The sequence below is a fragment of the Draconibacterium mangrovi genome (assembly GCF_010586825.1).
In the GTDB taxonomy this organism is placed as follows: domain Bacteria; phylum Bacteroidota; class Bacteroidia; order Bacteroidales; family Prolixibacteraceae; genus Draconibacterium; species Draconibacterium mangrovi.
Window position 1 is genome coordinate 288358 of sequence record NZ_JAAAGB010000002.1, and the last position, 57671, is coordinate 346028.

40 protein-coding genes (2 of these 40 only partly in view) are annotated in these 57671 nt (G+C 41.6%); 14 read left to right on the forward strand and 26 right to left on the reverse strand.

Translation table 11 applies throughout. From position 1 onward, the window contains the following. The 4 genes from G4420_RS08190 to G4420_RS08205 all read left to right on the forward strand — a co-directional run. Positions 1-314 carry the end of a SusC/RagA family TonB-linked outer membrane protein gene (locus G4420_RS08190; RefSeq protein WP_163323113.1) on the forward strand. It extends 2842 nt beyond the left edge of the window, so 314 of the gene's 3156 nt are visible here — the last part of the coding sequence; its start codon lies beyond the left edge, outside the window; it ends in the stop codon at positions 312-314. A 20-nt stretch (positions 315-334) separates the two neighbouring features. After that, a complete protein-coding gene (locus G4420_RS08195) occupies positions 335-1759 on the forward strand; it encodes a SusD/RagB family nutrient-binding outer membrane lipoprotein (protein WP_163323114.1) in 1425 nt (474 codons plus the stop codon). A gap of 899 nt (positions 1760-2658) precedes the next feature. Continuing rightward, positions 2659-5910, forward strand: a complete 3252-nt coding sequence (locus tag G4420_RS08200; protein ID WP_163323115.1) for a SusC/RagA family TonB-linked outer membrane protein — start codon at positions 2659-2661, stop codon at positions 5908-5910. Positions 5911-6017: 107 nt separating this feature from the next. After that, positions 6018-7472, forward strand: coding sequence for a SusD/RagB family nutrient-binding outer membrane lipoprotein (locus G4420_RS08205; RefSeq protein ID WP_163323116.1), 1455 nt, complete (start codon positions 6018-6020; stop codon positions 7470-7472). A 400-nt stretch (positions 7473-7872) separates the two neighbouring features. Here G4420_RS08205 and G4420_RS08210 read toward each other — a convergent pair whose 3' ends face one another. The 5 genes from G4420_RS08210 to G4420_RS08230 form a co-directional block, all read right to left on the reverse strand. Further along, positions 7873-8574: a hypothetical protein gene (locus tag G4420_RS08210; protein WP_163323117.1), complete on the reverse strand. Its 702-nt coding sequence runs from the start codon at positions 8572-8574 to the stop codon at positions 7873-7875. 192 nt (positions 8575-8766) lie between these two features. Continuing rightward, positions 8767-10227, reverse strand: coding sequence for a sigma-54-dependent transcriptional regulator (locus tag G4420_RS08215; protein WP_163323118.1), 1461 nt, complete (start codon positions 10225-10227; stop codon positions 8767-8769). Then, positions 10208-12649 (reverse strand): sensor histidine kinase, encoded by a 2442-nt coding sequence (locus G4420_RS08220; protein WP_163323119.1) that lies wholly within the window; start codon positions 12647-12649, stop codon positions 10208-10210. Before G4420_RS08220 ends, G4420_RS08215 begins: the two co-directional genes overlap by 20 nt. Before the next feature lie 178 nt (positions 12650-12827). Then, complete coding sequence (locus tag G4420_RS08225) at positions 12828-16931, reverse strand: FAD-binding and (Fe-S)-binding domain-containing protein (RefSeq protein WP_163323120.1); 4104 nt, start codon at positions 16929-16931, stop codon at positions 12828-12830. 18 nt (positions 16932-16949) lie between these two features. Next, a complete protein-coding gene (locus G4420_RS08230; RefSeq protein WP_163323121.1) occupies positions 16950-18605 on the reverse strand; it encodes an L-lactate permease in 1656 nt (551 codons plus the stop codon). A gap of 698 nt (positions 18606-19303) precedes the next feature. On the opposite strand from G4420_RS08230, the gene G4420_RS08235 reads away from it, so the two are divergent. Together G4420_RS08235 and G4420_RS08240 are read left to right on the forward strand one after the other, a co-directional pair. Further along, positions 19304-20131 carry a GNAT family N-acetyltransferase gene (locus G4420_RS08235; RefSeq protein ID WP_163323122.1) on the forward strand — a complete coding sequence of 276 codons (828 nt, stop codon included), beginning with the start codon at positions 19304-19306 and terminating at the stop codon, positions 20129-20131. 126 nt (positions 20132-20257) lie between these two features. Further along, positions 20258-20716 (forward strand): cupin domain-containing protein, encoded by a 459-nt coding sequence (locus tag G4420_RS08240; RefSeq protein WP_163323123.1) that lies wholly within the window; start codon positions 20258-20260, stop codon positions 20714-20716. A 109-nt stretch (positions 20717-20825) separates the two neighbouring features. On the opposite strand, the gene G4420_RS08245 is transcribed toward G4420_RS08240, so the two are convergent. The 8 genes from G4420_RS08245 to G4420_RS08280 form a co-directional block, all read right to left on the reverse strand. Then, positions 20826-22091, reverse strand: coding sequence for an asparagine synthetase B (locus tag G4420_RS08245; RefSeq protein WP_163323124.1), 1266 nt, complete (start codon positions 22089-22091; stop codon positions 20826-20828). 294 nt (positions 22092-22385) lie between these two features. Continuing rightward, entirely contained in the window at positions 22386-23918 is a 1533-nt protein-coding gene (gene dnaB, locus G4420_RS08250; protein ID WP_163323125.1) for a replicative DNA helicase, read from the reverse strand. A gap of 140 nt (positions 23919-24058) precedes the next feature. Beyond that, entirely contained in the window at positions 24059-25051 is a 993-nt protein-coding gene (locus G4420_RS08255; RefSeq protein ID WP_163323126.1) for a D-alanine--D-alanine ligase, read from the reverse strand. Beyond that, on the reverse strand, positions 25044-26084 hold the full coding sequence (locus G4420_RS08260) for an RluA family pseudouridine synthase (RefSeq protein ID WP_163323127.1): 1041 nt from the start codon (positions 26082-26084) through the stop codon (positions 25044-25046). Before G4420_RS08260 ends, G4420_RS08255 begins: the two co-directional genes overlap by 8 nt. 2 nt (positions 26085-26086) lie before the next feature. Next, positions 26087-26893 carry a PASTA domain-containing protein gene (locus G4420_RS08265; RefSeq protein WP_163323128.1) on the reverse strand — a complete coding sequence of 269 codons (807 nt, stop codon included), beginning with the start codon at positions 26891-26893 and terminating at the stop codon, positions 26087-26089. 208 nt (positions 26894-27101) lie between these two features. Beyond that, entirely contained in the window at positions 27102-27260 is a 159-nt protein-coding gene (gene rpmH, locus G4420_RS08270; protein ID WP_074780230.1) for a 50S ribosomal protein L34, read from the reverse strand. A gap of 254 nt (positions 27261-27514) precedes the next feature. Beyond that, entirely contained in the window at positions 27515-28216 is a 702-nt protein-coding gene (locus G4420_RS08275; RefSeq protein ID WP_163323129.1) for a response regulator transcription factor, read from the reverse strand. A 3-nt stretch (positions 28217-28219) separates the two neighbouring features. Next, positions 28220-29485 carry a sensor histidine kinase gene (locus G4420_RS08280; RefSeq protein ID WP_163323130.1) on the reverse strand — a complete coding sequence of 422 codons (1266 nt, stop codon included), beginning with the start codon at positions 29483-29485 and terminating at the stop codon, positions 28220-28222. A gap of 158 nt (positions 29486-29643) precedes the next feature. Between G4420_RS08280 and G4420_RS08285 the strand changes: the two genes are divergently transcribed. The 4 genes from G4420_RS08285 (at position 29644) to G4420_RS08300 (ending at position 35435) form a co-directional block, all read left to right on the forward strand. Next, entirely contained in the window at positions 29644-30741 is a 1098-nt protein-coding gene (locus G4420_RS08285) for a DUF1573 domain-containing protein (RefSeq protein ID WP_163323131.1), read from the forward strand. A gap of 93 nt (positions 30742-30834) precedes the next feature. Continuing rightward, positions 30835-31947, forward strand: a complete 1113-nt coding sequence (gene meaB / locus G4420_RS08290; protein WP_163323132.1) for a methylmalonyl Co-A mutase-associated GTPase MeaB — start codon at positions 30835-30837, stop codon at positions 31945-31947. A 209-nt stretch (positions 31948-32156) separates the two neighbouring features. After that, positions 32157-33548 (forward strand): dihydrolipoyl dehydrogenase, encoded by a 1392-nt coding sequence (gene lpdA, locus G4420_RS08295; RefSeq protein WP_163323133.1) that lies wholly within the window; start codon positions 32157-32159, stop codon positions 33546-33548. Positions 33549-33794: 246 nt separating this feature from the next. Then, complete coding sequence (locus G4420_RS08300) at positions 33795-35435, forward strand: hypothetical protein (RefSeq protein ID WP_163323134.1); 1641 nt, start codon at positions 33795-33797, stop codon at positions 35433-35435. A 498-nt stretch (positions 35436-35933) separates the two neighbouring features. On the opposite strand, the gene G4420_RS08305 is transcribed toward G4420_RS08300, so the two are convergent. Beyond that, positions 35934-36587, reverse strand: a complete 654-nt coding sequence (locus G4420_RS08305; protein ID WP_163323135.1) for a NigD1/NigD2 family lipoprotein — start codon at positions 36585-36587, stop codon at positions 35934-35936. Positions 36588-36946: 359 nt separating this feature from the next. Here G4420_RS08305 and G4420_RS08310 point away from each other — a divergent pair, with 359 nt between their 5' ends. Next, positions 36947-37603 (forward strand): RNA polymerase sigma factor, encoded by a 657-nt coding sequence (locus G4420_RS08310; protein WP_246241578.1) that lies wholly within the window; start codon positions 36947-36949, stop codon positions 37601-37603. After that, positions 37600-39027, forward strand: a complete 1428-nt coding sequence (locus tag G4420_RS08315; protein ID WP_163323136.1) for an outer membrane beta-barrel protein — start codon at positions 37600-37602, stop codon at positions 39025-39027. Before G4420_RS08310 ends, G4420_RS08315 begins: the two co-directional genes overlap by 4 nt. A gap of 24 nt (positions 39028-39051) precedes the next feature. Here the strand turns inward: G4420_RS08315 and G4420_RS08320 are convergent, their stop codons facing one another. Further along, positions 39052-40065, reverse strand: coding sequence for a DUF4421 family protein (locus G4420_RS08320; protein WP_163323137.1), 1014 nt, complete (start codon positions 40063-40065; stop codon positions 39052-39054). A gap of 298 nt (positions 40066-40363) precedes the next feature. Here G4420_RS08320 and pta point away from each other — a divergent pair, with 298 nt between their 5' ends. After that, positions 40364-42457, forward strand: a complete 2094-nt coding sequence (pta, locus tag G4420_RS08325) for a phosphate acetyltransferase (protein WP_163323138.1) — start codon at positions 40364-40366, stop codon at positions 42455-42457. A gap of 89 nt (positions 42458-42546) precedes the next feature. Further along, positions 42547-43743 (forward strand): acetate/propionate family kinase, encoded by a 1197-nt coding sequence (locus G4420_RS08330; RefSeq protein ID WP_163323139.1) that lies wholly within the window; start codon positions 42547-42549, stop codon positions 43741-43743. Between the two features lie 71 nt (positions 43744-43814). Here G4420_RS08330 and G4420_RS08335 read toward each other — a convergent pair whose 3' ends face one another. The 11 genes from G4420_RS08335 to G4420_RS08385 all read right to left on the reverse strand — a co-directional run. Next, positions 43815-47348: a PAS domain S-box protein gene (locus G4420_RS08335; protein WP_163323140.1), complete on the reverse strand. Its 3534-nt coding sequence runs from the start codon at positions 47346-47348 to the stop codon at positions 43815-43817. Positions 47349-47509: 161 nt separating this feature from the next. Then, positions 47510-49525: a transketolase family protein gene (locus tag G4420_RS08340; RefSeq protein ID WP_163323141.1), complete on the reverse strand. Its 2016-nt coding sequence runs from the start codon at positions 49523-49525 to the stop codon at positions 47510-47512. 202 nt (positions 49526-49727) lie between these two features. Beyond that, positions 49728-50900 carry a phosphoglycerate dehydrogenase gene (locus tag G4420_RS08345; RefSeq protein ID WP_163323142.1) on the reverse strand — a complete coding sequence of 391 codons (1173 nt, stop codon included), beginning with the start codon at positions 50898-50900 and terminating at the stop codon, positions 49728-49730. A 447-nt stretch (positions 50901-51347) separates the two neighbouring features. Next, positions 51348-51977, reverse strand: a complete 630-nt coding sequence (locus tag G4420_RS08350) for a Crp/Fnr family transcriptional regulator (RefSeq protein ID WP_163323143.1) — start codon at positions 51975-51977, stop codon at positions 51348-51350. A 193-nt stretch (positions 51978-52170) separates the two neighbouring features. Further along, positions 52171-52494, reverse strand: coding sequence for a hypothetical protein (locus G4420_RS08355; protein WP_163323144.1), 324 nt, complete (start codon positions 52492-52494; stop codon positions 52171-52173). A 136-nt stretch (positions 52495-52630) separates the two neighbouring features. Then, a complete protein-coding gene (dnaJ, locus tag G4420_RS08360; RefSeq protein ID WP_163323145.1) occupies positions 52631-53797 on the reverse strand; it encodes a molecular chaperone DnaJ in 1167 nt (388 codons plus the stop codon). Between the two features lie 18 nt (positions 53798-53815). Further along, positions 53816-54406 carry a nucleotide exchange factor GrpE gene (locus G4420_RS08365; protein ID WP_163323146.1) on the reverse strand — a complete coding sequence of 197 codons (591 nt, stop codon included), beginning with the start codon at positions 54404-54406 and terminating at the stop codon, positions 53816-53818. 158 nt (positions 54407-54564) lie between these two features. Beyond that, on the reverse strand, positions 54565-55086 hold the full coding sequence (locus G4420_RS08370) for a peroxiredoxin family protein (RefSeq protein ID WP_163323147.1): 522 nt from the start codon (positions 55084-55086) through the stop codon (positions 54565-54567). A gap of 86 nt (positions 55087-55172) precedes the next feature. Then, complete coding sequence (gene murA, locus G4420_RS08375) at positions 55173-56477, reverse strand: UDP-N-acetylglucosamine 1-carboxyvinyltransferase (protein WP_163323148.1); 1305 nt, start codon at positions 56475-56477, stop codon at positions 55173-55175. A gap of 25 nt (positions 56478-56502) precedes the next feature. Continuing rightward, positions 56503-57087: a DUF4290 domain-containing protein gene (locus G4420_RS08380; RefSeq protein ID WP_163323150.1), complete on the reverse strand. Its 585-nt coding sequence runs from the start codon at positions 57085-57087 to the stop codon at positions 56503-56505. Between the two features lie 174 nt (positions 57088-57261). Next, on the reverse strand, positions 57262-57671 hold the end of the coding sequence (locus G4420_RS08385; protein ID WP_163323152.1) for an ATP-dependent helicase. 1921 nt of this gene lie beyond the right edge of the window; 410 of the gene's 2331 nt are visible here — the last part of the coding sequence; its start codon lies off the right edge, out of view; its stop codon occupies positions 57262-57264.

Genomic DNA, 57671 nt, shown 5'->3' on the forward strand with positions numbered 1-57671 from the left:
ATGATACCCGTATTAGTGCTGTAAATTACTGGAAACAATTTGCAACCAGAAGAGAGCGTTATTTATACGATGCCAGCTTTATTAAGCTTCGAGAAGTAAAACTTACTTATGCTTTACCAAACAAATTATTTGCAAATAGCTTTATAAATGGCGCTTCATTCTCGTTGGTTGGTCGAAACCTTGCTATCCTTCATAAAAATATTCCTAATGTTGATCCTGAGAGTGCATATGGTTCAGGTAATATCCAGGGATTTGAAAATGGTCAGCACCCAAGTACAAGAACAATGGGATTCAGCGTAAATGTTAAATTTTAACACTCTAATAAGAAGATATTATGAAGACATATTTGAAGATATCAGTATTTGCCCTGCTTTTTGCGAGTCTGTTTGCGGGGTGTACAAAAGATTTTGAGGAAACGAATACCGATCCTAACAATGTAACCGATGTTCCTACATCGTACCTGATGACTTATGCTCAACGACGAATTCTTAGTGAGCGCTTCAATACAACAGGTTTAATTTACGCTCAGTTGTTTTCGGAAACACAGTATACCAATACTTCACGTTACGAAACAGATGAAGCCAGTTTTAACGGTTTTTATACCGGCTCTTTGGCTAACTTGCAGCAAATCATTGATCTGAATACTGATGAAGCTACAAAAGACGATGCAGCTTCTTCCGGAGCCAATGTTAATCAAATTGCCATTGCCCGAATTCTGAAAGTTTATACATTTCAACTGATCACTGATATATGGGGAGAGATTCCATACAGTGAAGCCCTGATGGGACAAGAAGCTTTTACGCCAGCATACGATACACAGGAAGCTATTTATGCCGATTTTGTTACCGAATTAACTGAAGCTGCAGCGCAGATTGATGTAAACGCTCCGGGTATGGAAGGTGACATTATTTTTGATGGCGATATGGCTGCCTGGAAAAAGTTCGCAAATGCTCTGAAAGCACGTGTTGGAATTCGTATGACGGAGGTGGATGAGGCAACTGCCAAAAGTGTCGTAACTTCAGCTTTGTCGGGTGCTTTTGAAAGTAACGATGATAACGCTCTGTATTCTTACCTGGCAGATGCTGCAAACTGGAATCCATATTACGATCACTTTTTAACCAGAACCGACTACGCTATTAGCGAGCCGTTGGTAAATTATATGGAAAGTCTTAACGATCCTCGCTTGCCATTTTATGCTGATCCTAACGACGCCGGAGACATTGTAGGTATGCCTTTCGGTTTAACTAACGAAGATGCAGGTAGTATAACCAATGCCGAAATTTCATTTCCGGGTATTGCTGTTCGTTCGGCTGATAGTCCTGGTATTCTTCTTACATATTCTGAAATATTATTCATTAAAGCTGAGGCCGCTGCCAGAGGTTGGATTAGCGACGACGCTGCTGCTGTATTTGAAGATGCTATTACTGCCAGTATGGAATTCTGGGGAGTGGATGCTACTGATATTGCAGCGTACCTTGCTCAACCTGAAGCAGCTTATGATGCCAGCAATTACATAAAGTCAATTGCTGAGCAAAAATGGGTAAGTCTTTATATGGACGGTCAGGAAGCATGGAGCGAGTGGAGAAGATTAGACTATCCTGTATTAACTCCTGCTCCAGGAGCAGTTGAAGGGAAAGCTATTCCAAGAAGACGTGCATATACGCAAAACGAGTACGATCTGAACGAAGAAAATGTAAAAGCAGCTGTTGCTCGTCAGGGTGAAGATGTTATGGAAACCCGCATTTGGTGGGATAAATAATATTTAAGATACTTATTGACCCTGTTGAGGGACTTTAGGTTATTAATTAAAGAGCAGCCGGTAAGTTTTTTTACCGGCTTTTCTTTTGTTTCTTGGGTATATGACAAAAATCATGTATTTGAAAAAAGGATCATAAGTTAGATTTGATATTTTGTAAATATCAGTAAAACAGACTATTGGTGGTTTGTTTCTAATTGCATTGTTTGTTATTTTACAATTCGGTTATTATCTATTTGATAGTTAATTTGAAAATAAACTTACACTTTCTTTAAAAAATCAAATCTTCTTTTAATATTTGTAATTATCAAATAAGAATTAAGAGTTCTGTATTGTGAGTGGTAATGCTGAGTATAAGGATTTGGGGGAATCTTTTCAGAAATTACAAAATTAAATGCTGTTTAATTATTACTTAAAAATGTTTCTATGAAGGGGGGTATCATTCATTTGATCTTAAATCAAAATTTCAGATTCCATTTAAATCGGTTCAATAGTTAGTTGCCGATTGGTGTTCTACATTGACATTACTCGCGAGTCGAGATTAATAATGTTGATGAGTAGGTCTGTAAAATTGGCTAATTGTTAAATAATTTAACAATTAGGAAGGTTTCTCAGGTAGACAAAGAGACTAAATAAACAAGAAAAGAGAATTTACTTTTTAATCTTATATAAATTTTTCTGAATGGAAGGGAATAGGAAAAATTGCTTTTTAAAGACAGGAGTTACAAGAAGTGAAACAATATTAAAAATGGTGAAAAAATATGACCGGGAGGTACTCACTCTACATTTACTCACAATTACCCTTCGTAGAATTTTAAATCCTCCCGGTTTTTCTCGAATATGAATAAAAATGCTAAAATCAATTTTTATAGCGCTTTAATTAATAACTTAAAATTATTTCTATGAAAAAAATTGCGATTTTTTTATCGATTCTCCTTTTCATGGGTAATTTGGTAGCTTTCGCTCAAACGAAGACTATAACCGGTACGGTTACTTCTGCTGAGGATGAAATGCCAATCCCCGGGGTTTCGGTTGCGGTACTAGGTACTACATTGGGAACAGTCACCAATATTGATGGTGAATATACTTTGAAGGTGCCTCAAGATGCACAATCATTGGTATTCAGTTTTGTTGGAATGAAAACTGAAGAAGTGGCGATCACAGGTTCTACTGTTGATGTTGCATTACAGCCACAGACTATCGGTGTTGACGAGGTTGTTGTAACAGCTCTTGGTATTTCCAGAGAGAAAAAATCACTGGGTTATAGTGCGCAAAGTGTACAAAGCGACGCTTTAACAAAAGCCGCATCGCCTAACGTGATGAATTCACTTTCAGGTAAAGTGGCCGGTGTACAGATTAACCAAACCGGTGGTCAGGTTGGAGCTTCTTCACGTATTGTTATTCGTGGTAACAGCTCGTTCGGAGACAACCAACCACTTATTGTAGTGGATGGTATTCCTATATCAAACTCGAACCATACTGCCGGCGACGTTGACTTTGGTAGTGGTTTGAACGACATTAACCCACAGGATATCGAGAATATCTCGGTACTTAAGGGGGGTGCTGCTGCGGCACTTTATGGTATGCGTGCAGGACACGGTGTTATCCTTATTACAACAAAATCTGGTAAAGGTTCTGCAAAGGGTGTTTCTGTAACTTATGATGGTAACTATAACTTCGACCAGGTTTCTCGTATCCAGGAGTTCCAGAATAAATACGGACAAGGTTATCAGGGTAGTGAATTCTGGAACGAGTACTATGCTCCAGAAATGTCGTATCAGGAATTTGCAACCGGTGGTTACGATCCGGGTGTAGGTTTTACATATTTCGATGGTCTTGGTAATGGTGTAAACGATGGTGTTGACGAAAGTTGGGGACCTCGTTTGGATATTGGTTTAAATATTCCACAGTACAACAGCCCTGTTGACGGAAGTGGTAACAGAACTGCTACTCCTTGGGTCTCACGTCCTGATAACATTAAAGATTTATACGTTGTTGGACATACAACAAATCATAATATCGGAATTACTTCGGTAGGTGACAATTCAAGTACCCGTTTTTCATTAGGTTATATGGACCAGGCTGGTACATTACCAAATACTGGTTTAAATCGTTACAATGCCGGTGTTAATTCAAAAGTAACTTTGAATAAATACGTAGAATTTAACACTACTATAAACTATGCACGTACTGAGAGTGATAACCTCGTGCAAACAGAGTATAACGCAAGTAACCCATTACAATCAATTGGTCAGTGGTTCGGTCGTCAGGTTGATCTGATTGATCTGAAAAATAACTGGCAAACCAGAATGGACAATGGTTTCCCATACAACTGGAACAGTAACTACCATAATAACCCTTACTGGAGTTTGTATAACAACACCAACGAATTGCAAAAAGACAGGGTATTTGGTAAAGCATCTATTTTTGTTAAACCAGTTACCGGTTTAACCGTTGAAGGTCGTTTAGGTATGGACTACTACAGCCAGCGAATGAAGCGTGTTACTACATCAGGCTCGAACGAAACAATCTTGAATGCATCTAACGCTGAATTCCACGGTGGTAGCTTCTATGAATACAAAATCAGCCGTTCGGAAATAAATGCAGACATTATTGCAACTTATCAGAAACATTTTGGTGATTTTGACCTGAGTGCAATGGCAGGTGCTAACTACCGTGATATGCAGTACGAGAGCTCAACTCTTGGTGCTAGCCAGTTAACAGTTCCTGATTTATTCACCATTTCAAACGTTAGTGGTAGTCCTACTACTGAGATGGATCACTCGTGGATTCGTACCAACAGTGTATATGGTTCTGCTTCATTTGGATATGCTAACTGGATTTATTTGGATCTAAGTGTACGTAACGACTGGAGTTCGACTATTGAAGATCCTTTCTTTTACCCTGCTGTTAGTATGAGCTGGTTGCCTCTTGAGGCTTTCGATATCGAATCAAACACTATCTCTTACCTGAAACTGCGTGGTGGTTGGTCTGAAGTTGGTGCTGCAACAGGGGCTTATAATACCGATCCTTATTTCAGTGCAAGTTCAAGTACTATTTACGGTGTAACTCAGTATTCTCAAGCAACTACCTATCCTCCACTGAATTTAAAACCGGAAAATATCCAAACAACTGAAGTAGGTATTGAAGCTAACTTTTTTGACAACCGTTTAGGTGTTGATTTAGCGTATTACGATAAAACAACAACCGACCAGATTATGAGTGTTTCAATATCAAAAGCTACCGGTTATAACGCAACATTGGTAAACGCCGGTGAGATTAACAACAAAGGTTTTGAAATACAGTTGACCGGAAGTATTCTTAAAGACAGAAATGGTTTGAACTGGGATGTTACACTGAACTGGGCAAGAGATAAGTCAGAAATTATTGAGCTTTATACTGACCCTAATACAGGTCAGGAGCTTGAATCATACCAGATTGGTAGCCAGTGGGGAACTACCGTTGAAGCACGTCCTGGCGATGAGTGGGGTGTTATTTACGGAAACGGTATGGTACGCGACGACAATGGAGCTATTGTTGTTGGTTCAAACGGAAGACCAAAGGTGGAAGGACCTAAAAAACTCGGAGCTGTTAACCCTGATTGGATGGGCGGTATCAGTAACGAATTCTCTTACAAAAACTGGAGTGCCGGTTTCTTAATCGAAGTACGTAAAGGTGGCGATATCTTTAGTGTATCGAATATGTTTGGTGCTTATGGTGGTCAGCTTGTTTTTACGGCTGAAGGCGATGTTCGTGAAAACGGAATTATTCTTGGTGAAAACTACATGACTGATGAAACATTTGTGAAAGAAGATGGTACGCCTAACGATCTTACAACTTCTGCTCAAAGTTTCTTCAAGTCGTTCTATAGTAACCGCGAGCTTTCGGTATACGATGGTTCTTATGGAAAATTGCGTGAAGCACATCTTACTTACACTTTCCCTAAAGGATTGTTTGGTAACAGTAACTTTATTAAAGGAGGTTCAATTTCATTGGTTGGAAACAACCTTGCAATTTTATGGGTGCACGATTCAAACAAGGCAAAAATCGATCCTGAAAATATAACAGGTTCAGGTAACGGAGGTGTTGGTCTTGAGTCAACGTCTTTGCCTTCTTCAAGAAGTTTTGGTGCTAAATTGAATTTGAAATTCTAAAACCATAACAAGAGATGAGAACACATGTTATAATACGTAACCTTTTCGGAAAAGGGAAGTATTCGAGCGATGTTCTAAATTCAATTGATAAAATAAAAATGATAGATATGAAAAATATAATAGGAAAATTACTTGCAGTTAGTTTTCTCATGGCCTTCCTTGTAGTGGGATGTACCGACGATTTCGAGGAGATTAACACCGATCCGGACCGCGCGAAAGATGCACCGGCGACAAACGTACTTGCCTTTGTGCTGCGATACCATACCGATACCTTTTATGATTCTTGGAACAATCTGAACGAACCTTCTACTTACGGAGGTCACATTGCAAAGATTCAATATATTGATGAAGCACGTTATGTTTTCCGTCCTGGAGTAGTTGAAAACAAATGGTATTATGGTTACATTCAGTTAAATAACCTTTACGAAATCCGTAAAAAAGCAGAAGCTGACGGTGCCGACAATATGTTGGCAGTAGCTAAAATTCTGGAAGCAATGATCTTCCAGATAATGACTGACACCTGGAGAGATGTGCCTTATTTCGATGCACTTCAATTGGGCAATGGTGTATTGTTACCATCATACGACACTCAGGAAGAAATCTATCCTGCGTTGTTAGCTTCGCTTGAAGAAGCCAACACATTGTTAAACTCAGGATCGATTGATAATTTGGGCGATGGAGATGTGCTTTTTGATGGTGATCTTGATAAATGGCAAAAATTCTGTAACTCGTTACGTTTGCGTTTGGCAATGCGTATTTCAGATGTTTCACCTGTTGGAAAATCAACAGTGGAAACCATTATGGGAAATCTTTCGGCTAACCCAATTATGGAAAGCAACGACGATAATGCTTTCTTTTGGTATCCTGGAAGTACTCCATACGAAGAGCCTTGGTTTGAAGATGGTAAAGGTCGTGATGACCATGGAGTTTCTGATATTTTAATCGATGCATTGAAAGATCTTAATGATCCAAGATTGTCGATTATTGCAAAACCTGCAACCGATGATGGTGAGTACCGCGGTTTTACAATCGGAGGTGTTTCACAACCTGCTTTACCAACTATTTCGCGTATTGGTGCGATTTACAGAGACGATGCTGCAGGATTCTCTCCATACATGCGTTATGCTGAGGTAATGTTTCACATTGCTGAAGCTGCACAAAAAGGTTATAGTGTTGGAATGAGTGCTGAAGATGCTTATGAAGCAGCAGTGACTGCTTCATGTGAAGAGAACGGTGTAGCCACTGCTGATATTGCCACTTATTTAGCAGGCGATGCTGCTTTCGATGGAACTTTGGAGCAAATTTACTGGCAAGAGTGGATTGCCTTGTTTAAGCAAGGTATGGAAGCCTGGTCGTTGTACCGAAGAACTGGTGTTCCAACAACACACTATGTTGCTCCGGGATCAAGCTACACAGGTCATACTTCACCTCCTTTCCGTTACCCTTATCCGAACAATGAGCTTACATTGAACGGTGCTAACTCTGGATCTTTTGCTGCTGAAGTAGTAGATGATTTCTGGGGAAAACAAATGTGGTGGGATACTCGTACAGGTGTTCAATAGATCACAGATAATCGATAATAATTGATTAAAATATAGAGAGCTGCGGCAATTTGCCGCGGCTCTTTTTTTTTGGCTTACAAACATTCAGCAGGTGACTTTAAGTCACCTGCTGAATTTGTTTAGGGGAAGGACCAGTTGATTATACTTTTGATTCATTACAGCTTTTATGCCGTTGATATGGAGCAGGAACAATTCTGGGTTTTAGCACGTAACCAATATCCTTTAAGTAAAGGATCCGGTTTGGAATTATTAATAATATCATCCTTGCAATAGTTTGCAGCAAATAAAAGTCCCGGGCTGTATTTTCGTCACTAATACAGTCCGGGACTCTGAAATAAAGAAGCCATTCAGCAGGTGACTTCAAGTTACCTGCTCAATAGCTTTAAGGCCGATAAGTTGTTTACAACGAGTTATAATAATCAACAAGTTGTGTTAGGTCTTCGGCGCTTTTAAATTTAACTTTGTTTTTCTTAATAAAAGTGTCAATCTCTTTTTTGTGCGCGTTAATAAGCGCATCTATATCTTTACTATTGCGTATTTTAATAGCCGGCAATCCTGTCTTTTGCAGGTAGTATTCGTCGGGTTTGGGAATAAACATAGGCGGTTGTGCTTCTTTGTAGGCGGCCTCTTCTTTGGCTTCCTGGTAAAAAATATCAGGTTTGGCCAGTAGGTTAAGATTACCTTCTGCCAACACTTTAAAAAATCCTTTTTTGTTATTCTTTGTGGAAGTTAAGTAATCGGTAAATATCATTTCTATTTCGCCCATTTTAGCCCGCTCAACTGTTTCGGGGTGGGCCAGTTCCAAAATAGTGCCATCATTTGTTTTAAATTCAAGGTTGTCGTTATAAATGTTGTAGCGAAGCGGTACGTCAGGAACCTGGGTTTTGGCGGTGGTATAAATTGTGCCGTTCACAAAAGTGTCATCAAGGTAGGGCGAACCTTCTATTTTATATTGAGCAATTGTGTTACTTTGTTTATTGGTGGTCATCTGGTTGGTTCTCAGATAATCCATTTTTTCAATAATCTCGTAATTCAGGTATTGGGCCTGCGAGAAAGCTATACCTATGATTACAAGTAAAAGTGTTAATGCTGATCTTTTCATTTTTTATTGTTTATTGTTTCGTTTAAAGATATAAAATTAAGATAAAATCAGAAGCCCAATTTAATGTAAAGCATACTATGTTTTTTCAAACCGCTTTTTCCAGTATTCAACGCTGAAGCCTTTTGTTACAATAGCAATCTTGATTGTTATGAAAATAATTGGCGGGGTTTTAAGTAAAATCCGGTTCAAAGCCTACTTCCTGCGATCTTCCAGCTTTCGCAAACGGCTGCGCAATGCCGACCGGCTGATTCCCAGATATTCGGCAACTGCGGTTTTGGCGCCATCGAAACGTTTAATGGCTTTGGCCACAATTTCCACCTCCAGTTCCTCAATTGAAAAACCCTCTTCGGGGAGCACTACTTCACCCGGACGGAGAGGAATTCCTTCCACTTTTTCGGGCACACTGGCTGTATTCTCAACAAACAAATGCGCCAGATGCCAGGGTTGAAGCTGCTCGTCGTCGAACAACAACACCACGCGTTCAATGGCATTTTGCAGTTCGCGAACATTGCCCGGCCATTCGTGTTTTTCCAGGATAGAAGCGGCCGGTTTCGAAATAAATTTAAAGGCACGGTTGCGTCGTTGCGAGTACATTTCGAGAAAATACTGTGCCAGCGGTAGAATCTCCTCTGTCTTTTCCCTGAGTGGTTTTAGCAGAATATTTCCCGTTTCGATGCGGTAGAACAGATCCGAGCGAAATTTATTCTGGTCGATCAGGGCTTTTAACTTTCGGTTGGTGGCAAAAACAAAACGCACATCCAGTTTTATCAGCTGACTGCCTCCCACGCGGTAAAGTTCGCGCTGCTGCAACACCCGTAAAAGTTTGGCCTGCATTTCCAAAGGCAGTTCGCCAATCTCGTCTAAAAATAAGGTGCCACCCTGTGCCTGCTCCATTTTTCCGATATATCCGCCGGCGCGTGCCCCGGTAAAAGCTCCCGGCTCGTACCCAAACAATTCACTTTCAAAAAGTTGCTCCGAAATGGCCGCACAGTTAACCGGGATAAAAGGCCCCGGACTTTCGAGTCCTTCCCCGAAATGGATTAGCCGGGCCACCATTTCCTTGCCGGTACCGGTTTCGCCCTGTATCAGCACCGGGATATCCCTGCTTTTATGAAATTTCAGCGACAGGTCTACCACCTGTTTCATGTGTTTGGAGAACACCGCCATTTTGCCCGATTCCTGAATGTCGCGAATGGTGTTTTGCAAGGCCCGAATCCGTTGCGTAGATGCATTTACTTCCTTGCCCATCTTTTGTACCGATTCTTTCAGGTCTTTGTTTTCATTGATCAGTTGGTAGCGCTCCTGAATCTTGGAAACGGTCATCGCCAGTTCATCGATATTTACAGGCTTTAAAAGGTAATCGGCCGCGCCCAGTCGCAGTGCTTCAATCGAATGGGTTATTTCCGAAAAACCGGTCATAAGGATAACCGCGATTCCGGGGTAATCCTGTTTTACGCGTTTCAGCAATTCCAAACCACTTATTCCGGGCATTTTTATATCCGAAATAATCAATTCGAATTTATCTTTTTGCAGAATTTCCAGGGCCGCCGTTCCGTCTTCGGCATCGGTAACATCCAGCTTCAGGTCTTCCACCAGAAATTCAACAATTGCTTCCCTGCTTAATTGGTCATCTTCAACTACCAGTACTTTCATTTTCAGTGTCTTTAGTAAATGTTATCACAAACCGAACACCATCTCCTTCCCGGTTCTCGTAACGAATGTCGCCATTCATTTTTGTAACAAATGTTTTTACAATGGCCAGTCCCAGTCCCGTTCCGCCTTTGCTTTTTTTGGTTGAATAAAAAGGATCGAACAACTGCTCGCCGATCGAACTTTCAATCCCGGCACCATTGTCTTCCAAAATCAGTTCAATCTGCTTTTCCTTTTTAACGGTACGAACGTTTATTTCCTTTTTCTCGCGTTCCACCTCATCGAGGGCATGAATGGAATTCACCACCAGGTTGATAACCACCTGTTCAATCTGAATTTTATTTCCTTTTAAATACAACTCGCCGGCAGCCAGTTTCTGGGTAGCCACAATGCCGTGATTCCGAATTTGCCTCCGCAGCAAATCGAGCGCATTTTTTACAATTGTGTTTAAATCAACCATCTGAAGTTCATCCGAATCGGGAACAGGATTTACCCAGTAATTGCGCATGTGGCTTACAATTTCATCGATGCGTTCGGTACCTTTCGAAATGGCTTCCAGCTTGCGAACAATATAACTTCCGGTCTCGGTTCCTTCGCGCCTCATTCTCCGCAACACGGTATCGGTCGTAATTTTTATGGCGTTTAGCGGCTGGTTAATTTCGTGTGTAATTCCCCCGGTTATTACCCCAATGGAGGCCAGACGCGAAGTACGCTCCATAACACGCACCGCCTCGGCATGTTGTTTTTCCATGCTCAAAAACTGGTTCATCTGGAAGTTCCGCTCCCAGGCGTTGGCAATTACCCGCACCAGTGTTAAAAGCAGGCGTTGTTCGTCCTTTTCCCAAACATGAGGCTCCTGGAAAGCAAAACCGGCCATCCCGTTTATTTTATCCACCACTTTTATCGGAATCAGCATCACCGAACGGATACCCCGATTTTCAAAAAATTGCCTTTCGCCTTCGCTTAGCTCCGAAAGATCGGGGCTTACAATAGTTTCATTTTTAAGAATCCGTGTGATGATATTTTGCATGGCCTCGGTTCGGCTACTGTCCATTTCTTCAATACCTTCTCCTTTTTCCGAGGTCATTGAACCGATTATCTGGCCAATCTTATCGTCTTCGGTAAAGCTGTACAAGCCTACTTTTCCCACATGAGTTGACCCCGTAATTGCATTCAAAACCTTATCGATCACCTGTGTGAAATCGTTGGTGGAATTCAGGTAGGTAACAATTTCGGCCATTAGCCGCTGTTGTTTAAATGCCAGCGTTAAATGCTCCTGTTTTAAGAGCAACAACTTCTCGGCCTTTTTACGGCGCTGAACCGACCGGCTTAAAACCAGAATGATAACAAAAGCCACTACCATCACCAAAAGCACCACTACGATGGTTGTTTTGTTGAGGGAATAAAAATTCATCGGTTTGTTGATGATCCAGGCCTCGGCAGGAAGTTTATTTTTATCGATGTTATACTTTTTCAGCAGATTCTGATCAAACATGTAAAGCCCCTGCAAATCTTCTTTTATGGGAATTTCCGATGTTTTCTCGCCATGCAAAATGCGTAATCCCATTAATGCCGCTTCTTTCCCATGGTCAATACCACGAATTAGCTTTCCGCCAACGATACCGCGGTTTAAAAAGAACTCCCAGCTGGAATAAACCGGAACTTTTGCATTTTCAGCCACCAGCCTCGATTCTTCTTTGTACGATATAAATTCCTGGTTTTTATCCTTGTTGAAAGTGAGCATCAGGATCAGGTCGGGCGAATTTATACGGGCCACTTCTTCAGCCAGTTCATCAAAGCTTACATTGTCGATAAAATGAAGTTTGTTTCGGTAATTTTCGGGTAGCGCATCCAGCATCATCCGGTTAATTTTGGCTGTGGTGGTGTACAAATCGTTCACCACATAAATGAGCCCCGATCCGGGATGCAGTTTTTCCATGATATCGATGGTTGCCTTAAAATCGGGGCGTTCGGTTATCCCGGTAATCATTCCATCGTTGATAACGCGCTCATCGATTTGCTGGTTAATTCCACAAAAAACAACGGGAATGTTCTTGTAAATTTCCTCGCGGTTATCGAGTAAGAATTTCAACGCATCATCGTCAACAGTTATAATCAGATCAAATTGATTTTGTTGCAGACGTTCGCGGTAAAAACGTTCAATTCGAGAAAAATAAAGCGAATCGGTGTATCTTTTTGTATCGAGGTATTCATAAAAAAGTTCGACTTCTTCATCGTGTGCCGACATAATTTCCTGTATTCCGCGCGACACATTATCCGACCAATCCAGCCCCTGGTGATACGAATGCAGCACCAAGATTTTATGCGACGGCTGTTCGTAAGCAAATACCGATACCGTAAAAATCAAAAATAGGGGAAGCAGTAAACAACCGAAGAACAACTTCTTTATTTGTGAATTTTTCATAAGCCTATTCCTGTCCCTAATTTTCTTTTAAGATAAACAATTAAATATAAGTTTTTCTTTCAACCATAATGAAATAAATCAGAAGGAGTTGGAGATGCCAACTATGCTCCATAACGAAAACAGGGGAAACTACAAGTAGTCTCCCCTCCCTCCTCAACTCAATACCTCTGCCGGAATTCTAGAATGAATATTTCACGTGTAATTGCAAGCGGGTATTTCCCACTTTCTCCACATCCGTTACATTCAAACCGGAATCGGCTGTGCAGTATCCTGCATAAGTTTGGTTTAATTCCAACATCACTTTAATTGCCTGGTTTCCCATTATTACTCTTGGCGATATACGCGCAACATAATCAATGTTAGTGCCCCGGGCATAAACCTCTCCGCCATCGGCAATTGGGTCGCTGCTACCCAAATTGTTCGCCATACCTGCGAAAAGGCCAAAATTCACCTTCGAAAAGCGCGTCATTACTTCTGTCCACCACGAAAAAGTATTCACCGGTGTATATTTAAAACTGTTTGCTTCTGTATTGATTTCGCTAACCCCATAACCTCCCAGCATGGTTAGATCGGTGCCGTTTTGTGCATAAATACCCTGAAGTTTAAAAGTCATTGATTTGCTTTTTAGAACGGTATATGCAATAGCATGATAGGTTCTGAGTGATTCATCCACATAATTGCCGTCGCTGTTTACAAAGCGCGGAACAAGGCTTTTGGTTCCGGCTACTAAACCAATCAGGCTTTTGCCCGGCGCACCGTATTCCAGGTGCACATCAAATTCAGGAATCGACGACTGGCGAATATAAACAGAGCTGAGTCCTTGCGGCCCGAGCGATTTGTAATCCAGCTGCGATAAAGCCGTTAACGATCCTACAAATTTGTCAGAAAACTTGCGCGTCACTCTGATTTGCGGATTTCGTGCCAGCGTTGAAATTGGCGCTGCTGCTCCCCATGACGAAACCTCGGGGTAGCACGACAAAACAAACATCGGGCTCCAGTACTGGCCAATCATAATGCTTGTTTTTTCATAGTCGAGTTTGGCCATGGCGTGACGCAGACGTACCGTACCGATTTTATCGTTTGCATTTCCAACAAAATCGAATTCAATAAGACTGCTTAAATCTCCGCCCCACAATTTGGAGCCTGAAGATTTTGCACGCAGACGGCTGTGCAAAGCAAAAAAGTTAAAGTTACCTTTTGCGTTAATATCAACTCCATTATCATCGTAAACAATGGGTGCCGGATATAAAACTACATCGCCGTCGCGGGCCGAAACCACCTGCCGACTGTCGAAAACCGCCTCGGTAGATACAAATCCGCCTACTTCCACCTTTATCTTGTCCTGTGCATTCACCAAAGATGTTAGCGACAGCAGTAAAATCATCACGGCTGTTGCCATTGCAGTTTTGGTTTTCTCTTTAGCAACAGGTTTGGTTTCCTTTTTAACCGATTCTTTTTTGGGTGCCGGTTCGGTAACCTGATCGACCAGATACACAATCGATTTGTGGGAAATTCCGCTGTTTTTCGACAAACCAATCTCACAGGTTCTTGAAGTGGAGTATCCTTGTTTTACTTCATCAGGCAGCTGAATCTTTAAATTCCGAAGACCATGTTCGTTTAATTCGGGATACGAAAAACCCCTGTCGCCGGCAAAACCACAACAGTTGGTTTCGGGCTGAACTACTTTTTCAGCACATAACTTCGCCAGATCGACCAAACGGGCGTCCATACCCATTTTTTTCATACTGCAAACCGCAAAAACAGAAACGGGATCAGCCACCGGAGTAAAACTTAATTCATCTTTTAAATATTCCCAAATGAAATCTACCGGTTCGTACAATTTTAAGCGGTCTTTCATATTTTCTTTCATGGTAAACAGGCACGGGCTCATATCGCATAAAACCGGATATTTGCCGTATAGGCTGGCACTTTTCAACGCTTCTTCCAGTTCATTTGATTTTCTCAAGCCCTGCTCTTTAAATCCTTTGCTGGAATAGGACATTCCACAACAAAGACTATTCAGTTTTTCGGGATAGATAATTTCGTATCCGGCCTTTTTTATCAGGCGTTCCATAACCGCAGTCAGCTGTTCTTCTCCTTTTTGATCTTTTGATTTTCCCATCGACCGGTTGATACATGACGGGAAGTAAACCACCTTTTTAAGATTTGCTGAATCGACCTTACCGGGCACGATTTTTTTCGCACCCGATGGCATGTATTCGTTCCAAAGCGGCACTTTTTTGCCCGAAATTTTATGAATACCGTTTGAGGCAGCATTCATAAAACCGGTTCCCAGTAGCGAATGTGCAAGATTTACGACCGACAGCGAACCACGCATAACTTTGGTGGTTAAGGCCATATGATCGGCCAGCCAGTCGGCCACTTTGTTTTGCTTTGGTGTATGTTTTTGATAACGAATTTCCTTGATCAGTTTTCCGGTATCAATTTTCACAGGGCAACTTAAGGCACAAAGCCCATCGGTAGCACAGGTTTCGTCGCCCGAATAATTGTACGAATTTTCGAGGGCCGCCAATTCATGAACTTTCTCGCCGCTTACCCGCAAACGTGAAATCTCGCGGTAAACCGCCACACGCTGGCGCGGCGACAAGGTAAGTTCGTTGGCCACGCACGAGGGTTCGCAAAAACCACACTCAATACATTTGTCCACCTTTTCTGATGCAGCCGGAAGCGGTTTCAGATTTTTCAGATGCGATTGCGAATCATCGTTCAGGATAACTCCCGGATTAAGCAGATAATGAGGATCAAAAATCTGCTTGATCTTTTTCATCAGATCGTAGGCTTCCTTTCCCCATTCGTGCTCAACATAAGGGGCCATGTTCCTGCCCGTTCCGTGTTCCGCCTTTAAAGCGCCGTCGTATTTATCAACTACCAGTTTTACCAGGTCGTCCATAAAATTCTGATAGCGGGTTACTTCTTCTTCACTGGCAAAATCCTGTGTAAACACAAAGTGCAGGTTTCCTTCCAGCGCATGACCAAAAATCACCGCTTCATCATAACCGTATGTTACAAAAAGAGCCTGCAAATCGAGCGTGGCCTGTGCCAGTTTTGGCACCGGGAAAGTCACGTCTTCGATAATTACGGTTGTGCCGGTTTCTCGCATGGCACCTACCGACGGGAATAAACCTTTTCTGATTTTCCACAAAGCCATAAATTCAGACGGCACATCGGTAAATGATACCGGAATTTCGGCAGGAATATCGCTTATCGTTTCTAAAATCTCATCGATCTGTTCAGCCAGAACTGTTGGCTCTGATGCGCGGGTTTCCACCAGAATGGCACTGGCCCCTTCCGACAAATCTTTCAGGTAGGCCGGCACTCCGTCCTGATCTTCAACCGAACGAAGACCTGCACGGTCGATCAGTTCAACTGCAGCCACCGGGGCACTTTTTAATAACGAAACCGCGTTGCATGCTTTTTCAATATCGGGGAAAACCATCAGTGAACTGGCTTTGAATTTGTGTTCGATTACCGTTTTGTAGGTGATCTCGGCAATAAAACCCAAAGTACCTTCCGAGCCGATCATAATGTGCTCGATCACATCAAACGGATCGGTAAAATCGACCAGCGCATTCAGGCTGTAACCCGTTGTATTTTTCATTTTGAACTTGTCGCGTATACGCTGCGCCAAAGGCTCGTTGGCATTTACCGATTCCACCAGCTCGGTGAGGTTAGCCAATAGTCCTGCATGCGTTTCCCTGAAAGCTTCTTTACTTTTTTCATCACCGGTGTCGAGCAACATTCCGTCGTGGAAAACAATTTTCATGCTTTCAACCGTTTTGTAAGAGTTTTCGGAAGTACCGCAACACATTCCGCTGGCGTTGTTGGCAGCAATTCCGCCAATCTGAGCCGCATTTATCGACGCCGGATCAGGACCGATTTTACGTCCGTATTTTGCTAAAATAGCATTAGCTCGTGCACCGATAATTCCGGGTTGCAGACGAATACTCAGGCCGTTCGCCAGTACTTCGTGCTTTTGCCAGTGAGCGCCGGCAATCACCAGTATCGAATCGGTGATGGCCTGACCTGAAAGACTGGTTCCGCCAGCCCTGAAAGTAACCGGTAGTTTTCGTTTTTGGGCTTCCTGCAATATTGTTGACACTTCGTTTTCGTCCCTGGCCTTGATCACCAGCTTTGGAATCAGGCGATAAAAACTCGCATCGGTTCCAAATGCCAGCGTGTGCATCGGATCGTGAAACATTCGGCTCTCATCGATCACCGACAATAACGAATCGTAGAGTGATTTATATTCTCCGCTAAGCATAATTTCTTTGTTTAAATTTTAAAGTGGTAATGGATTTAGCCCCATAAACAGAACGGATCCGAGAATCAGCAGAATGATCAGGTAATAGGCAAACGAGGGCACCGAATTAGTGCGAATGATCCTTCCTTCCGACCCAATGCAACCAACCGTAGCCGACACGGCCACCACGTTGTTCACACAAATCATATTTCCAACTCCTGCTCCAATTCCCTGCATGGCCAGAATCAGAATTTGCGGTATGCCCAACAAAGTTGCTGTTTCGAACTGGAACGAAGCAAACAGGATATTTGAAACCGTTGCTGAACCCGACATAAAGGCGCCCAATATGGCGATTAGCGGTGCAAAAATAGGGTAAGCATGTCCTGAGATAGATGCGGTTGTACGCGCCATTTCGGTAAGCATACTTTCCAAACCTGCCCCGTTTGTTCCCGAGTTTAGCATGATCTGCACCAAAGCAACCCCGCTGAATAAAGCTATTGCAGCTCCTTTTATTTGTTTGAAAGTCATTTTCCAGGCTGCCTTTACCTCTTTCATCTTCATTTTATGAAAAACGTGGGTAAACAGTGCCACCACAATAAAGGGCAGCGTGCCCGGTAAGTAGGCCCATTTTAACGCATAATCAAGTTTATCGATTCCGAATAAATTATTGATTTGTATGGTTTGTGCTGCCAAAATTCCTTTTAATCCAAATTGCGGAATACGCGTCACAACCAGGATAACCGCGATGAGCAAATAAGGTGACCACGCTCTTAACAGCGACATTTTTGCTTCGCCAACAGTTCCGGTATCGGTATTCGAAAACCAGCTTTTTGCCCACTTCGATTCGTGCGGAAAGTCCCATGTTTTTTTAGGAACAAGAAACCCTTTTTTAGCAGCCACAATAATAATTCCCAAACCAATAAACGATCCCACCAAGCTGGGCAGTTCGGGACCGAACACCACAGCAATCAACGCGTAAGGAACCATAAATGCCAGGCCGGCAAATAAAGCAAACGGAGCAGCCTGCAAAGCAGGTTTAATCGATTTCTCCTTACCGAAAATTCGGGTCATAATCATTAAACCCAGCAAAGGAAGCAGCGTACCTGCCACTACATTGGGCAATGCCACCCATTTGGTCAGCATCATTTGAAACACCGTCGGATCGGCTCCAACCTGTTGCAAATTGGTTTCAAGCGTGCTCATTGCGCCAAAAATGGGTGTTCCAACTGCACCAAACGGAACAGGGACACTGTTAAATATCAGCGCTACGATTGCCGCAGCCAGCGGAGGGAAACCCAGTCCGACCAGCAGTGGCCCTGCCAAAGCCGCAGGAGTACCAAAACCGGCAGCTCCCTCGATAAATGCACCGAACATATAACCGATGATGATCGCCTGAATACGACGATCGCGGGTGATCCCCTGGAATCCGTTGTTAATGGATGCCATGGCACCCGATATTTTTAATGTATTCAGAATCAGAATGGCTCCGAATATGATGATCAGAATGTCCATTGCTTTTAAGACACCGAAAAAAGAATATGCGGTAACACTCAGAATATCGATCTTCCAATAGACCAATGCTATTAAAACAGCCAGGCCCCAGGACAATGGAAGCGCCTTTTTTGCTCCCCAGTTAAATCCCGCCATCAATACGATTGTTACTACAATTGGTAAAAAAGCCAATAACGCGTTCATAAGTTTTAGATTTAAATTAAACATTAAAGCCATCTGGTTTAAGACGACGCGGCCCTTAGCCAATTGGAATGCCAAAAAATAGAGAAGCTGATTTATTTACTGGAGAAGACAATCGTAAATAACAGACAAACAGATTATTATGGTTTGTATTTTTTGTTTTGGGGAGATAATTGTCAAATGAATAAAAACGGGCCATTTGGAACATGTGGGCCATTTGGAACGCCAAAAGCAGACAAATGTGCCATTTGGAACATGGCAGGATTTGTGAAAAATAAACACTTTCGGTATGCGTTCGTTGACGGGATTCAATTCTGGCTTAAAAAACAATCGCAGTAATTGGTGAAATACCCTGCGATTCTGTTCTTTATGAAAGCGATATGTGATTTTATTGCGGGCATTAAAGAAAAGATGATTAAGGAGAAAGAAAACACTATCGCGATGAACTCAAGGAGCACCCGCACAGTAAGTTATGGATGGGTGTCGTCGAAATAAAAAACGGTACAAGAAATATCATTTATAGTTATTATGTTTATTTTTAGTGCAGTAAAAACCACAGACGTTGAATCCGTGCTCTGAAATAAAATCTACACAAAAACTACAGATATACGCCCAAATCAGTTGTATATAAGTATTCGGTACCAGAGATACAGATGTAATACATTATTAACTGCAAAAACAAACATTCAGATAACAACATTATGATAGAATTAGAGCCAGACAAATATTCGCTTCTTGAGGCACCGTTGAAAGAAGTGAAAATAAACCATCTTTTTGCTCGCTCGGTGATTGAAAAGAAGGTGAGGGGAAAGGTTTTCGTCGACAACAAAGAGAATCCCAATACCTTTTATGTTATCCACCCTTATGGGATGAGCCTGTTGTTTGGCGATACAAAAAACGAGACTTTTAACAGGCTCTTTCTTAATTACTGTTTAAATTGTAACAAGGAAAGAAAGACGCACGAATGGATGCAGGCCTTTCCAAACGATTGGGACGATACTTTAAAAACACTGTTCGAGGGGAAACTGATTAGCGCGCCAGACTCCGGCGATACTCCTGACGAATTTGTGGAGCTAAATACCCGGGTAAACTTTAAATTCAACCTTGAAAAATATCTAGTTTTCAAAAGGAATGCGATTAAGAATAACTACTCCATTATAAGAACCGATAAAAACAGTTTCAGAGAAATGAAAGGTAGTGTTGTTCCCGCTCGTTTTTGGAACAATGCCGACGATTTCTGCAAAAATGGCGTCGGTTTTAGTTTATATTATAAGGAGAAGTTGGCAACAACAGCTTATTCGGCATTTATTTTCGACAAGGAACTGGAATTGGGAATGGAGACTTTTCCGGAATTCAGAGGGAAAGGATTTGCGCAACATGCCTGTTCAGCATTGATCGATTATTGCTTAACCAATAAATACGAACCTGTGTGGGCGTGTAAATTAACAAATATTGCATCTTATAAACTTGCTCAAAAGTTGGGATTTATTCCGGATATTACACTTCCATATTATCGATTGGTATTGTAAATTTGAGAAAAGCTATAAAATTTGAAACGAACATGAATTTTAATATGCTAAAATATATCCAGGAGCATACTTAAAATTCATCGGGAGTTATATACTATACCTTTGAAAACAAACAATTTTAATAGTATGAAAAAGACAGAAAAGATTTCGGAAAACAAGAATTACACAGCAGTAAATGTTGGAAGTTTAAACGATATTAAATCCTATTCGCTCATTCATCCGAAAACCGGTGCAGAGGTTAAAGGGAAGGTGTTTGTGAAAGCTCCGGTAAAAGCTACCGGAACGGAAATATCTTTTACTACCATTCCGCCAAAATCAGAATTGGGGTATTTTCATATCCATTACAAGGACGAAGAAGTTTATATTATTCTCAAAGGATCAGGTTATTACCAGGTTGATGATGATTGTTTTCCGATAGAAGAAGGCAGCGTGATAAGAGTTGCCCCGGCAGGTGTGAGAAGTCTGTGCAATACCTCCTATGAAGAGATGATTTATATTTGCATCCAGGCCAAAGAAAATTCGTTGGAAGAACATACAACCGATGATGGGAAAAGAATTGATGTTACGCCTAAATGGAAAATATAAGGAAACAAAACGCCCTGCAACAAATAGTTATACGGAAGGCGAGAGGCGTCTTGGTTTGATAAGCCAAATCAGGATTGCCACTGTTGCGGGTTACTTGAGTTGGTGACCGTTAAGTTTTCCGTTTCTTCTTTTTAGCCGCCGGAAACAATACATTATTTAAAATCAGCCGGTAACCCGGAGAGTTGGGATGCAGGCTCAGGTCGGTTGGCGGATCGCCAATCAGGTGGCGGTAATCTTCAGGATCGTGACCGCCGTAGAATGTCCAGAATCCTTTGCCTTGCTCGCCATGAATATATCGTGCTTCGTTGGCCGGTTTGTTCTCGCCCAATACCAGCACATTCGATTTTAACACCTCTTTGCGATACGCTGTTGTTTGCCCCATAAAACCTTTAATCAGGTTGCGGTGGTTTTGGCAAAGCATGGTGGGTATCGGGTCCCACTTGGCCGAAAAATCAAACAGGGTAAAGTAATCGTTTTCGCGGGCAACATGGCGGTGGTCGGTAGCATCAATATTCGAAAACTCGTACACATACGGGCTTTTCTCCAGCTTAAAATTTTCGAATGCAAAGGTGTTGTGGAAATCGAGTTTCTCATCAACGTTGGCTGCCATCGGGTCGCCATCAAACATGTTTTCACAAATATCAACACCCACTGCTGCCAGCGAAATATCATAAGTATCGGTAGCGGCACACATGGCAAACAGGAAACCGCCGTTCTGCACGTATTTCTGTATTTCGCGTGTAACAAACGATTTCATTTCCGACACTTTCATAAAACCCAGTTTTTGAGCCAGCTGTTTGTTAATGCTCACTTCTTCCTGGTACCACGGCATATGTTGATACGAGCGCCAGAATTTACCAAATTGCCCCGTAAAATCTTCGTGGTGCAGGTGCAACCAGTCGTAATCTTTTAGGTTGCCGTTTAGTATTTCTTCGTCGTAAATAATATCGTAGTTAATTTCAGCGTAGGTTAAAACCATGGTCACGGCATCGTCCCACGGTTGTTTGTTGGGTGGCGAATACACCGCAATTTTGGGTGCTTTATTCATTGCCACGGCATCCTGATTCATATCGGGCTGGGCAATTTCGTTTAAAATTCCTGAAGCCTGTGCATCGCTGATCACCTCGAAACTAACGCCACGAATCACACACTCATTTTCAATCTCGGGGTAGTGCTGCATTAAAAAACTGCCTCCGCGGTAGTTGAGCAGCCATTTTACCTCAATGTCCTGTTCCAACACCCAGTAGGCAATACCGTACGATTTCAGGTGGTCCTTTTGCATGTCATCCATGGGAATGAGCAGCGAAACGGCTCCGGCATTTAATGCCATGAAGAGCAGTGCCGGCAAAAGGAATATTTTTATGAGTGTGCGCATGTTGTTTTTTGTATTAGTACAGCAAAACAGGCAATTGGTTCATCTTGAATTTCGAATGATGATTAACGAACTCCGATTTCAGAAGTGGTTTCATATTTTGCATGTATTTTTTTATCTCAAATCTAGAATCGTTAATCGATATTCTACATTCGACATTCAACTTGATTTGCGAATGATGATTAACGATTTTTGATTTAAGAACTCTGTCTTTACAAGATTATTGTTTGGCAGAAAAATCTGCAATCGTTAAACAACAATCTATATTCATCATTCTGCCTCCGTCCTTAATCCTTTCTAAAACGGTGCATCGCTGGTTGACGAGTGGTGACTGTCGAATCCACTGTTTGACGACATTCCTGCAGCCAGATTATCGTCATCCAGGTTCATCGATGAGCCAAAAGTTTGAACTTCTTGTGAGAAATCCCGCGAGTCGAACTGCGGATCAAGATCGGAGAAGCGAGCCATTTCTTTCTGGAAACGCAGCGGAACGTCGGCAGTGGCACCGTTACGGTGTTTTGCAATGATCAGCTCAGCAATTCCCAGCAGCGAATTACCCGATTCGTCTTCGGTAATACCAAAGTACTCAGGGCGGTGAATAAAACACACAATATCGGCATCCTGCTCAATCGCTCCCGACTCACGAAGGTCGGACAGCTGCGGGCGTTTGCCTTCGCGCGATTCAACGGCACGGCTCAACTGCGACAAGGCAATAATCGGTACGTCCAACTCCTTGGCAATTGCCTTTAACGATCGTGAGATCATACTTACTTCCTGTTCACGACTTCCGCGCGAGTCAGTTCCGGCTGTCATCAACTGCAGGTAGTCGACAATGATAATGTCAACATCGTGCTGCATTTTCAAGCGGCGGCACTTTGCCCTGAATTCAAAAATCGAAAGGGCAGGTGTATCGTCGATAAAAATAGGGGCTTCATCAAGCGTTTTAATTCGCTGGTTTAGCTGCGCCCATTCGTAATCTTCCAGTTTCCCTGTCTTGATTTTTTCACCACCCAATTCCGACTCTGCCGATATTAAACGGTTAACCAACTGCAACGACGACATCTCGAGCGAGAAAATAGCCACCCCTTGTCGGTGATCAACGGCCATATTTCGGGCCATGGATAATACAAAGGCCGTTTTTCCCATCGCAGGACGTGCAGCTATAATTATCAATGCCGAGCGTTCCCAACCCGAAGTAATCCGGTCTACCGCAGTAAATCCTGATGGCACACCACTTAATCCGTCGGGTTTGCTACGTGCAGCCTCAATTTGCAACACTGCCTGGTTCAGGATGGGTTTAATCGGTACGGTCTCTTTCTTAATATTTCCTTCGGATACCTGAAATAATGCCGACTCTGAAAAATCGATCAGGTCGTCAACATCGATGGTATCGTCGTATGCTTTTGTCTGAATTTCGGAAGAAACACGAATCAACTCGCGCTGCATAAATTTTTGGGCAATAATACGCGCGTGAAATTCGATGTGGGCAGCGGAAGCAACACGGCGAGTCAGCTGGGTGATGTAACCCGGTCCGCCAACTTCGTCAAGCTGGTTACGGTCTTTCAATTCCTGAGTTACCATCAGCAGGTCGACAGGCTTTTCCTTACCTGAAAGGGTTTTAATCGCCTCGAATATTTTTCGGTGTTCCTCTTTGTAAAAACTGTTCGAATCAATCGTGTCAGCAACCGTAACATACGCGTCGCGCTCAAGCATTAACGCTCCAAGCACAGCTTCTTCAACATCAACTGCCTGAGGCGGAAGTTGTCCGTATTGGGCGTTGATTTGTTCTATTGTATTCTGTTGTTGATTTGGTCTTTTTCGTTGTGCCATTTTGATTTTTCTGCATTCAATATTCTCCCGGATAATTATAACCCGGATTCAAAAATAGAAATTTACGTTGCCTGTTACAAAGGATTGCTGGCTCTGTTTTAAACAGTTGCAAACAGGCGAAGTTCACAATTGTTAATTGATTATTTGGCCAGTTTTTCCTCGATAATTTGCGAAATAATTGATTTTAACGTGCTTCCCATTGCCCTTATTTGTTGCGGAATAAAGCTGGTAGCAGTCATTCCGGGCGTAGTATTCACCTCAAGGAAATAGAATTCGTCGCCCTGCAAAATGAAGTCGATCCGAACGATTCCTGAGCATTCGCACAAGTCGTATATTTTCGAAGTCAGGTCCTGGCACTTTTTGAAAAGCGGCTCGGGTAACCTTGCAGGCGTAATTTCCTGTGTTGCTCCGGGAGTGTATTTTGCCTCGAAATCGAAAAACTCATTTTGCGGAATAACTTCGGTAATCGGGAAAACCACTTTTTCACCCTTCAGGCGAACGGCGCCACAGGTAAACTCGTGTCCGTCGATAAATTGTTCCACCAGTGCTTCGTCGCTTTCTTTCCATGCCTTTTCAATGGCTGCTTTTACCTCGCCGGTTTCTTTAACTTTGGTAATTCCAAAGCTTGAACCTCCGGCATTTGGTTTTACAAAAATTGGTAAGCCCAGGTCTGCAACAATTGCTTCAGCATCGATTACTTCGCCTTTTTTGAACTTTTTCGAGATCGCCATTTTTATGCCGTGCGAACGCAGGTAGTTGTTACAAAACCACTTGTTAAAAGTAAGCGACGACGCATGGACGTTGCAGCTGGAGTAGGGAACATTCAACAATTCGAAATAAGCTTGTAAAATCCCGTCTTCGCCCGGTGTTCCGTGAATGGTGATATAGGCAAAATCGAATTTTATCTTTTCGTTGTTTACGGTAAAACTAAAATCTGATTTGTCGACATCGGCAATTTTCTCTTCGTTCTGAAAAACTTCCCAGTTTAGTCCCTGTATTTGAACTAACCATGGAGTGAATTTTTCGCTATCTACAGCTTTTAAAACGTTTGCTCCGCTTTTTACGGACACCACAAATTCCGACGAATCGCCTCCGGCAATTACGGCTATGTTGGGTTTGTTGTTCTTACTCATTTCTGTTTGCTATATAATTTTCCCATTTATCAATTGCGGTAGCCATGTCTTCAGGCAGTTCCGAATTGAATAACATCTTTTCTCCTGTTGTTGGATGAATAAATCCGAGTGTTTTGGCGTGCAGCGCCTGGCGGGGCAGCACTTTAAAACAGTTTAGTACAAACTGTCGGTATTTGCTGAAAGTAGTACCGCACAAAATCTGGTCGCCACCATAATTACTGTCGTTAAACAGCGTGTGGTTAATGTGTTTCATGTGCACCCTTATCTGGTGTGTGCGTCCTGTTTCGAGGCGGCATTCAACCAGCGTAACATAACCAATGCGGCGTAAAACTTTATAATGCGTAACGGCATGTTTTCCGTAATCGCCTTCAGGAAATACGGTAAAAACCTGCCTGTTTTTCAGGCTGCGCCCGATGTGACCGGTTATGGTGCCTTCGTCATCTTTTACACTTCCCCAAACCAATGCGAGATAACGGCGCTCGGTTGTTTTCTCGAAAAACTGCAACGCCAGTTTATTTTTCGCCAATTCGGTTTTGGCAACCACTAGTAGTCCCGATGTATCCTTGTCGATACGGTGAACCAGTCCCGGTCGCGGATCTTCGCTGTTAAACAAAGGAAGGTCGCGGAAATACCAGGCCAATGCATTCACCAGTGTTCCGGTATAGTTTCCATGTCCGGGATGTACCACAAGGCCCGGTGGTTTATTTATTACAATCAGCTGATCGTCTTCGTAAACAACATCAAGCGGAATATCTTCGGGGATGATCTTTAGCTCACGCCGCGGAAAATCCATTACGATCAATATTTCCTCGTTGGGTTTAATTTTGTAATTGGGTTTTACCGGGATTCCGTTCACAAGGATATTTCCGGCGTCGGCAGCAGCCTGAATGCGGCTTCGCGAGGCGTTGTCGATTCTGTTCGAAAGAAACTTATCGATACGCAAGGGAGATTGCCCCGGATCGACAGATAAACGGTAATGTTCGTATAGCTCGTTCTCTTCCAGTTCTTCGTTTTCCTGATTGTAATCTTCCATTGTTAAAAATTTCTTTCGTAAGCCTGGTTAATAATTGTTGTGTCGGTGGTTAACCATATGTCAACCGACGAACCCAGATTTACGTGTTTTGTAAATTGAGGATTTGGTTGTTGTTTCCATATTCTTGCACTGGCCGAGTCTTCGGCAGTTTTGGCTGTTTCATCGTAAATAACGGCGCCCATATTCAGCATGGCGTCGGTAATGGTCGACTGCGCTTCTTCAATGTTAAACCCGGTGAGATTTGGCAGTGTAGTTTGCATATTTCCCTGGCTGCGACCAACAACCAAATCAACATCAGAGCCTTTAATAATCTTGTCACCTTCAAAGATTTCAACCGAATTTTGCAGCGATTTTAGTACCAGGTCGTTGTATTCCGATGGCTGATATGAAATATTACCTATTTGTAATCCGGCGTTTTCAATTAGTGCCTGTGCCTGCCGGAAAGAAATGTCGGTTAAACGCGGCAGAACAACTTTTTCGGGCTCGTTTGAGTTTATGGTTATACGAATCACACGGTTTTCTTTTACATGCGAGTTGGCCAGTGGCAATTGATCGACAACTGTACCCGGCTCAAAATTTTTGTTGTAAAGCGAATCGATTACTTCCACACGCAGCATATTTGCTTCGGCGCTGGCAGTAGCTTCATCCAAACTCAGGCCTGTTAACGCCGGAACCGGATAGGAAACACCATGTTTGGTGTATAATTGTAATCCTTTTAGGGTTATAAAAAGGAGAAGCGCCACAAGCCCAATGGCAATTAACAGGTGCTTTACAAAAGCACGGCTGGTGATAAATTTTCCTAAACTCATTTTTTTGTACAGTACTTATATAAGAGAACAAAAATAAGTCAAAAAAAGTATGATGAAAGGATTTCGGCGATAAACAAATTTCAAATATTGAATAAAATGATTTTGGAGGATTTGTTTTAGAGAAGCCGTTTTACAAACATGTATAAACACGAAAAGGTAAAGAACTGAATTCTTTACCTTCCCGCAAAATGTAACAAGATAAAATAAATTATCTCTTATGTCTTGGCTCGTCTGAGACGCTAAGTTTTTTTCTACCTTTTGCTCTACGGGCTTTTAATACTTTACGGCCGTTTGCAGTCGACATTCTTTCTCTGAAGCCGTGCTTGTTCTTTCTTTTTCTATTCGATGGTTGAAATGTACGTTTCATTTCTATAAAGTTTTACTTGTTTCTATTCAGAATTTTCGGACTGCAAAAATAGTGCTTTTTTTAATTCTTCCAAAAACTTAAACACTTTTTTCAGGAAAAATACACTTTGTATGTTTATTTCTATGAATCAGTGTTTTATCCGCGCAAAGAAAAGCATTTTTTTCAACGGACCATGTTCTCGTTCAATAAATATGTGCTGAAAGCTTTTAAATGCATACCTGGTGCCTTGTACAGCCCGGTTGCAATAGTACCGTTTATCCTTTTTTTACTGAGAAACGGAATCCGATTCCGTGCAGGTTGATGATTTTTACCGAAGCATCGGCGTTAAAATATTTCCTCAGGCGCGAAATAAAAACATCGAGGCTGCGCCCCAGAAAATAATCGTCGGAGCCCCAAACGTTTTCCAGGATCTCATTTCTGCTAAGCACTTTGTTAGCATTCCTGGCAAAATAACGGATCAGTTCAGCCTCTTTAAGTGTAAGGTTGCGGGTGTCGCCGTTTAATGTAAGCGAGAGGTCATCGAAGTGAAAATCGAACTGCCCGATTTTTAAAACGGACGATTCACTATCAATAGGCTGCGACTGGCTACGCTTCAAAAATATCTTGATTTTTAAAAGCAGCTCTTCCATACTAAACGGTTTGGGTATGTAATCGTCGCCGCCAATAGTAAGCCCGGTAATTTTGTCTTCGGTCATGCTGCGGGCCGTTAAGAAGATAATAGGTATCTGGTCGTTGTTTTTTCGTATGGTTTCGGCTACCTGGAAACCATCTATTTTCGGAAGCATCACGTCGAGCACAATCAGATCGAAATTGTTATGCCCGAAAAGCTGGAGTGCAATTTCGCCGTCGGCCGCTACTTCTACATCGTAGCCGTGCTCCATTAAATTATCTTTTACTATAAAACGAAGCGCTTCGTCGTCTTCAACCAATAATATTTTAAATGAATTGTTGCTCATATTTTACGTTGGAATGGTTAGGCTAAAAATGCTTCCCCCTTTTGGGTTATCGTTTACTTTTATTTTCCAATTATGCGTTTTTACAATTTTGTACACGTAGTCGAGACCGAGACCAAAACCTTTTACATTGTGTACATTTCCTGTCGGAATTCGGTAAAACTTTTTAAAAATCCGTTTCCGGTGTTCGCGCGGAATTCCTATTCCGTTGTCGATAAAATTCAGCTCGTAACTTTTCTGTTTTTGCAGAAGTTCAATCTCAATTACAGGCGTTTTGTCGCAGTATTTTGCTGCATTTTCAAGAATATTCGATACCAGGTTGGCAAAGTGGAAACGATCGGCCAAAATGGGACAATCGCTAATTTTGGTCTTGATTTTTACTTTTGCATTTTGTCCGGCTTTCGATTCCCGAAAATGATCACTGGCTTCTTGTAAGAACTCGGTGAGATTTACCTTTTCCAGGTTAAGCAGGATTCGGCTTTTCTCGATCGAAGCTAAGTTAAGCACTTTTTCAACATTCTTCGATAGCCGTGTTGTTTGTTCCTGTATTATGTGTGTGTAATCAAACAACCGCTTGGGCGATTTTAAGATTTTTTCATCGTTAATAACGTTTGCTGCCAGTGCAATCGACGAAATGGGTGTTTTTAATTCGTGGGTGAGGTTGTTAATGAAGTTTTTCTGTATTTCGGATAATTGCCTTTGGCGGATGATAACCCAAAGCGTGTAACCAAAGAAAAAGATGACCAGCATTAACAGCGCGGTTAAAAAATACCAGATGGAAAGTTGGTTTAAAAAGTAGGGTGACCGGTCGGGGAAATGAATGCCGAAATAATTGGAGTATTCCTCGTTTAGCGGGAAGTCAAAATCCGATGGCTCCTCGTTTTCGTCGATATGGACCAGCGTGGTCTCGTCCATTTGCTCCTGAATGGGGCTGTATATCGAAAATTCGTAATCGAAATAAATATCGTGCCTTTTAAGCTGGGTGGTAAGGTTCTGTTTTAGTAGGTCTTTGTCGATTGCTACACCAACATTTACGAGGTAGGTGTTGTTCGAAATAACTTCAACAGGCGTAATGCTATCGAAGTTTTCAGTAGTTCCGGTGGCGAGCATTACCTGCCAGGCAACTTCCTTTAAAGCCACACTCGCACTTTCCTGAAATTGTGTTTCTGAAAGATTATAGGAACTGCGTATCAAAGCAAACTGCACTAAAAAAACGCCAACTATCGACACAGTTGCCAGCATTATAATGTATTTAAGTGCTTTCCCTTGCATGGATTTTTATTCAAAAGCTAAACTATATATTTTTTTGTTTGCCTGCCCTAGTTAACAACTCATTAACAAATAATTGAATTCATTAACAGCGAAACTAGTCAAGCATCAATACATTTGCTTTATAGATTTCGAGAAAGAACAAATTTAATTAATAAATTATGAAAAGCATTCTACAAATATTAGCAGTTTTCGCACTGGTGATTGCTGTTAATACAGCAATGGGCCAGGGACAAGCAAAAATTGTTTTTGACAATCAAGCGCATGATTTTGGTTCGTTTAAAGAATCAGACGGTGTGCAAACAACAACTTTCAAATTTACAAACAAAGGAAACGCACCACTGGTGCTATCAAATGTTCGCGCTTCGTGTGGTTGTACAACTCCAAAATGGACGCGTCAACCGGTTGCTCCGGGCGAAAGCGGAAGTATTGATGTGAGTTATGATCCTAAAAACCGTCCGGGTTCGTTTAACAAGTCGGTAACTGTTAGCTCAAATGCCGAGAATCCTACAGTTATTTTAAGAATAAACGGAAAAGTTGAACCGCGCGAAAAAACACTGGCAGAGCAATATCCAAGAAAAATTGGAGATCTTAGAGTAAAATCAAACTACCTGTCGTTCGCAAAAATTACAAAAGGCGAAAAAGTAAGTGAAGAATTGGAATTGGTAAACGATACTGATAAACCGGTTGAAGTTGGTTTCCGTACCGTACCAACGCACCTTAATGCTAAAGTTGAACCGGAAACTATTCCGGCAAACGGAAGAGGTAAATTGATTGTTACTTACGATTCGGATGCTGCTGACACTTATGGATTTGCATCGCACCGAATTTACTTGTCGTTAAACGGAAGCAACGACTATAAAAATTCAGTGGGAGTAAGTGCTACAATCGAAGAAGATTTCTCGCACCTTACAGCTGAAGAACTGGCAAAAGCTCCTGTGGCTGATTTCAAGGAAACATCATTCGATTTTGGTGATATGAACCAGGGCGATAAAAAGGAACATACTTTTTCTTTAACCAATACTGGTAAAACTGATTTGATCATCAGAAGAGTTCGTTCATCTTGCGGATGTACTGCTGTTGCTCCTTCGAAAAGTGTAATTGCAGCAGGTGAAACAGCGCCTATTAAAGTTACTTTCGATTCACGCGGAAAACGTGGCCGTCAGAGTAAATCGATCACGGTTATTACCAATGATCCAAAAACACCAACATCAACATTGCGCATTTCAAGCCAGGTTGTTGTTCCTAATGCAGGCTAAGTTTATTTAAAGTCAATATTTCAGAAGGTGTTGCAGGCGAAACTTGCAGCACCTTCTTTTTTGCTGTACTTTTGAACGATAAATTTTATTCGGATGTCAGAAAAGGATAATCACCATATAGAAAACGACCCGCAGTACAAAGGGTTGATAGTTAATGCAGGAGTCGAAAAACCGGATATGGTTAACAACGATTCGGTTCAGCGTTTTTTGAAAAAGAATAGAAAATTACTGTCGGTTGACGAATATGTTGACGGCATTTTGAAAGGCGATATCACACTGCTTAGTAAAGCTGTAACTTTGGTCGAGAGCTCAAAATCAGCACATCAGCAACTGGCGCAGCAAATTATACAAAAGTGTTTGCCACACAGTGGTAATTCGGTTCGGATTGGAATAACCGGAGTGCCGGGTGTTGGGAAAAGTACCTTTATTGAAGCACTCGGAAAATATCTAACCAACAAAGGCGAAAAACTGGCTGTGTTGGCTATCGATCCGAGCAGCGAGCGAACCAAAGGAAGTATTTTGGGCGACAAAACGCGCATGGAAGAATTGGCCAGCGATAGGAATGCTTACATTCGTCCCAGTCCATCGGCAGGATCGCTGGGAGGTGTTGCCCGAAAAACCCGCGAAACCATTATTTTATGCGAAGCGGCCGGCTACAACAATATTTTTATTGAAACCGTTGGGGTAGGGCAAAGCGAAACCGCTGTTCATTCCATGACCGATTTCTTTTTGTTGCTAATGTTGGCCGGAGCGGGCGACGAACTGCAGGGAATAAAACGTGGAATTATGGAAATGGCCGACCTGGTTACCATTAACAAAGCTGATGGCAGCAACATTGAAAAAGCAGAAATGGCAAAAGTACAATATCGAAATGCCATTCATCTTTTTCCGGCCAAAGATTCGGGGTGGGCAGCCAACGTAGTTACGTGTTCTGCCTACAAGAAAACCGGCATTGAAACCATTTGGGAGCAGATTGAAAAATACCGGAAACAAACGGTTGATAACGGATATTTTTACCAAAAACGAAACGAACAAGCTACATACTGGATGTACGAAACCATTGAAGAGCAATTGAAACGAAACTTCTACGATCATCCCGAGATTAAAACGAAATTGAAAATGCTCGAAAATTATGTGCTTACCGATCAGATGAGTTCGTTTGTTGCAGCCACCGAGTTATTGAATACGTATTCAAAATTAAAATAAACGGAGCTGTTAATATCTTAAATAGTTAGCAGCGATAATAAAGCAGGCAAAAAATGGATTTATTCTATCCTTTTGCCTGCTTTGTTTTATGAGAAGTTTCATGTAGTTAACACTTTCAAATCCATCTTAAAAGAAGTAAATTTGTTAGAACCTTTCTGTAGGTAAGGTGTTACTTACATAAATCAAATATCAATAAATTTCAAAATACAATGAATTACGATGTAATAGTGATAGGTAGCGGACCAGGAGGATACGTAGCAGCAATTCGTGCGTCGCAACTCGGATTAAAAGTTGCCGTGGTTGAAAAAGAAAACCTGGGCGGAATTTGTTTAAACTGGGGATGTATCCCTACAAAGTCGTTGCTAAAAAGTGCACAGGCTTTTGAGTATGCTATCCACGCTGCCGATTATGGTGTAGCCATTGAAGGAGAAGTGAAACCCGATTTTGGTGCAATGGTAAAGCGTAGCCGCGATGTTGCCGACGGAATGAGCAAGGGAATTCAGTTCTTGTTTAAGAAAAATAAAGTAGAATCGATTTTTGGCTGGGGAAAATTAGCCGGAAAAAATACCGTTGAAGTTACCGACGACAAAGGCAAAAAATCGTCGTACACCGCTAAACACATTATTCTGGCAACAGGTGCACGTTCTCGCGAATTGCCAAATCTGCCACAGGACGGTGAAAAAATTATCGGATACCGCAAAGCACTTACGCTTGACAAACAACCGGAAAGTATGGTTGTTGTTGGATCGGGTGCCATTGGAAGCGAGTTTGCCTATTTCTACCACACCATCGGAACCAAAGTAACGCTGGTTGAGTTTATGCCAACTTTGGTGCCGAACGAAGATGAGGAAGTTGCCAAACAGCTGGAACGCAATTTCAAAAAATCGAAAATGAAAGTGATGACCGGTTCGTCGGTTGAGAGCGTGGATACTTCGGGCGATAAGTGCAAAGTAACCATTAAAACCAAAAAAGGCGAAGAAGTGATTGAAGCAGACATTGTTCTTTCGGCAGTTGGTATTGCTCCAAATACCGAAAATATTGGTTTGGAAGAACTGGGCGTTGAAACCGACAATGGCCGTGTTAAAGTTAACGAATACTACAAAACCAACGTTGATGGGGTATACGCCATTGGCGATATTGTTGCCGGACCGGCATTGGCTCACGTTGCTTCGGCCGAAGGTATTACCTGTGTTGAAAAAATTGCCGGACTGAATCCTGAACCGATCGATTACGGAAATATTCCTGGATGTACATACACCAGTCCTGAGGTTTCTTCTGTTGGGTTAACCGAGGCAAAAGCTAAAGAAGCGGGTTACGAAATTAAAGTGGGTAAATTCCCTTACTCGGCCAGTGGAAAAGCAAGTGCTGCCGGACAAAAAGATGGTTTTGTTAAATTGATTTTCGATGCAAAGTACGGAGAGTTACTTGGTGCACATATGATCGGTGGAAATGTTACCGAAATGATTGCCGAAATGGTAGTTGCCAAGAAGCTTGAGATCACCGGACACGAGTTGATTAAAACCATTCATCCGCACCCAACAATGAGCGAGGCAGTGATGGAAGCCGCAGCTGCTGCTTACGACGAGGTGATACATATTTAAAAAATAGAAAAACTATAAAATAAAGAGCCCGAGGTATTTAACTTCGGGTTTTTTGTACAATAAGTATCGAATAAATGACGAAATTGTTCTAAAAAACCATAAAAAGCTGAAAATCAATCGTGAAGTTTTTGTATTTAAGAATTAGTTTTAAATTTGCCGCTCAGGCATCAACTACAGTAACCGTAAATTTCTCGGAATACTATTGTTAAATAAAGGGAAAAATTCTTTAATAAAAACTTGAAATAAATGAAAAAACTGACATTGCTAGTGGCATTTTCTATGCTGCTTCAGCTTGCTTTTGCAGGAGGTTTATTAACTAACTACAACCAAAGTGCGCAATACATTCGTATGTTGTCGCGAAATGCAGCTTTAGAAATTGATGCTGTTTTCTATAACCCCGCAGGACTGGTGAAAATGGAAGATGGCTGGTATTTTGCTTTTTACAGCCAAACAATTTTTCAGACCCGCGATATCGATACTCAGTTTCCTACATTAAATTCAGGACATTACGAAGGAGAAACTACAATTCCTGTTTTTCCTGATGTTTATGCTGTTTACAAAAAAAATAACTGGGCCTTTTCATTAGGAATTGGTCCGGTAGGTGGTGGTGGAACAGCCGAGTTTCCATCGGGTATTCCAACACTTGAAGTACCTTTTTCACTGATTCCAGGTCAATTGGCCGCGCTGGGACAGGTCGACCCTGCACTGGCAGTAAACAGTTACGATCTGGAAATGGCTTTGGAGGCTTCTTCAACATTTTGGGGAATTCAGGTAGGGGCATCTTATGCGCCTCATGATAAATTCTCGTTTTATGGAGGTTTGCGTATAGTACCGTCAACAAACAAATACGAAGGAGCAATCCGTAATATTCAGCTAAATGGAGTGAATGCGGCTGCCTGGTTAAACGGAGCATCTACACAGGTAAGCACAATGGCAGCAAATTTAAACGCTTTGGCAAATGTGCCGGAAGCATTAGCGCCAATACTTCCTGTTGCAGGTAATTATACATTAGCTCAATTGGTAGGTGCAGGACAAATGGATCCTGTACAGCAGGGACAAATTGAGGCCGGTTTGCAATTAATGGGACTTTCGCTGGAACAAATTTCGGCTATGAACCTGAACCAGATAAACGGTGCATATGTACAAGCAGCACCGGCTTTTGCGTCAACCGCACAAACATTAAGCGGTACTGCGCAAACTCTTACCGGAACAGCTTCGCAACTGGGTGATAAAGAAGTAAAAACCAAACAAAAAGGAATGGGTTTTACCCCGATTATTGGTTTTAACATTTCGCCAACCGATGACTGGACATTTGCCGTAAAATACGAGTTTGAAACCAAGTTGACCTTGGAAAACGAAACCGACGTTGACGATATGGGCTTATTTCCTGACGGAGCTGAATCATCGAATGATATTCCCGCAATTTTGGCAGGGGGTGTAGGTTATCGTGGTTTGGGTTGGCTGGAAGCACAACTTTCATTCAATATGTATTTCGATAGAGATGTTAATTACGGTAACAATATTCGTTATTCTACTTTAGGACAGAAGGTACACCGCGATATTAAAGGTAACTACACCGAGCTGGCGCTGGGTTTGCAGTTTAATGTAGCCGATAATTTTGCATTTAGTGTTGGTGGTTTGCGCTCGAAAAATGGTGTAACACCTCAGTACCAAAGCGATTTTAGTTACAGCAACTCATCGCATACCTTGGGCGGCGGAATTATGTGGAACATTACCGATAAACTAACTTTTGATGCAGGCGTTTCAAATACTTTCTACCAAGATGATACCGTAAAGTTTACACATCCAGGTATTGGAAGCTATGATGAAACTTATGCAAAAACCACACTTAGCTTGTCGGCCGGTATTTCATACAGCATTTTTTAAACCAAGAACAATATAACGCAAAAGCAGGGGGCAATTTTTGTTCCCCGCTTTTTTTGAATTGAAATTAGCCCTCTATTTGACTGTTTTACAAATAAAGCAGGAAATCAGATGGTCAGAATGAATATTTTGTAGCCAAAATATTAATCTGAACCATCAGGATTGTTGTTTTGCAGACAAAACACAAAAAAAAATCGTTGAGATTGACATTTTACAAATAAAACAGGAAAACGGATGATTAGGATGAACGTTTTGTAGCCAAAATATTAATCTGAACCATCAGGATTGTTGTTTTGCAGACAAAACACGAAAAAAAATCGTTGAGATTGACATTTTACAAATAAAACAGGAAAACGGATGATCAGGATGAACGTTTTGCGGCCAAAATATTAATCTGAACCATCAGGATTGTTGTTTTACGAACAAAACATAAAAAATAAAGGGCTGGTTTAACAACCAACCCTTTGGAGAACTAACTAAGCAGCAAAATTAGTGGAATACCTAATCTAGCTGAAATATTTTGTTGTACACTTCGTCGCCGATAAGTTTGGCGGTAAGTACAAATTCGGTTTTCCCTTCGGCTTTTAAATCCGACATGTCGAAACGGAACTCGCGGGTAAACCAGGCTTCGCACAGATCGCCGTTGGCATTGTGCCTGATCTCAAAAGTAGGAACCGTTGAGCTGCTGGCTGTCCACGGATGCATGCGTGCCAAATCGATGGTATGATCCTGGCAACCTCCGCTGTACGATAGTTTAAAATAAAGGCAGTCGCCGTCCATGTAAGCTTCGTGCAAATGAACGGGATCGCGGGCCAGGCTGTCGTAATTTTCAAAATAAAGATCAACATAAGGCGAGCACGACAATTCTTCGACGTAGATTACCTCGCAAGGCACTCCCTGTTCGCAGCTTATGTAAACATTATCGAGCTCGGTATAAGTAATTAGCACGCGCTGCCCCTGCGAAAAAGTAAAATCATCGGGATAGTACAAGGGCTGAACTTTATTGCCATTATCCAACTCGATGATAAAACCACAGTCGCCGGCACCGGCATAATCAATTACGGTACCTTTTGCGTCAAACGACATCAGTTCATCGTCCTGACAACTGGTAAATACAATAAGAAATACAGAAAGTATTGCGACTAATTGTTTCATGGCTTTTTATAATTTTATGTACAACGCAGGTCATTTGCGTTTATTTCGCTCTATTCCTCACTTTCAGGATTTTTAACAGTTCCCATAAAAAGAATGGCATCCGTGTCTTTTTCTGTAATGAAGTTTTCATAATAAAGGTTTAACAAATTTACATTATAGATGTGTTTAGGCAAGTTAAGGTTGCGTAACAAATGTTAAATGACGTTTTCTTGTCGACGCGTGTCGGGAAGCTTTTTGAAAATCTGTTTTCGTTGATACAGCTGTTAAAGCTATTTTGAAGAATTTCTCAATTGAGCCAAAGAATTTTCACCCCAACGCAACCTTTTTTATAAACCACACATCTATCCAATGATTTTAGCTTGAGAGAACTGACTGTAAAAGCAGATGCCAAAAAGAAAGATGAAAACCAATTCGTTTTTATCAGTACTTTTAGGCGTTATTTGCGAACGATTTTGGAAGACCTGAGAAAAATAATAAACGGTTGTGCTTCGGGGAAAAAACGTGCACAGGAACAATTATACCAACTATTTGCGCCAAAAATGTTTGGGGTTTGTTTGCGCTATGCCAAAGATAATACCGAAGCCGAAGATAACCTGCAGGACGGGTTTATAAAGGTATTCCAAAATATTGGCCGCTTTAGGCACGAAGGTTCTTTGGAAGGGTGGATAAGGAGGATAATGGTAAATGTTTCGTTAGAGAAATTCAGGAAACAGCATGTTATGCATCCGGTTGAGGATGTGAGTATTTACGAGGGGCAAAATGTTTCGGATGATATTCTGGCCGGTATTTCAGCAAAAGAATTAATTGCAGAAATACAACAACTACCACCTCGTTACCGAATGGTTTTTAACCTTTTTGTAATTGAAGGAATGAACCACCAGGAAATTAGTGAAGAGATGAAAATTACCGTGGGCACATCAAAATCGAACCTGGCACGCGCCAGAGACATTTTGAAACGCCGGGTAAAAGAACTTTATGGAGATATTGAGAAAACAAGTAATTATACAGCCGGATGAGTAAAAAACTAAATATTGACGATTCGATCCGAGAAAAGCTCGATGGTTTTTCGGCTGCGCCACCGTCGCATGTTTGGGATAGTATTCAGTCGCAACTCGACGGGCAGCGGAAAAAGCGCCGTATGGCTTATGCCGGGTGGATTTCGGCAGCGGCAGTTGTTGTGCTGGCCTTTATTGCCGGGTGGTACTTTAGTGGAAAAAGCGTTGTTGAAGAGCCAACAATGGCTCAGCAACAAACGGCACCCGAAAAAACGCAGGAACCTGCCGTTTCGCCAAAAGATAATAGCATTGAAATAGAAGTTGACCAACTGGCCGGAGCTCAGGAAATAAATAGTACCGAGACAAATGCAAACAATACAATATCAGAAACTAAAATGCTGGCAGAAGTTGAACTTGCTGCTGAACAAAATAAGTCTGAAACCGATCAGGTATTTTCGACACGTTCTGAGGAAGACTGCAGCTTGTTAGAACGTATTGAGGCAATATTCACTACACAACAATCCTACGTGTTGTTAGCGGAAAAGAATAATGAAACGAAAATTGAAGAACGTTTTACTGCTGATGAAATGCTGATTGCGGCCAATCTGCGAAACTTAAACGAACAAAAACAGCAGGAGAACGGATGGATTATCGGAGCCCAGGTTTCTCCGGGATATTCGTCGCACTCGGCAAGCCACAACGATTCGTATGCCCAAAATATGACCTACGAAAGCGATAATGGCGGAAGTAATATTGGCGGAGGTATTTCGGTGCAGTACAAAACCGGTAAACGCCTGCGTGTTGAGAGTGGAATCTATTATGCGAAGGACGGCCAAAAAGCTGATAATTCATTTAACCTGTTTGCATCAGACAAAGACATGTTTTATGGCGCAGCACCCGATGCAGCATACGATGGATTGAATACGGGCTTTTCAAATCTGGTGCAAACCGGAAGGAGTGAGGGGGGAATTGCCATGAACAGCACAGCCGGTGTTATTGAAATGAAAAGTACACCACAGGGAGCCAATATTTCGGCAAACCTTGAAAACTCAAACGATGTTACAGCACAACGATTGTACTCTGATGGTGAGTTCTCGCAGGTGTTCGAATTTGTGGAAGTGCCGCTGTATGTACGTTATAGCGTGCTCGACAAAAAAGTTGGTGTAGAACTGCTTGGTGGAATTAATGCCGGATTTGTAATTGGAAACAATGCCTATCTCGATAATAGTTACGGTGTGCAAAACATTGGAAGTACTGCCGATATTTCAACGCTTAATTTTTCGGGAACACTTGGGGTGGGAGTTAATTATGCATTGGGAAAACACTTCTCGTTTGCGCTTGAGCCTCGTCTGAATTATTACCTTTCTTCGATAAACTCGAACCCCGATGTTAATTATCGTCCGTACAGGATTGGTATTTATACCGGAGTTTATTACGAGTTTTAGTACCCGGTTCTTACTGAAAAGTATTTAGCAGTAATTAAAAATGCTACTCAGGAATTTTGGTGCATCAAAACGATAACCGGCATAAAGTTGAAACTGAAAATTCTCGTTTAAAGTAACAGTTGTTTTTTGTTGATTGTATGCTTCAAGGTTGCCGGTTATTTGTATTCCGGCAAAAAAACGGTTGGAATTGTAACCGGCGGCAAGCATCGTTTTTGCCCTAAAAACGGCATAATTAGTTTTTGTCTCGTAGCGGGTTGTATAAAAGCGGGTTTCAAGGTTTGTGTGAATTAAACCTCCACCCGTTGCAGCACCTGCCGATACAAAAAGGCTTTTGTTTACCACCCAGGTATAAAAGTAGCCTAATTGAAGGCTCAATGAAAGATTATTACTCTTTTGCGAGCTGCTATTGGGTGCCAGTTCCGATTTATCATCAATAATATAATACCTGTAAACAAGGGTCGGAACAAGGCTTCCTGCACTTTTTAGCTGTCTTTCGGTTTGTGTTTCGATAGCTGAAAACGAGAAATTCGGATTAATTTTATATGCGGTGTAACCCGAAATCCGGGTATAATTTAAATCGGGCAATTTTGTGTAGTTGGCATCCTTGCTTCCGCTTTGCAAAAGGTTCGAGCTGCTGTGAAAATAGAAGCCTTTTATTTTGGTGTATTCCAGGTGTTGTGTCCAGTGACGAAGATTTACATTTGTTCCTGTCCAGAATATTTTAGACCTGCCTTTTTGCTGCTCATCGTCGTTTCCTGGAATAAATCTGGGGCTGTATCCTATTCCAAACAACAAAGCCCGGTAACTTAAAATCAGGTTGGTTTTTATCGAGGTGTTTGGTTTTATGGTGTAGCGTTGGTTTTGCTGGTAAATCTGAAAAAATTCGGTGTTGTTGGTAAGCGATAGTTTTATGGCTAGTTGTTGATTGTGTTTTTCAATAAATGCATTTTTTTCGGTTGTAGTTTTGCTTTCTACTTTTTGGGCATAACTGTTCAAAAACAGAATACCGGAAAAGAGAATAGTGGAGATCAGTTTCATGACTGAAAAATAATCATTTCGCTGATGTTTAGGAAACATTCATTCTGTGATGGCCGATTTTGTTCGAAAATTATCCAAATCTCAATTTTTGTCAATATGATGATTGTCAGGTGTTAATTTCAACGAAATGTGAAATTTTGCGCTGTTAACAGTTAATTAAGACTATTGCTTAAGAACAAGAAAATTTCTTTTATACTTTTGCCAACTATTCAACGCAACCTGAACGATTCATCAAATAACCCAATGGTGTTCGTTATACAAGAAAATATTTAATATACAGAGTTTTTAAAATTTTTGAATGAAAACTGGAATTTATATCACAAACACCGAAAGCAACACAGGAAGATCGCTTGTTACGCTGGGTGTTTTAAAAGTGTTACTTTCAAAAGTAACCAAGGTCGGATATTTCCGGCCAATCATTAACGATTATCCAAAGGGAGTTCACGATAATCATATCGAAACCATGATATCGTATTTTAACCTCGATATGGAGTATAAAGACGCATACGGCTTTACCATGTCGCAGGTAGTGAAATACAAAAATATGGGGCAGGAGGCACGTTTGATCGATCAGATTATTGATCGTTACAAGCAGCTAAAAGAGAAGTTTGATGTGGTTGTGGTTGAAGGTTCTGATTTCGACAATAAGGGTGTTACTTTTGAGTTGGATCTGAATATTGAGTTTGCCAAAAACCTTTCGATTCCGACCATTTTGGTTAGCTCGGCAAAAGATAGAAACATGGGTAGTGCCATTGCGAATATCGACCTGGCTATTAAATCATTTGCCGAAAGAGATGTAGTGGTACAGTCGGTTGTTATGAACCGTGTTGAACCCGGAAATTGCGACATGATGCGCGAAGAGCTGAGCAAGGTAGTACCTGCCGAAACTTCTATTGAGATCATTCCGGAAATTAAAAAACTGGGCAGCCCTACCATAAAAGAAATTAACGACGAATTGGGTGGTACTGTACTATTTGGCGAAAACCTGTTGTGCAAACAAGCCGACCGTTACGATGTTGGAGCAATGCAGTTACGCAATTATCTCGACAGGGTAGAGGAGAACAGCCTTATTATTACACCGGGCGACCGCTCTGATATTATTCTGGCGGCGCTTCAGGCCAATGCGTCGGCAAATTATCCGGGCATTGCCGGTATTGTGGTTACCGGAGGTATTGCTCTCGAACCCCAAATTGTAAGGCTGATTGAAGGTTTACCAAATATTGTTCCTATTATTTTGGTTGACGATGTAACGTTTACTGCAGCCAAAAAAATATCGGATGTAAAACCAAAATTGCACCCGGGATTACCACGTAAAATCGATTTAAGCATTTCTACCTTCGAAAAATATGTCGACACCGACTTCCTGATCGACAAATTCAGAAGTTTCAAAACCGATGTGGTAACACCGCATATGTTTCAGTATAACCTGGTGGCAAAAGCCAAATCGAAAAAACAACATATTGTTTTACCCGAAGGTACCGACCCTCGTATTTTGCAGGCTGCTTCAAGTTTGGTTGATCAAGGGGTGGTTGATATTACTCTTTTGGGAAGACGCGATGAAATTATTACCAAAGCTACCGAGATCGGTGTAAAAATCAATGGTAATATTAAAATCATCGATCCGGTAGAATCGGAGTATTACGAAGACTACTGGAAAACTTACCACGAACTGCGTAAACACAAAAATATACCTGAAGATATGGCACGCGATGCCATGGCCGACGTTTCGTATTTCGGAACAATGATGGTTTACAAAGGGCATGCCGACGGTATGGTTTCAGGTGCCGCACATACTACAGCACACACCATTATTCCGGCACTACAGTTTGTAAAAACCAAGCCGGGCGTTAAAACCGTATCGTCTGTTTTCTTTATGTGTCTCGACGACCATGTTTCGGTAATGGGCGATTGCGCTGTAAACGTAAGTCCAACTGCCGAGCAGCTGGCTGAGATTGCAGTTACCTCGGCCGATTCGGCAATTGCTTTCGGTATCGATCCAAAAGTGGCATTGTTGTCGTATTCGTCGGGTACATCAGGTTCAGGTGTTGAGGTTGATAAAGTTCGCAGTGCTACTGAGATCGCTATTGCTGCACGTCCTGATCTGAAAATTGAAGGACCTATTCAATACGATGCTGCAGTTGATCCGAGTGTAGGGAAAAGCAAAATGCCTGATTCGCAAGTGGCAGGGCAGGCCAACGTGCTTATTTTCCCCGATTTGAACACCGGAAACAATACATACAAAGCCATCCAGCGCGAAACCGGAGCACTGGCGATTGGCCCTATGTTACAGGGATTGAATAAACCGGTTAACGACCTTAGCCGTGGTTGTACTGTCGACGATATTTTTAATACCGTTGTAATTACAGCTATTCAGGCTCAGGAAGGGTTTTAAAAGTAAATTCATACTTTTTACGATAACAGGTTAACTGTCGCGAGAATGGTTGTACTGTTACCAAAAAACTTTAATTGATATAATTTAAAATGAATATTTTAGTAATTAATGCAGGTAGCTCGTCAATTAAGTATCAGTTGATTGATATGAACACCGAGATGCCTTTGTCGAGTGGTATTGTAGAACGGATCGGTCTGGAGATGGGACTGATCAAACACAAAACATTCCTTAACGGTTCGGAAGAAAAGACCGTTGAAGAATTCCCGATTCCCGATCATGGAGTTGGTTTAAAGCGAGTTGCTGAATTGCTTACTGACGAAAAAGTTGGTGTTATCAGCGATCCGTCAGAAATTCAGGCTGTTGGTCACCGTTTGGTACATGGTGGCGAAACTTTTACCAAAACGGTTGAGATTACCGATGAGGTAAAGGCCAAAGTAAAAGAATTGTTCCCATTGGCTCCACTACACAATCCGGCTAACCTGATTGGCGTGGAAGTGGCTGAAAAAGTATTTCCAAATGCAACACAGGTTGGTGTATTTGATACTGCTTTTCATCAAAGTATTCCGGAAAAAGCCTATCGTTATGCTATTCCGGAGAAATTTTACCGCGAATTGCGTATCCGTAAATATGGTTTCCACGGAACTTCGCACAAATTTGTTTCAGAAAAAGCAATTGAGTATTTAGGAAATCCTGATGCTAAGATTATTACCATTCACATTGGTAACGGCGCTTCAATGGCAGCTGTTAAAGGTGGTGCCTGTATTGATACCACCATGGGAATGGGACCGTTAAGCGGACTTATCATGGGAACCCGATCGGGAGACATCGACCCTGCAATTATTTTCTACCTGGCGCAACAAAAAGGCTTTTCGGTTGAAGAGATTTCAGATCTTTTAAACAAAGAAAGTGGAATGAAAGGGTTAACCGAACTTACCGATATGCGTGATATTGAAAAATGTCAGAGAGAAGGCAACCCGGTTGCAATTTTGGCATTGGAAATGTATGCCTACCGGATTAAGCAATATATTGGAAGCTATACCGCCGCAATGAATGGTGTTGATGCCATTGTATTTACAGCCGGGGTAGGGGAAAACAAAACTACGGTTCGCGAGATGGTTTGCGAGGATATGGATTACCTTGGAATTACCTGGGACGAAGAAAAAGATAAGAACCGCAAAGGTGATGTTCACGAAATTAACGTGGACGGCGCAAAAGTTAAAGTTCTTATTATTCCTACCAACGAAGAGTTGGAGATTGCAAAACAATCGTTGGCACTTGTAAAATAAAGTGTTAAAAGACAATATTGAAAAGGCGTATCCGGTTTTGGATGCGCCTTTTTAGTATGTTGTTTCCCAACTTAAAAATCGTTCAGAAACAGTGCGTTGATTGTTTCAATCAATAGTTTCCTGTTAATTGGTTTTGAAACAAAATCATCGCAACCGGCGGCCCGTGCCTTTTCTATGTCCTCTGTTTGTGCAAATGCCGATTGAGCGATTATCTTCACTGATGTGTTGAACTCTCTTATCATTTTTGTTGCTGTATACCCATCAATTACCGGCATTTTAATATCCATCAAAATCAGGTTAAGGTCAGGGGTATTTCGGGCCATCTCAACTGCTTTTTTTCCGTTATTGGCAACCAGTATTTCCGACGCAAGATCACGAACCAAAAGTTTTAGCAATTCTATCGATATAGTATCATCTTCAGCAATCAATATTTTTAATTTATTCTCCAGTAAATCTTTGACAATCACCTGCAAATCAGAAGTTGTAGTTTGTTGCGAATTGATTGTGGCCTGCAGAGGCAGCGAAACATAAACGGTAGTTCCTTTGCCAACTTCCGATTCAAGGTTTATTGTTCCGTTTAACATTTCGGTGTACGATTTTGTAATGGAAAGGCCCAGCCCCGAACCTTCGAAAACCCGTGAGTCCGCAATGTCGGCCTGCACAAAACGTTCGAAAATGGCTTCTTGTCTTTTCTGTGGTATTCCAACGCCGGTATCTTTTACAAAAAAGTTTATGTGGCTGTTGGTGGTGGTATAGCCAAACTCAACAGTACCAGATGCTGTGAACTTGTATGCATTCCTAATCAGGTTGGTAAGAATTGAATTGAGTTTGTCGGGATCGGTGTGTAACAGCATTACCGGATTACCATTGTTTTCGTTAACTTTAAAAGTAATGCCTTTCTGTTTCATCGGCTGCTCAAAGAAAATGTACAGTTCTTTTATCAATGCCGGTAGGTTAATGTCCTGCATGTGTGCAATAACCATTCCCGACTCAATTTTAGAAATATCGATAATGTCGTTGATGGTAGTAAGCATTCTTTCTCCACTGTTTTGAATTACATCGATAAATTCTGTGCGTTGTTGAAGAGATAATTCATTATCTCTCAGCAATTCTGTAAATCCTAAAATACCATTCATCGGTGTTCTGATTTCGTGACTCATATTGGCCAGGAAAGAGGATTTTAACTTATCGCTTTGTTCGGCATTTTCTTTGGCCCGTACCAGTTCTTTTTCAATTTCTTTTTGTTCGGTAATATCTCTGAATTCTACAACACGAACTATTTTATTGTTGTAGGGAATCATTTTACCCTGAATGCGAAGTGGGTAAGTTTGCCCGTTTTTACGGAGTCCAACGGATTCATAAGGTTTTGTATATTGTTCCTGAATATGTTTCTTTACCAGGTCGCGTTGATCTTCTGCAATTAAAAGCAGCCCGTCCATACCTATCAGCTCTTCGTGCGAATAGCAGGTAATTATTGATAATCCGTGGTTACAATCCAAAATTTGTCCTTTGTCGTGTATGGCTATTCCTCCGAACGAAGCATTGTGCAGAGCTTTAAAACGAGCTTCGTTCTGTTCTGCTTTTTCTTTGGCGCGTTGCAGTTCTTTTAAGGTTTGTTTCTTTTCGGTAATATCTTCGCGAACAGCTATAAACTGGGTAATTTCTCCCTGGTTGTTAAAAATAGGAGAAATAACGGCTTGTACCCAATACAGCTCTCCGTTGTTTTTCTTGTTGCGGATTTCTCCATGCCATATTTTACCTGAATTAATGGTTTGCCAAAGGTGTTTGAAGAATTCTTCCGAATGGTATTCTGAATTCAGGAGACGTGGATTTTTTCCAACTATCTCCGCATTTTTATAGCCGGTTAAGTTTTCAAAAAAAGGATTTACGTATTCGATTCGCCCATGTTTATCTGTAATAAGAATGCTAACCGGGCTCGCTTCAATAGCCTTTGAAAATAGTTCGTTGGCTATTTCGAGCTTTTTACGCGTGGTGATGTCACTAATAAAACCTTCAAGATGAAAGTTGTTATGTTCGTTGATTGCTTTTCCGCGTTCCCAAACCCATTTTAATTGGTTTTGTTTGGTGTAAATACGGTATTCCACCTCAAACGATTCGTCTTTATCTATGGCTTCCTGAATCGTATTTCTTATGCGTTCTTTGTCATCGGGATGGATGAGGCTTTCGTATGTTACCGTTTGTTCTGCTGTTAGCTCTTCGGGGCTGTAGCCAAAAAGTTGAGAACTTCCCCGGCTTACAAAATTCAAGGTCCAGTCTGCATTATTTTGGCAGTTATAGGCCACCCCTGGAAGGTTGTCGAGAATGCGGTTTAACTTTTCGTGGCCTTCTTTTATTTCTTCCTGTAGCTGATAACGTTCTGAAATATCGCGTACAGCAGCAATTCGCACTTTTTTGCCTTTGTATTGAATTTCGCGTGCCTCAATTTCAACATGTCTATAGGTACCATCTTTTTTAAAGGCCTTAAGAACATAAGGTTTTACGACTTCGCTATTTATCCTACTGTATATTTTATCATGGTCTTTTAAGTCAATAAACTGTGCAAGTAGGTTTTTGCCAATTATTTCTTCGCGCGAGTAGCCTGTAATGTTAAGCAGTGTATCATTGACGTCAAGAATAACACCGTTATCGTGTATAATTATTCCTTCAAATGCCGAATCCGAAAGGAAACGAAAATATTCTTCACTTTCCTTTATTTGCTCCAGTGATTTTTTTAACTCGGAATTATCATGGAGGATCACCATAATTGCCGGCTTATTATCATAAACCGTATGGCTAATCGTGACTTCAACAGAGAATGTTTCGCCCGATTTTGTTACAGCTGCCGAATCATAATGTGTTTGCGATGATTTTCCGGTAATAAAATCAGTATACAATTTTATTACCAGTTCGCGCTCTGTGGGGGCAACCATTGTAATAAATGGGTTTTCGAGTATTTCTTTCTCTGTGTAGCCGGTTAGCCTGCAAAGCGACTGGTTAACAAACTTGGTTATCTCGTCCTGAATGATAAGAACACCGTCGTTTAAGGAATCTACCAAATTTTTATAGCGGAGTTCGTTGGCTTTTAATTCGTTGTGCTGTTTGAATTTTGTTAATGCAAAAGCCAGACCTTGTGCCAGATCATCCAATCCAATTTCTTCAACCGGCTGTTTGCTATCCTCTGCAGGGATAGCTACGCATAAAACACCTAATGTTTGTTTTTCATCTTTTATTTGTGCAAGAAATGGTGTCCATCCCGTAGTGTCAAGGTCTATCAGTAACTCGCCGGGTAACCCGGAATGTACGGTTTCCGGTGTATTAGAAAGTGTTTGCCAAAGGTGATCGGGAAAGCCCTTTGATGTAGCCTGGTTCCTGATATTGTTGATAACGGAAATAGCGCCTGCTCCCGTAAAGAATTTTGTATTTCTCTTCTCATCAAAAAGGGTGATCCACGCAAAATAATATCCACGAGTATCAACTAAAATTTCACAGGTTTTTTCCAATATGGTTTCCGAATCTTTACCGGAAATGATTAAATGCTGAATTTTTCGTATGGCGGTGATTATGGTTTGGAGGTGTGCAATTTTTTGATCGGCCTGATTTGTCATCCCTTATTTTCTATGGTTACACTTGAAATGAGCATAATTCCATTCACCTTAATGTGCTAATATAGTAAAATTGAGGAACACTTTCTTATATAAAAAATCATGAGGATACAAAAAAAGGTGCATCGTAAAGATGCACCTTTTGATTTATAAGGTTATTGTTCTTATGCCAATAATTCTTTTACCTGGTTGTATACATTTTCGCCAGTATAACCCAGTTTTACATCCAATACTCCGGCCGGAGCAGAGAATCCAAATGATGCAAGACCAAATACTTTTCCGTCCATTCCAACCAAACCTTCAAGTGTTACAGGCAATCCGGCTGTTAAACCAAATTTAACAACGCCCGCAGGAAGAACTTCTTTCTGGTATTCGGCACTTTGTGTGCGGAACAAACCTTCAGAAGGAACAGAAACGATACGGCTTTTAACACCGTCTTTGGCCAATAACTCGGCACCGGCAACCAAGGTACTTACTTCCGATCCGCTTGCAAGCAGAATTACATCAGGTGTACCTTCGCAATCCTGAAGGATGTACGCACCTTTTGTAGCTCCCTGTGCTGTTTCGTAAGTAGTAACATCTTTAATTCCCTGGCGCGATAAAATAAGCGCTGTTGGAGTATCGGTATTTTCCATTGCCATTTTCCATGCAACAGTAGTTTCGTTACCATCGGCCGGACGCAATACCAACATTGAGTTTTTGTGGCTGTGGTTTTGCAATTTTTCCAACAAGCGAATCTGCGCTTCCTGCTCAACAGGTTGGTGAGTAGGACCATCTTCTCCCACACGGAATGCATCGTGTGTCCATATGTATTTAACCGGTAGCTCTTGCAGTGCAGCAAGACGCGCCGCCGGTTTTTGGTAATCGCTGAATACGAAGAAAGTACCACTTGCCGGAATCACTCCACCGTGCAATGCCATACCGTTCATAATTACGGCCATTGTAAGCTCGCAAACACCTGCCTGCAGGAATTTACCGCTAAAATCGCCTTTTTTAAACGATGTTGTATATTTTAGGAAACCGTCGGTTTTATCCGAGTTTGAAAGGTCAGCAGACGACACGATCATGTTTTCAACCTCCTTGGCAAATACTGAAAGAACAGTTGCAGAAGCACCACGTGTTGCGATACCTGCTTTTTGTTCAATTTTGCTGTAATCGATTTCCGGAACTTCGTTTGAGAAGAAAGCTTTTAGTTTTGCTGCCAATTCAGGATTTGCAGCTTCCCATTTTGCTTGTTCAGCCTTTTTTGCTGCTGCAGCTTCAATCAATGCTGCTTTACGTTTTTCGTAGTATTCTTTTACATCATCGAAAATTACGAATGGATTTTCAGGATCTCCACCCAAATTCTCGATTGTTTTTGCAAATGAAGCACCGGCACCCGATAATGGCTGACCGTGAGTTGAACACTGACGCTCGAAGTTTGTACCATCTTCGGTAATGGCACCTTTACCCATAATTGTTTTACCAATAATAAGGGTTGGTTTTTCAGTTTCTGCCTGTGCATCTTTTAATGCTTTGCGAATGGCATCAGGATCGTTACCAACAATAGTTAAAACGTTCCAGCCCCAGGCTTTATATTTCATTTCAGTGTCTTCAGTAGTCACCTCGTCGGTTTCTGTCGACAGCTGAATGTCGTTTGAATCGTAGAACATGATCAGGTTGCTCAATCCCAGGTGACCGGCAATTCTACCCGCACCCTGCGAAATCTCTTCCTGAATACCACCATCAGAGATGAAAGTATATGTTTTGTGCGCCATCCACTCGCCAAAACGAGCTACTAAAAAGCGCTCGGCAATGGCTGCACCAACTGCCATAACATGGCCTTGTCCGAGTGGACCTGATGTATTTTCTACACCACGCTCAACGTCAACTTCGGGGTGTCCCGGAGTTACGCTTCCCCACTGACGGAAATTGGCAACATCTTCCATGCTGTAAAAACCTGCCAATGATAAAATTCCGTAAAGCATTGGAGACATATGGCCCGGATCGAGGAAAAAACGGTCGCGGTTTGCCCATGTCATGTCCGATGGATCGTAATTAAGGAATTCAGAATAAAGGATGTTTACAAAATCTGCTCCGCCCATAGCTCCGCCTGGGTGGCCCGAATTTGCTTTTTCAACCATTGCGGCAGCCAGAATGCGAACATTATCAGCTGCTTTAACTTCAATACTTTTACTCATTTTTTTGTACTTTTTTTCAATTTACTTTAGGCAGGACAGGAACGCCAAAAATAGTAAAAAAGAGGGACTTGGAAAGCGGGTTTGCTTGTTATTAATAATAATTTAGCAATGAGCTCGATGCAGTTGCAGGCATAAAAAAAAGGAGAACCAGATATAAACCTGATTCTCCTTTTTGTGAAATATTTCTTTAAACTGTTACGCGTTATGAATTAATCAAACGAACCATAAAGATGCCATCGATAGCTAACAGTTTTTCTTTTACGCTGTCGTTAATTTTCTCAGCGTCAACATCGATAATGTTATAAGCAATATCGTCGCGTTTTTTGTTCAGCATATTATCGATGTTCAATCCTTCGGCAGCCAAAACAGTTGAAATCTGGCTTACCATATTCGGAACATTGCGGTTTGCAATTAGAATACGGCTTCCACCGTTGCGCTCCAGTTCGGCAGCAGGGAAATTCACCGAGTTTTTAATGTTACCGTTCTCCAGGTAGTCGCGCATTTGTTCAACGGCCATAATGGCGCAGTTGGTTTCCGATTCTTTTGTTGAAGCACCCAGGTGAGGAATCGAAATTACGTTCTCCAGTTTCAGGCATTCTTCATCAGGGAAATCGGTAATGTATTTGGCTACTTTACCCGACTCGATAGCCACTTTTAAATCGGCGTGATCGACCAGACCTCCACGTGCAAAGTTCAGAATTTTAACGCCATCTTTCATCATGGCAAATTTGTCTTTGTTAATGTAGCCTTTTGTATCAGGTAATAACGGTATGTTGATGGTAATAAAATCGGCTTGTTGCAACAACACCTGTATACCTTCAACCACTTTTACTTCGCGGCTCAGTTTCAGTGCGTGTTTTACCGACATGTATGGATCGTAACCAATTACGTTCATACGCAGTGCCGATGCGGCATTTGCTGCCAAAACACCAATAGCTCCCAAACCAATTACGGCCAGTGTTTTACCTTTAATTTCTTCCCCTGCAAAGTTCTTTTTACCTTGTTCTACTAACGACGGAACAGCATCGCCCTGTCCGATTAATGTTTTTGCCCAGTTAGCAGCGCCAATATAATCGCGCGATGCCATAAGCATTCCGGCAATTACAGCCTCTTTTACTCCGTTGGCATTAGCTCCCGGCGTATTAAAAACTACGATACCTTTCTCGGTGCATTTCTCGATTGGAATATTATTCACACCTGCGCCAGCTCTTGCAACAGCTTTTACCGACGAAGGAATTTCAATATCATGCATTTTAAAACTGCGCAAAACAATAGCATCCGGATTTGGAAGCTCGCTTGCAATCTCATAGTTGTCAAGTGGGAATAGTTTCAGACCATCGGGGTCAATCTTATTCAGAGTTTGAATTTTAAACATGTAGCTTGCTTTTTAATTGATATTCTCTGTAGCTGATAACACTATCCAAAAATGCAAAATATTGGGTAGCATATGTTTTAATGACAAATATCAGCATTATATCTATAAATTATAAGCGATCGCGGGGATTAATTATCAATATGAAATTAACATTAATGATCGAAGCCTGAAAGACTAAGAAATTTAAGATACATCAGAACAATATTTTATCAAGAATTGATATAAAAAATGGATAGAGATATGGATTTTTAAATCGTTAGAATTACCGGAAGGTTTTTAAGTTGCGGACAAAAAAAAGCCAGACTCTCCAGCCTGGCTCATCAACCTTCAACTACTAACCGATTTTATAACCCAAAAAATTATGAAACAATAGTTATGAACTATTATGTCTTTAGATTTTATACTTGCAAATAAAATAATAGAATACAAATGGGTATGTAATGTAAGTCACAAAAGCCCGGAAAAATCAATAAAATTTCGTGAAAGTGAAACTTTTCCGTTTTTTTCCAGCTTTTTTAGCAGGCGCGAGATCACTTCGCGCGATGAATTAAGTTGAAGAGCCAGATCCTGATGTGTGCCGGAATAGGTATGAACACCCGATTTTTTATGTCGGTCGATAAAAAATTTGACTAAACGTTCATCGAGTTTTAAAAAGGCAACAGCATCAAGTGTATTGATTAGTTCGCGAAACCTGTTCTGAAAGGTTTGCATCACATATTGTTTCCACAAGGGATATTTGCTTGTCCAGGCATCCAGCATTTCAACCGGAATCATCAGCACCTCGGTATCCACTTCGGCAATGGCATTTACTTCGCTAATTTGGCGGGCCATACAGCAGGTTAACGACATGGCACAAACTTCGTCGGCCTGCAGGTAATAAAGCAGCAATTCGTTGCCGGCCTCGCTGGTGCGCGAAACCCGTATCAGGCCTTTCAGCACCATCGGAAAGCTGGAAATAAACTGACCTTCGCGAATTAATGTTTCGTGTTGAGTAAACTTTTTTCTTACAGCAACCTGTAGGATTTCTTCCTGTAATTCGGGTTCCAGAAAATTGTATCTTGTATAAAAGTCTTCCATGTTAGCAGTTCAATTTCAGCAAATTTAATGTTGTGCCGCATTTCTGCAAAAAAAATCAACGAAATACGCTGTCTATGTAAATTTTTCTAATTGAAATGGTTATATGGATCATACGAAATTTCTGGTGGAGACAGCTTTTGGGTGAAATATAGATTTTACATTTTGAATAATGGTATTTGTCTTATCAGGAGAATTAAACAAGCTTCGGGGCTTCCCGACGAGCAGAAATAAACTCTGGACTAGCTTTCGGGGCTTCCCGACGAGCAGAAATAAACTTCGGACAAGCTTTCGGGACTTCCCGACGAGCAGAAATAAGTTGAAAACAATCTTTCGGGGCTTCCCGGCGGGTAGAAATAAATTTAAAACAGACCGCCGGAAATTTCCGAAATTCAGAAATGAACTTCGGTTTGTTCTTCGGGAAAGGAATGAGATCTGCTTTTATTGAATTTGAACCAGGTATCCGGAAACAAAAAAAGACTCCAAATAAATATGGAATCTTTTTTCGTTGTGTTGTCATCAAATTCTTTTATACCAATTAGAAATTAAACTTATCTTTTGGTTCGCAAACGCCCCAAGGCTCTTTAATTTTCTATCGGCATTAATCATTATAATCTCAAAGTTTCACTATCGCTCACTTTGAAATACAATTGATATTATTCAAACATGTCTTTCATTTTCTGAAAGAATGATTTTTCCTGTGCTGAAGGTCCGTCCTGAAACCCGGGCGAATCCTGAAGTTTCTCCAGCGCACGTTTCTCTTCGTTGCTCAGTTTCTTCGGAATCCAAACATGCACACGAACCAATAAATCGCCGCGTCCGTAACCGTTTACATCGGGAATCCCTTTTCCGCGCAGGCGAAGTATTTTTTCGGGTTGCGTACCGGGCTCAATTTTTACTTTCACTTTGCCTTCAACCGTTGGAATTTCGGATGTGGTACCCAGTGTAATTTCCGGGAACGACAAGAACAGGTTGTAGATCAGGTTATTTCCATCGCGAACCAATTCCTCGTCGTCGGCTTCGGTAATAACCACTAACAAATCGCCGTTTATGCCGCCACGTCGTCCGGTGTTTCCCTTACCCGAAACATTAAGCTGCATTCCTTCGCCAACACCTGCCGGAATTTTGATGTTGATTACGTCCTCTTCGCGAACAACTCCTTCGCCGGCACAGTGATTACATTTGTCGGTAATCATTTTTCCTTCGCCCTGACAAGTTGGACAAGCCGAAGTGGTTTGCATTTGTCCGAGCAAAGTATTTTGAACACGTGTTACCTGGCCGGCACCACCACAAGTTCCGCAAGTAGAGTACGACGAACCATTTTTAGCTCCGGTTCCGCTACAATGCTGGCAGGCAACGTATTTTTTTACTTTTATCTTTTTCTCAACGCCGTTAACAATTTCCTGGAGGTTCAGCTTTACTTTAACGCGCAAATCGGAGCCACGACTCACTCTGCGGCCACCTCTGCTGCGACCACCGCCGCCGCTAAAACCACCGAATCCGCCAAAATGTCCGCCAAAAATGTCGCCAAAAGCCGAGAAGATATCTTCAATGTCAGAGAAACCGCCTCCGCTAAATCCGCCACCGCCGGCAGCGCCGCTCATTCCGGCATGACCGAATTGATCGTAACGTTGTTTTTTCTCCGGATTGCTAAGTACTTCGTAGGATTCAGCTGCTTCTTTAAACTTCTCTTCAGCTTCCTTGTTATCCGGGTTTTTATCCGGGTGATATTGGATTGCCTTTTTTCGATAAGCTTTCTTTATCTCCTCAGCAGAAGCACTTTTGCCAACTCCTAATACTTCGTAATAATCTCTTTTTGCCATTCTTCCTCCTCTGAATTATTATTCTCCGATTACAACTTTGGCAAACCGGATTACCTTTTCGTTTAAGCAATAACCTTTTTGAATTACATCAACTACTTTGCCTTTTAATTCCTCACTGGGCGCCGGAATTTTTGTAATGGCTTCGTGAAGGTCAACATCAAAATCAGCGTGTTGAGCTTCAATTTCCTTCACGTTGTTTTGTTTCAGGAACTCCTGAAATTTCTTGTATATCAGGGCTGTTCCGTGTTTGCCCGCATCCTCGTCCTCAAGGTGTTTCATCGAATCAAGCGCACGCTCAAAATCGTCGATAACTGGAAGAATATTAACGATAACCGATTCGCCACCCGTTTTAATCAGGTCGGCTTTTTCTTTCATCGTTCTTCTTCTAAAGTTGTCAAACTCAGCCTGCAAACGAAGGTGTTTGTCCTGAAGTTCCTGAAGTTTTTGCCCCAATTCTTCCAACTGTTCTTCGTTTTTATCTTTTTTCGATTTTTTCTTCTTGTCTTTTTTATCGTCTGCTTTTTCTTCCTTTTCGGCAGCAGCATCTTCAACCTGAGCTGCGATATCTTTTTCTTCTTCTGTTTCCTTGTTTACTTTTTCTTCTGCCATTTTACCTAAATTTTCAGTATAAATAATTAACTGTAAGCCTTTTTTATGCTACGCTGACATAGCAAAAATTTTGCCATGCAAATATAAACGACAAATTGGCACCCGAGTCTGATTCCGAGTGCCAATTTGAACGATTTATACTATTTTTAAAGTAGTGTCTACAGCTCTTCTCTTAGAATTTTGTGCAGAGCAGCGTCGAGTGACGGGCCACGAAGCTTTTTGGCAATAATTACCCCGTTTTCATCAATTAAGTAGTTATCGGGAATTCCGCGAACCTGGTAAATCATACGGTATTTTGAGTTCCATTTTTGGAAATCGCAAATATGATTTGGCCATTCCAGACCGTCTTGTTCAATTGCTGCTTTCCATCTTTCGGGTGAATCGTCGAGCGACACGCCAAAAACGGTAAATCCTTTGCCAACGGTAAATTTAGCGTCTTTGTATTTTTGGTAGTTGGCAACAACAGTTGGATTTTCGCGGCGACACGGACCACACCATGCTGCCCAAAAATCAATCAACACAACTTTGCCTTTTAAGTCGGATAATTTTATGGTTTCACCATTTGGCCCTTTGCCAATCAATTCGGGTGCTTTATTGCCAATGTTTAAACCAAGTTCCTGGGCATTAATAAAAGTTGTGCCCATAAAAATGATCGCTGCCAGTAAAATAAATCTTTTCATCTTTTGCGTATTGTTATTTCTAAAAAGTTCAAATATAGAATTTTAAGTAGTAACACAAAGCTCTAGATAAAGTTTTAACATCGCGTTTACATTCTTGAAATGTGAGCGCCAATGGCATTTAATCGGCCGTCTATGTTTTCGTAACCGCGGTCTATCTGTTCGATGTTATCGATAGCGCTCGTTCCTTTTGCCGACATGGCAGCGATTAACAGAGCAATACCTGCACGAATATCGGGCGATACCATTTTGGTGGCACGCAAAGTATTTTTTCGGTCGAGGCCAATTACAGTGGCGCGGTGCGGATCGCAAAGAATAATTTGCGCTCCCATATCAATAAGTTTATCCACAAAGAATAAACGGCTTTCAAACATTTTCTGATGAATAAGCACACTTCCTTTGGCTTGTGTGGCCACTACCAGGAAAACACTAAGTAAGTCGGGAGTGAGTCCCGGCCACGGTGCGTCCGAAATGGTCATTATCGATCCATCGATGTACGAATCTATTTCGTAATGTTCGGTGTCTTTAATCAGCAGGTCGTCGCCTTTTTGTTCAACGTTAATTCCCAATCGGCGAAATGATTCGGGGATAATCCCCAGGTGCTCAATACCCACATTTTTGATGTTGATTTCGGAAGCTGTCATGGCAGCGAGGCCAATAAAACTACCCACTTCAATCATATCGGGAAGAATGCGGTGTGTGCATCCTTTTAACGATGAAACACCTTGGATGGAAAGCAGATTGGAGCCAATTCCTTCAATTTTGGCACCCATGGAAACCAGCATTTTGCAAAGTTGCTGCAGATAAGGTTCGCAGGCTGCGTTGTAAATTGTTGTGGTTCCCTCGGCTAAAACGGCAGCCATTACAATATTTGCTGTTCCGGTAACCGAAGCTTCGTCGAGCAACATATAAGCTCCGGTAAGTTTTTCGGTCGAAACGGAGTACCATTTGTTTTCACGGTCGAAATCAAAACGGGCACCCAGCTTTTGTAAACCAATAAAGTGAGTATCAACTCTGCGGCGGCCAATTTTATCACCACCCGGTTGCGGAATAAAACCTTGTCCGAAGCGGGCCAACAGCGGGCCGATAATCATTATCGAACCACGCAGTACCGCGGCTTGTTGGGCGTATTCCTCAGTTTTCAGAAAATTGATATCGACTTTGGAGGCGTCGAAACTATATTTGCCTTTAGCGAGGCGCGTTACCTGAACCCCTAATCCTTTCAGAATCTCGATTAATTTCAGCACATCCCGAATTTCAGGAATATTCTCGATGATCGTTTGTTCGGCAGTTAACAAGGTGGCACATATTATTTGAAGCGCCTCGTTTTTTGCTCCTTGCGGCTCAAGGTCTCCTTTTAACTTAAAACCACCTTCAATTTTGAAAGTCGACATGGGGTGTGATATTATAGCGTATTACCTATTTTTTCTTTTTTACTTTTTTCTTCTTTGGAGCACTAACCAGTGTTTTGGAGTCGGCCAGTTGAGTTCCCTCAGGTACTTTTAATTTTCCATGCGACATTTCTTCCAGATCACTAAAAATCATGTGGTCCTCAACTGCATCTTTATTCCACGCGAGGTACGATTTTTTCATGTGGTTGGCCAGTTGTTCGATAATGATGTCACGCTCTTCACCTTCAAAGTTATCGGCTTCCTGGATCAAAAGCTCCATGGTGCGGCCGTAGTGTTTGTGCTTTATGCGGTGTTTGGTATAAGGTACCGTATTGGGGCGTTCTTTTAATGATTCCGGCGTTGGCGGTTCGTAAGGATAATCAATGTCAAGTTGAAAATCAGACATAATGGCCAGGTGATCCCAGAGTTTGTGTCTGAATTCCTGAACATCGCGTAAATGAGGGAAAAGGTTGCCCATTACATCGATAACCGTTTGTGCCGATCTGTTTCGTTTTTCGCGATCTTCGATGGTCATCAGGTAATCAACCATGTTTTGTATATTTCTTCCATATTCAGGAAGGGCCATTTTTTTTCTCTTGGTATTATAATCCATCTGTAAATGTTTAATGCTAAAAATCTAACTTTCAAGTAAATTGGATTTATTTGCGAAATGATGTTACAAAACTAATCATTTCCCGATAAATCCCGAAGTTTTATTTTTTAGTTCGTTTTTATTCGATTCCGGATACTGAATGCTCGATACTCGCGGTTCGTCTCACTAATCCGCTTATTCTTTAATTTTAAGCTTGGCGAATTTTAGCAGCAACTGTTTCTGTGTACCCGATTTAAAAAATACTGTAGCTTTTATATTTGGTGCGACACCTTCAATATTAATTACTTTTCCTTCTCCAAAACGTTGGTGTTCTACCACCATCCCGGTTTGTATTTTTTCCGGTGCATCGCCCTGAAAAGTATTTTGCATTCTGCTACTTTCCTTTAACGAAACGAGTTTTTTATTGAAAATGTTTTGCGACTCAGGTGTTTTAAATGCTCCAGGTGCCTGCCGGCGAACAGAATTTTGGTGATAACGTTCGGGCTGAATGTCGTCGTTATTCTGTGCCCGGCGTGTAGGAGAGGAGTGTGCAGCGATTGCCGAAGTATCGAGAAACTGCTCATCAATTTCTTCGAGAAACCGAC

Excerpts from the sequence above, each read along its gene's own strand:
- dnaJ (WP_163323145.1), bottom strand. The coding sequence starts at position 53,797 with ATGGCAAAAAGAGATTATTACGAAGTATTAGGAGTTGGCAAAAGTGCT.
- G4420_RS08245 (WP_163323124.1), bottom strand. The coding sequence starts at position 22,091 with ATGCGCACACTCATAAAAATATTCCTTTTGCCGGCACTGCTCTTCATG.
- G4420_RS08380 (WP_163323150.1), bottom strand. The coding sequence starts at position 57,087 with ATGGATTATAATACCAAGAGAAAAAAAATGGCCCTTCCTGAATATGGA.
- G4420_RS08300 (WP_163323134.1), top strand. The coding sequence starts at position 33,795 with ATGAAAAAACTGACATTGCTAGTGGCATTTTCTATGCTGCTTCAGCTT.
- G4420_RS08260 (WP_163323127.1), bottom strand. The coding sequence starts at position 26,084 with ATGGAAGATTACAATCAGGAAAACGAAGAACTGGAAGAGAACGAGCTA.
- G4420_RS08350 (WP_163323143.1), bottom strand. The coding sequence starts at position 51,977 with ATGGAAGACTTTTATACAAGATACAATTTTCTGGAACCCGAATTACAG.
- G4420_RS08305 (WP_163323135.1), bottom strand. The coding sequence starts at position 36,587 with ATGAAACAATTAGTCGCAATACTTTCTGTATTTCTTATTGTATTTACC.
- G4420_RS08365 (WP_163323146.1), bottom strand. The coding sequence starts at position 54,406 with ATGGCAGAAGAAAAAGTAAACAAGGAAACAGAAGAAGAAAAAGATATC.
- meaB (WP_163323132.1), top strand. The coding sequence starts at position 30,835 with ATGTCAGAAAAGGATAATCACCATATAGAAAACGACCCGCAGTACAAA.
- G4420_RS08200 (WP_163323115.1), top strand. The coding sequence starts at position 2,659 with ATGAAAAAAATTGCGATTTTTTTATCGATTCTCCTTTTCATGGGTAAT.
- G4420_RS08320 (WP_163323137.1), bottom strand. The coding sequence starts at position 40,065 with ATGAAACTGATCTCCACTATTCTCTTTTCCGGTATTCTGTTTTTGAAC.
- G4420_RS08195 (WP_163323114.1), top strand. The coding sequence starts at position 335 with ATGAAGACATATTTGAAGATATCAGTATTTGCCCTGCTTTTTGCGAGT.
- G4420_RS08220 (WP_163323119.1), bottom strand. The coding sequence starts at position 12,649 with ATGAAAAATTCACAAATAAAGAAGTTGTTCTTCGGTTGTTTACTGCTT.
- G4420_RS08340 (WP_163323141.1), bottom strand. The coding sequence starts at position 49,525 with ATGAGTAAAAGTATTGAAGTTAAAGCAGCTGATAATGTTCGCATTCTG.
- G4420_RS08330 (WP_163323139.1), top strand. The coding sequence starts at position 42,547 with ATGAATATTTTAGTAATTAATGCAGGTAGCTCGTCAATTAAGTATCAG.
- G4420_RS08235 (WP_163323122.1), top strand. The coding sequence starts at position 19,304 with ATGATAGAATTAGAGCCAGACAAATATTCGCTTCTTGAGGCACCGTTG.
- G4420_RS08255 (WP_163323126.1), bottom strand. The coding sequence starts at position 25,051 with ATGAGTAAGAACAACAAACCCAACATAGCCGTAATTGCCGGAGGCGAT.
- G4420_RS08285 (WP_163323131.1), top strand. The coding sequence starts at position 29,644 with ATGAAAAGCATTCTACAAATATTAGCAGTTTTCGCACTGGTGATTGCT.
- lpdA (WP_163323133.1), top strand. The coding sequence starts at position 32,157 with ATGAATTACGATGTAATAGTGATAGGTAGCGGACCAGGAGGATACGTA.
- G4420_RS08210 (WP_163323117.1), bottom strand. The coding sequence starts at position 8,574 with ATGAAAAGATCAGCATTAACACTTTTACTTGTAATCATAGGTATAGCT.
- G4420_RS08355 (WP_163323144.1), bottom strand. The coding sequence starts at position 52,494 with ATGACAACACAACGAAAAAAGATTCCATATTTATTTGGAGTCTTTTTT.
- G4420_RS08230 (WP_163323121.1), bottom strand. The coding sequence starts at position 18,605 with ATGAACGCGTTATTGGCTTTTTTACCAATTGTAGTAACAATCGTATTG.
- G4420_RS08280 (WP_163323130.1), bottom strand. The coding sequence starts at position 29,485 with ATGCAAGGGAAAGCACTTAAATACATTATAATGCTGGCAACTGTGTCG.
- pta (WP_163323138.1), top strand. The coding sequence starts at position 40,364 with ATGAAAACTGGAATTTATATCACAAACACCGAAAGCAACACAGGAAGA.
- G4420_RS08345 (WP_163323142.1), bottom strand. The coding sequence starts at position 50,900 with ATGTTTAAAATTCAAACTCTGAATAAGATTGACCCCGATGGTCTGAAA.
- G4420_RS08315 (WP_163323136.1), top strand. The coding sequence starts at position 37,600 with ATGAGTAAAAAACTAAATATTGACGATTCGATCCGAGAAAAGCTCGAT.
- G4420_RS08225 (WP_163323120.1), bottom strand. The coding sequence starts at position 16,931 with ATGCTTAGCGGAGAATATAAATCACTCTACGATTCGTTATTGTCGGTG.
- G4420_RS08265 (WP_163323128.1), bottom strand. The coding sequence starts at position 26,893 with ATGAGTTTAGGAAAATTTATCACCAGCCGTGCTTTTGTAAAGCACCTG.
- G4420_RS08275 (WP_163323129.1), bottom strand. The coding sequence starts at position 28,216 with ATGAGCAACAATTCATTTAAAATATTATTGGTTGAAGACGACGAAGCG.
- dnaB (WP_163323125.1), bottom strand. The coding sequence starts at position 23,918 with ATGGCACAACGAAAAAGACCAAATCAACAACAGAATACAATAGAACAA.
- G4420_RS08205 (WP_163323116.1), top strand. The coding sequence starts at position 6,018 with ATGAAAAATATAATAGGAAAATTACTTGCAGTTAGTTTTCTCATGGCC.
- G4420_RS08370 (WP_163323147.1), bottom strand. The coding sequence starts at position 55,086 with ATGAAAAGATTTATTTTACTGGCAGCGATCATTTTTATGGGCACAACT.
- rpmH (WP_074780230.1), bottom strand. The coding sequence starts at position 27,260 with ATGAAACGTACATTTCAACCATCGAATAGAAAAAGAAAGAACAAGCAC.
- G4420_RS08335 (WP_163323140.1), bottom strand. The coding sequence starts at position 47,348 with ATGACAAATCAGGCCGATCAAAAAATTGCACACCTCCAAACCATAATC.
- murA (WP_163323148.1), bottom strand. The coding sequence starts at position 56,477 with ATGTCGACTTTCAAAATTGAAGGTGGTTTTAAGTTAAAAGGAGACCTT.
- G4420_RS08240 (WP_163323123.1), top strand. The coding sequence starts at position 20,258 with ATGAAAAAGACAGAAAAGATTTCGGAAAACAAGAATTACACAGCAGTA.
- G4420_RS08215 (WP_163323118.1), bottom strand. The coding sequence starts at position 10,227 with ATGAAAGTACTGGTAGTTGAAGATGACCAATTAAGCAGGGAAGCAATT.